The sequence below is a fragment of the Pseudonocardia sp. ICBG601 genome (assembly GCF_020496245.1).
In genome coordinates this window covers 1,584,152-1,639,709 of record NZ_JAHLJA010000148.1, presented here as the reverse complement: position 1 = coordinate 1,639,709, position 55,558 = coordinate 1,584,152, and the positions used below count along the sequence as shown (strand labels likewise).

The 55,558-nt window shown below is 74.0% G+C and carries 58 protein-coding genes and 1 tRNA gene (1 of these 59 only partly in view); 27 read left to right on the top strand and 32 right to left on the bottom strand.

Going from position 1 to position 55,558, the window contains the following annotated elements; genetic code table 11:
* The 4 genes from KPL57_RS37110 to efeB form a co-directional block, all read left to right on the top strand.
* Positions 1–237 carry the 3' portion of a tetratricopeptide repeat protein gene (locus KPL57_RS37110; RefSeq protein WP_043279643.1) on the top strand. Its footprint begins 174 nt before the window's first position, so the window shows 237 of its 411 coding nt (coding positions 175–411); its start codon lies beyond the left edge, outside the window; it ends in the stop codon at positions 235–237.
* A gap of 133 nt (positions 238–370) precedes the next feature.
* The gene (gene efeU, locus KPL57_RS37105; protein WP_226355202.1) at positions 371–1,195 is read left to right on the top strand and encodes an iron uptake transporter permease EfeU; all 825 of its coding nucleotides are present in this window, start codon (positions 371–373) and stop codon (positions 1,193–1,195) included.
* A 44-nt stretch (positions 1,196–1,239) separates the two neighbouring features.
* Positions 1,240–2,388, top strand: coding sequence for an iron uptake system protein EfeO (efeO, locus tag KPL57_RS37100; RefSeq protein ID WP_226355201.1), 1,149 nt, complete (start codon positions 1,240–1,242; stop codon positions 2,386–2,388).
* Positions 2,385–3,620, top strand: a complete 1,236-nt coding sequence (gene efeB / locus KPL57_RS37095; protein ID WP_226355200.1) for an iron uptake transporter deferrochelatase/peroxidase subunit — start codon at positions 2,385–2,387, stop codon at positions 3,618–3,620. Before efeO ends, efeB begins: the two co-directional genes overlap by 4 nt.
* 12 nt (positions 3,621–3,632) lie before the next feature.
* Here efeB and KPL57_RS37090 read toward each other — a convergent pair whose 3' ends face one another.
* The 7 genes from KPL57_RS37090 to KPL57_RS37060 all read right to left on the bottom strand — a co-directional run bounded on the left by KPL57_RS37090 (position 3,633) and on the right by KPL57_RS37060 (position 15,755).
* Positions 3,633–4,370 (bottom strand): lytic transglycosylase domain-containing protein, encoded by a 738-nt coding sequence (locus KPL57_RS37090; RefSeq protein ID WP_226355199.1) that lies wholly within the window; start codon positions 4,368–4,370, stop codon positions 3,633–3,635.
* A gap of 42 nt (positions 4,371–4,412) precedes the next feature.
* The gene (locus KPL57_RS37085; RefSeq protein WP_226355198.1) at positions 4,413–5,339 is read right to left on the bottom strand and encodes a MazG family protein; all 927 of its coding nucleotides are present in this window, start codon (positions 5,337–5,339) and stop codon (positions 4,413–4,415) included.
* Positions 5,339–6,262: a SurA N-terminal domain-containing protein gene (locus KPL57_RS37080; protein ID WP_226355197.1), complete on the bottom strand. Its 924-nt coding sequence runs from the start codon at positions 6,260–6,262 to the stop codon at positions 5,339–5,341. Before KPL57_RS37080 ends, KPL57_RS37085 begins: the two co-directional genes overlap by 1 nt.
* Before the next feature lie 13 nt (positions 6,263–6,275).
* Positions 6,276–9,845 (bottom strand): S41 family peptidase, encoded by a 3,570-nt coding sequence (locus KPL57_RS37075; protein WP_226355196.1) that lies wholly within the window; start codon positions 9,843–9,845, stop codon positions 6,276–6,278.
* Entirely contained in the window at positions 9,842–11,029 is a 1,188-nt protein-coding gene (locus tag KPL57_RS37070) for a type III PLP-dependent enzyme (protein WP_226355195.1), read from the bottom strand. The genes KPL57_RS37075 and KPL57_RS37070 overlap by 4 nt, the downstream gene beginning before the upstream one ends.
* Positions 11,030–11,303: 274 nt before the next feature.
* A complete protein-coding gene (gene mfd / locus KPL57_RS37065; RefSeq protein WP_226356640.1) occupies positions 11,304–14,927 on the bottom strand; it encodes a transcription-repair coupling factor in 3,624 nt (1,207 codons plus the stop codon).
* Between the two features lie 207 nt (positions 14,928–15,134).
* Positions 15,135–15,755, bottom strand: coding sequence for a TetR/AcrR family transcriptional regulator (locus KPL57_RS37060; protein ID WP_226355194.1), 621 nt, complete (start codon positions 15,753–15,755; stop codon positions 15,135–15,137).
* 71 nt (positions 15,756–15,826) lie between these two features.
* On the opposite strand from KPL57_RS37060, the gene KPL57_RS37055 reads away from it, so the two are divergent.
* Positions 15,827–16,573 carry an SDR family oxidoreductase gene (locus KPL57_RS37055; RefSeq protein WP_226355193.1) on the top strand — a complete coding sequence of 249 codons (747 nt, stop codon included), beginning with the start codon at positions 15,827–15,829 and terminating at the stop codon, positions 16,571–16,573.
* Between the two features lie 7 nt (positions 16,574–16,580).
* On the opposite strand, the gene KPL57_RS37050 is transcribed toward KPL57_RS37055, so the two are convergent.
* The gene (locus KPL57_RS37050; RefSeq protein ID WP_226355192.1) at positions 16,581–17,405 is read right to left on the bottom strand and encodes a siderophore-interacting protein; all 825 of its coding nucleotides are present in this window, start codon (positions 17,403–17,405) and stop codon (positions 16,581–16,583) included.
* 188 nt (positions 17,406–17,593) lie between these two features.
* Between KPL57_RS37050 and KPL57_RS37045 the strand changes: the two genes are divergently transcribed.
* The 4 genes from KPL57_RS37045 (at position 17,594) to KPL57_RS37030 (ending at position 20,094) form a co-directional block, all read left to right on the top strand.
* Positions 17,594–18,475 carry a hypothetical protein gene (locus KPL57_RS37045; protein ID WP_226355191.1) on the top strand — a complete coding sequence of 294 codons (882 nt, stop codon included), beginning with the start codon at positions 17,594–17,596 and terminating at the stop codon, positions 18,473–18,475.
* An 89-nt stretch (positions 18,476–18,564) separates the two neighbouring features.
* The gene (gene nthA, locus KPL57_RS37040) at positions 18,565–19,146 is read left to right on the top strand and encodes a nitrile hydratase subunit alpha (RefSeq protein ID WP_226355190.1); all 582 of its coding nucleotides are present in this window, start codon (positions 18,565–18,567) and stop codon (positions 19,144–19,146) included.
* Positions 19,143–19,802: a nitrile hydratase subunit beta gene (gene nthB / locus KPL57_RS37035; RefSeq protein ID WP_226355189.1), complete on the top strand. Its 660-nt coding sequence runs from the start codon at positions 19,143–19,145 to the stop codon at positions 19,800–19,802. The genes nthA and nthB overlap by 4 nt, the downstream gene beginning before the upstream one ends.
* Entirely contained in the window at positions 19,789–20,094 is a 306-nt protein-coding gene (locus KPL57_RS37030; RefSeq protein ID WP_226355188.1) for a nitrile hydratase accessory protein, read from the top strand. The genes nthB and KPL57_RS37030 overlap by 14 nt, the downstream gene beginning before the upstream one ends.
* On the opposite strand, the gene KPL57_RS37025 is transcribed toward KPL57_RS37030, so the two are convergent.
* From KPL57_RS37025 to KPL57_RS37015, 3 genes are read right to left on the bottom strand one after another with little or no spacing between them, the layout of a single operon-like run.
* Complete coding sequence (locus KPL57_RS37025; protein WP_226355187.1) at positions 20,091–21,599, bottom strand: GntP family permease; 1,509 nt, start codon at positions 21,597–21,599, stop codon at positions 20,091–20,093. The genes KPL57_RS37030 and KPL57_RS37025 overlap by 4 nt on opposite strands.
* The gene (locus KPL57_RS37020) at positions 21,596–23,227 is read right to left on the bottom strand and encodes an amidohydrolase family protein (RefSeq protein WP_226355186.1); all 1,632 of its coding nucleotides are present in this window, start codon (positions 23,225–23,227) and stop codon (positions 21,596–21,598) included. Before KPL57_RS37020 ends, KPL57_RS37025 begins: the two co-directional genes overlap by 4 nt.
* Entirely contained in the window at positions 23,227–24,474 is a 1,248-nt protein-coding gene (locus tag KPL57_RS37015) for an alanine racemase (protein ID WP_226355185.1), read from the bottom strand. The genes KPL57_RS37020 and KPL57_RS37015 overlap by 1 nt, the downstream gene beginning before the upstream one ends.
* A gap of 120 nt (positions 24,475–24,594) precedes the next feature.
* On the opposite strand from KPL57_RS37015, the gene KPL57_RS37010 reads away from it, so the two are divergent.
* Genes KPL57_RS37010 through KPL57_RS37000 form a run of 3 tightly spaced genes read left to right on the top strand, consistent with a single transcriptional unit; the run spans position 24,595 to position 26,743 of the window.
* A complete protein-coding gene (locus KPL57_RS37010; protein WP_226355184.1) occupies positions 24,595–25,569 on the top strand; it encodes a sugar kinase in 975 nt (324 codons plus the stop codon).
* The gene (locus tag KPL57_RS37005; protein WP_226355183.1) at positions 25,566–26,330 is read left to right on the top strand and encodes an IclR family transcriptional regulator; all 765 of its coding nucleotides are present in this window, start codon (positions 25,566–25,568) and stop codon (positions 26,328–26,330) included. Before KPL57_RS37010 ends, KPL57_RS37005 begins: the two co-directional genes overlap by 4 nt.
* Entirely contained in the window at positions 26,327–26,743 is a 417-nt protein-coding gene (locus KPL57_RS37000; RefSeq protein WP_226355182.1) for a RidA family protein, read from the top strand. Before KPL57_RS37005 ends, KPL57_RS37000 begins: the two co-directional genes overlap by 4 nt.
* A gap of 10 nt (positions 26,744–26,753) precedes the next feature.
* On the opposite strand, the gene KPL57_RS36995 is transcribed toward KPL57_RS37000, so the two are convergent.
* The 5 genes from KPL57_RS36995 to KPL57_RS36975 form a co-directional block, all read right to left on the bottom strand.
* On the bottom strand, positions 26,754–27,023 hold the full coding sequence (locus KPL57_RS36995) for a DUF2277 domain-containing protein (protein WP_226355181.1): 270 nt from the start codon (positions 27,021–27,023) through the stop codon (positions 26,754–26,756).
* A gap of 72 nt (positions 27,024–27,095) precedes the next feature.
* Positions 27,096–28,121, bottom strand: coding sequence for an NAD(P)-dependent oxidoreductase (locus tag KPL57_RS36990; protein ID WP_226355180.1), 1,026 nt, complete (start codon positions 28,119–28,121; stop codon positions 27,096–27,098).
* Between the two features lie 44 nt (positions 28,122–28,165).
* Positions 28,166–28,840, bottom strand: coding sequence for a PIG-L deacetylase family protein (locus KPL57_RS36985; RefSeq protein ID WP_226355179.1), 675 nt, complete (start codon positions 28,838–28,840; stop codon positions 28,166–28,168).
* A gap of 28 nt (positions 28,841–28,868) precedes the next feature.
* On the bottom strand, positions 28,869–29,708 hold the full coding sequence (locus tag KPL57_RS36980; protein WP_226355178.1) for a sugar phosphate nucleotidyltransferase: 840 nt from the start codon (positions 29,706–29,708) through the stop codon (positions 28,869–28,871).
* Position 29,709: 1 nt separating this feature from the next.
* Entirely contained in the window at positions 29,710–30,984 is a 1,275-nt protein-coding gene (locus KPL57_RS36975) for a class I SAM-dependent methyltransferase (protein ID WP_226355177.1), read from the bottom strand.
* Between the two features lie 162 nt (positions 30,985–31,146).
* On the opposite strand from KPL57_RS36975, the gene KPL57_RS36970 reads away from it, so the two are divergent.
* Positions 31,147–31,217 (top strand) — tRNA-Gln (locus KPL57_RS36970).
* 56 nt (positions 31,218–31,273) lie between these two features.
* On the opposite strand, the gene KPL57_RS36965 is transcribed toward KPL57_RS36970, so the two are convergent.
* The 4 genes from KPL57_RS36965 to KPL57_RS36950 form a co-directional block, all read right to left on the bottom strand.
* Complete coding sequence (locus KPL57_RS36965; RefSeq protein WP_226355176.1) at positions 31,274–31,903, bottom strand: alpha/beta hydrolase; 630 nt, start codon at positions 31,901–31,903, stop codon at positions 31,274–31,276.
* Positions 31,900–32,292: a hypothetical protein gene (locus KPL57_RS36960; protein ID WP_226355175.1), complete on the bottom strand. Its 393-nt coding sequence runs from the start codon at positions 32,290–32,292 to the stop codon at positions 31,900–31,902. Before KPL57_RS36960 ends, KPL57_RS36965 begins: the two co-directional genes overlap by 4 nt.
* A 74-nt stretch (positions 32,293–32,366) precedes the next feature.
* A complete protein-coding gene (locus tag KPL57_RS36955; protein WP_073577628.1) occupies positions 32,367–32,810 on the bottom strand; it encodes an OsmC family peroxiredoxin in 444 nt (147 codons plus the stop codon).
* A gap of 102 nt (positions 32,811–32,912) precedes the next feature.
* Positions 32,913–33,434, bottom strand: coding sequence for a L,D-transpeptidase (locus KPL57_RS36950; protein ID WP_226355174.1), 522 nt, complete (start codon positions 33,432–33,434; stop codon positions 32,913–32,915).
* 344 nt (positions 33,435–33,778) lie between these two features.
* On the opposite strand from KPL57_RS36950, the gene glmU reads away from it, so the two are divergent.
* The 7 genes from glmU (at position 33,779) to KPL57_RS36915 (ending at position 39,584) form a co-directional block, all read left to right on the top strand.
* The gene (gene glmU, locus KPL57_RS36945) at positions 33,779–35,263 is read left to right on the top strand and encodes a bifunctional UDP-N-acetylglucosamine diphosphorylase/glucosamine-1-phosphate N-acetyltransferase GlmU (RefSeq protein ID WP_374203863.1); all 1,485 of its coding nucleotides are present in this window, start codon (positions 33,779–33,781) and stop codon (positions 35,261–35,263) included.
* Positions 35,260–36,240, top strand: a complete 981-nt coding sequence (locus tag KPL57_RS36940) for a ribose-phosphate diphosphokinase (RefSeq protein ID WP_226355172.1) — start codon at positions 35,260–35,262, stop codon at positions 36,238–36,240. The genes glmU and KPL57_RS36940 overlap by 4 nt, the downstream gene beginning before the upstream one ends.
* Positions 36,241–36,513: 273 nt before the next feature.
* Positions 36,514–37,023: a hypothetical protein gene (locus tag KPL57_RS36935; protein ID WP_226355171.1), complete on the top strand. Its 510-nt coding sequence runs from the start codon at positions 36,514–36,516 to the stop codon at positions 37,021–37,023.
* 11 nt (positions 37,024–37,034) lie between these two features.
* On the top strand, positions 37,035–38,006 hold the full coding sequence (gene xerC, locus KPL57_RS36930) for a tyrosine recombinase XerC (protein WP_226355170.1): 972 nt from the start codon (positions 37,035–37,037) through the stop codon (positions 38,004–38,006).
* Positions 38,003–39,046, top strand: a complete 1,044-nt coding sequence (locus KPL57_RS36925) for a tyrosine-type recombinase/integrase (RefSeq protein ID WP_226355169.1) — start codon at positions 38,003–38,005, stop codon at positions 39,044–39,046. Before xerC ends, KPL57_RS36925 begins: the two co-directional genes overlap by 4 nt.
* Complete coding sequence (locus tag KPL57_RS36920; RefSeq protein WP_226355168.1) at positions 39,043–39,411, top strand: hypothetical protein; 369 nt, start codon at positions 39,043–39,045, stop codon at positions 39,409–39,411. Before KPL57_RS36925 ends, KPL57_RS36920 begins: the two co-directional genes overlap by 4 nt.
* Entirely contained in the window at positions 39,408–39,584 is a 177-nt protein-coding gene (locus tag KPL57_RS36915) for a hypothetical protein (RefSeq protein ID WP_226355167.1), read from the top strand. The genes KPL57_RS36920 and KPL57_RS36915 overlap by 4 nt, the downstream gene beginning before the upstream one ends.
* Positions 39,585–40,207: 623 nt before the next feature.
* On the opposite strand, the gene KPL57_RS36910 is transcribed toward KPL57_RS36915, so the two are convergent.
* From KPL57_RS36910 to KPL57_RS36865, 10 genes are all read right to left on the bottom strand, one after another.
* Positions 40,208–40,435: a hypothetical protein gene (locus KPL57_RS36910; protein ID WP_226355166.1), complete on the bottom strand. Its 228-nt coding sequence runs from the start codon at positions 40,433–40,435 to the stop codon at positions 40,208–40,210.
* Entirely contained in the window at positions 40,432–40,749 is a 318-nt protein-coding gene (locus KPL57_RS36905) for a hypothetical protein (protein ID WP_226355165.1), read from the bottom strand. Before KPL57_RS36905 ends, KPL57_RS36910 begins: the two co-directional genes overlap by 4 nt.
* Complete coding sequence (locus KPL57_RS36900) at positions 40,749–41,120, bottom strand: hypothetical protein (protein ID WP_226355164.1); 372 nt, start codon at positions 41,118–41,120, stop codon at positions 40,749–40,751. The genes KPL57_RS36905 and KPL57_RS36900 overlap by 1 nt, the downstream gene beginning before the upstream one ends.
* Before the next feature lie 451 nt (positions 41,121–41,571).
* A complete protein-coding gene (locus tag KPL57_RS36895) occupies positions 41,572–42,198 on the bottom strand; it encodes a hypothetical protein (protein ID WP_226355163.1) in 627 nt (208 codons plus the stop codon).
* Positions 42,199–42,634: 436 nt separating this feature from the next.
* Positions 42,635–43,360, bottom strand: coding sequence for a hypothetical protein (locus tag KPL57_RS36890; protein ID WP_226355162.1), 726 nt, complete (start codon positions 43,358–43,360; stop codon positions 42,635–42,637).
* A 6-nt stretch (positions 43,361–43,366) separates the two neighbouring features.
* Positions 43,367–44,404, bottom strand: coding sequence for a hypothetical protein (locus tag KPL57_RS36885; protein WP_226355161.1), 1,038 nt, complete (start codon positions 44,402–44,404; stop codon positions 43,367–43,369).
* Entirely contained in the window at positions 44,401–44,613 is a 213-nt protein-coding gene (locus tag KPL57_RS36880; RefSeq protein ID WP_226355160.1) for a hypothetical protein, read from the bottom strand. The genes KPL57_RS36885 and KPL57_RS36880 overlap by 4 nt, the downstream gene beginning before the upstream one ends.
* Before the next feature lie 327 nt (positions 44,614–44,940).
* On the bottom strand, positions 44,941–46,497 hold the full coding sequence (locus tag KPL57_RS36875; protein WP_226355159.1) for an AAA family ATPase: 1,557 nt from the start codon (positions 46,495–46,497) through the stop codon (positions 44,941–44,943).
* Positions 46,482–46,658, bottom strand: coding sequence for a hypothetical protein (locus KPL57_RS36870; RefSeq protein WP_226355158.1), 177 nt, complete (start codon positions 46,656–46,658; stop codon positions 46,482–46,484). Before KPL57_RS36870 ends, KPL57_RS36875 begins: the two co-directional genes overlap by 16 nt.
* Positions 46,655–46,855 (bottom strand): helix-turn-helix domain-containing protein, encoded by a 201-nt coding sequence (locus tag KPL57_RS36865; protein WP_226355157.1) that lies wholly within the window; start codon positions 46,853–46,855, stop codon positions 46,655–46,657. The genes KPL57_RS36870 and KPL57_RS36865 overlap by 4 nt, the downstream gene beginning before the upstream one ends.
* 113 nt (positions 46,856–46,968) lie before the next feature.
* Between KPL57_RS36865 and KPL57_RS36860 the strand changes: the two genes are divergently transcribed.
* Together KPL57_RS36860 and KPL57_RS36855 are read left to right on the top strand one after the other, a co-directional pair.
* Entirely contained in the window at positions 46,969–47,622 is a 654-nt protein-coding gene (locus KPL57_RS36860; RefSeq protein ID WP_226355156.1) for a helix-turn-helix domain-containing protein, read from the top strand.
* Positions 47,622–48,821: a site-specific integrase gene (locus KPL57_RS36855; RefSeq protein WP_226355155.1), complete on the top strand. Its 1,200-nt coding sequence runs from the start codon at positions 47,622–47,624 to the stop codon at positions 48,819–48,821. Before KPL57_RS36860 ends, KPL57_RS36855 begins: the two co-directional genes overlap by 1 nt.
* Before the next feature lie 128 nt (positions 48,822–48,949).
* Here the strand turns inward: KPL57_RS36855 and KPL57_RS36850 are convergent, their stop codons facing one another.
* A complete protein-coding gene (locus tag KPL57_RS36850) occupies positions 48,950–49,435 on the bottom strand; it encodes a MarR family winged helix-turn-helix transcriptional regulator (RefSeq protein WP_226355154.1) in 486 nt (161 codons plus the stop codon).
* Positions 49,436–49,507: 72 nt separating this feature from the next.
* Here KPL57_RS36850 and KPL57_RS36845 point away from each other — a divergent pair, with 72 nt between their 5' ends.
* The 5 genes from KPL57_RS36845 (at position 49,508) to pth (ending at position 53,803) form a co-directional block, all read left to right on the top strand.
* A complete protein-coding gene (locus KPL57_RS36845; protein WP_226355153.1) occupies positions 49,508–50,605 on the top strand; it encodes a substrate-binding domain-containing protein in 1,098 nt (365 codons plus the stop codon).
* Positions 50,606–50,702: 97 nt separating this feature from the next.
* Positions 50,703–50,987 carry a zinc ribbon domain-containing protein gene (locus KPL57_RS36840; RefSeq protein ID WP_226355152.1) on the top strand — a complete coding sequence of 95 codons (285 nt, stop codon included), beginning with the start codon at positions 50,703–50,705 and terminating at the stop codon, positions 50,985–50,987.
* Positions 50,988–51,076: 89 nt separating this feature from the next.
* The gene (gene fmdA, locus KPL57_RS36835; protein ID WP_178374498.1) at positions 51,077–52,330 is read left to right on the top strand and encodes a formamidase; all 1,254 of its coding nucleotides are present in this window, start codon (positions 51,077–51,079) and stop codon (positions 52,328–52,330) included.
* Positions 52,331–52,514: 184 nt separating this feature from the next.
* Positions 52,515–53,213 carry a 50S ribosomal protein L25/general stress protein Ctc gene (locus tag KPL57_RS36830; RefSeq protein WP_226355151.1) on the top strand — a complete coding sequence of 233 codons (699 nt, stop codon included), beginning with the start codon at positions 52,515–52,517 and terminating at the stop codon, positions 53,211–53,213.
* Positions 53,210–53,803: an aminoacyl-tRNA hydrolase gene (pth, locus tag KPL57_RS36825; RefSeq protein WP_226355150.1), complete on the top strand. Its 594-nt coding sequence runs from the start codon at positions 53,210–53,212 to the stop codon at positions 53,801–53,803. Before KPL57_RS36830 ends, pth begins: the two co-directional genes overlap by 4 nt.
* 61 nt (positions 53,804–53,864) lie before the next feature.
* Here pth and KPL57_RS36820 read toward each other — a convergent pair whose 3' ends face one another.
* A complete protein-coding gene (locus KPL57_RS36820) occupies positions 53,865–55,547 on the bottom strand; it encodes a fatty acyl-AMP ligase (RefSeq protein WP_226355149.1) in 1,683 nt (560 codons plus the stop codon).
* Positions 55,548–55,558: the final 11 nt, after the last annotated feature.

Genomic DNA, 55,558 nt, shown 5'->3' with positions numbered 1-55,558 from the left:
TACCTCGACTCGGCGCAGCTGCGGAAGGCCGAGGCGGCGTTCGTCCGGGTCGTCGAGATGGATCCGGCCGACCACTACGCGCGCTTCGCACTCGGCAAGACACTGCAGCGTCAGGGCAGGCTCGGCGAGGCCGAGACGCAGCTGAAGATCGCCTCGGCGATGGATCCGCGCCCGGAGTACCAGGAGGCTCTGGGCGAGGTGCGGGCCCGCATCGCGCTCGCGCCCGACCGTCCCTGATCTGCGAAAACGGATCTTCCGGGGCGAATGCCCCGCGACACTTCCCCGCCCGATCGGGTGAGGTTAGCCTTCCCGCCCGGCAGCTCACCCTCACCTGGCGACTGCCACCGGTGACTGGGCTGCAGGAGGTCGCATGCTGGGGAACGCGCTCATCGGGCTGCGTGAAGGACTCGAGGCCGCGCTGGTCGTGGCGATCCTGGTGGCCTTCCTGGTCCGTACCGGGCGACGCTCGGAGCTGCCGCGGGTGTGGGCGGGCGTCGCGCTCGCCGTCGCGGTCAGCGTCGGCGTCACGCTCGGGCTGACGCTCACGCAGCAGGCGCTGACCTTCGAGGCCCAGGAGGCACTCGGCGGCTCGCTCTCGATCATCGCGGTCGGCTTCGTCACCTGGATGATCTTCTGGATGCGCTCGCACGGCCGGACCCTGTCCCGGGCGCTGGAGGGCGCCCTGGACCGGGCCGTGTCGATGGGGCCGTGGGCCGTCGTCGTGATGGCGGCGCTCGCCGTGGGCCGCGAGGGCCTGGAGACCGCGATCTTCTTCTTCGCCGCCGCACAGGCCGCGGGCGAGACCGCCGGACCGCTGGTCGGGTTCCTGATCGGCATCGCGATCGCCGTCGCGCTCGCGTACGCGATCTACCGCGGCGCGCTGAAGATCAACCTGGGGCGGTTCTTCACCGTCACCGGCTTCCTGCTGATCTTCGTGGCCGCCGGGATCCTCGCCTACGGCGTCCACGACCTGCAGGAGGCCGGGATCCTGCCGGGGCTGACCACACTCGCCTTCGACGTCAGCGACGTGATCCCCGCCGACTCCTGGTACGGCACCCTGCTCAAGGGGATCTTCAACTTCTCACCGCAGACGACCGTGCTCGAGGCGGTCGTCTGGTCGGTCTACGTCGTGGTGGTCCTGGCGCTGTTCCTGCGCCCGGCCCGCCGTCGCGCCCCGGCCACCGCCGACGCCTGAACCCCGCACCGCCCACGGTGTCGACCCCTCTAGGAGAACGCACGATGTCCCCCGTCACGCGCACGGCCGCAGGCCTGGCGTCGCTCACCGTCGCCGCCGCACTGCTGGCCGGCTGCACCTCGACCGCTCCCACGGCGCAGGGCCCGGGCGGCGGCGGCCCGATCACGGTCAACGCCACCGACACCGCCTGCGAGGTCTCGGCCACCGAGGCCGCCGCCGGGAACATGACGTTCCGGATCACCAACGCCGGCAGCAAGGTCACCGAGTTCTACCTCTACGCCACCGGTGACCGGATCATGGGCGAGGTCGAGAACATCGGCCCCGGGCTGTCCCGCGACCTGATCGTCGAGGTCCCCGACGGCGGCACCTACACCACCGCCTGCAAGCCGGGCATGTCCGGCGACGGCATCCGCGCCCCGTTCACCGTGACCGGCTCCGCGCAGCGCGCCACCGACACCAACGCCGAGCTCGCCGCCGCCACCGCCGGCTACCTGCGCTACGTGTCCTCCCAGTCCGACGCGCTGGTCACCAAGAGCTCCGAGTTCGCCGCCGCCGTCTCGGCCCGCGACGTCGCGAAGGCCAAGTCGCTGTTCCCGGTCGCCCGCACCTACTACGAGCGGATCGAGCCCATCGCCGAGTCCTTCGGCGACCTCGACCCGAAGCTCGACGGCCGTGAGGACGACGAGCGCGACCCCGGCGTCGCCTGGACCGGGTTCCACCGGCTCGAGAAGGACCTCTGGGTCGACGGCCTCAAGGCCGACTCCCCGCAGGTCGCCGCCACCCTGGTCACCGACGCCAAGGACCTCCAGGGCCGCATCCCCGGCCTGAAGCTCACCCCGGCCGAGCTCGCCAACGGCGCCAAGAGCCTGCTCGACGAGGTCGCCACCGGCAAGATCACCGGCGAGGAGGACCGCTACTCCCACACCGACCTCTGGGACTTCCAGGCCAACGTGGAGGGCTCGCAGGCCGCCGTCGCCGCACTGCGCCCGGTGATCGACCAGAAGGACCCGACGCTCGGCCCGGTGCTCGACCAGCGCTTCGCGGCCGTCGACACGCTCCTCCAGGGCTACCGCGTCGGCGACGGCTACAAGCTCTACACCCAGCTGACCCCGGACGACACGAAGAAGATGGCGGCGGCCGTCGACGCGCTGGCCGAGCCGGTCAGCAAGGTCGCGGGCACCGTCACCGCATGAGCCCGCTGCACGTCTCCCGGCGACGACTGTTCGGCCTGACCGGTGCCGGTGTGGCACTGGCCGGGGCGGGCGTCGCCGCCGGGTACGGCCTCTCCGGCGACGCGGCCGCCTCCGGCGACGGCACCGTCGCGTTCCGCGGCGACCGCCAGGCCGGGATCGTCACCCCCGCCCAGGACCGGCTGCACTTCGTCGCGCTCGACCTGACCAGCACCGACCGGGCCGCCGTGCGCGACCTGCTCGCGCGCTGGACGGCGTCGGCCGAGCGGATGACGGCCGGCCAGGAGACCGCCGACGGCGGCGCACTGCCCGCCAACCGCTACACCGCCCCGGCCGACACCGGGGAGGCGCTCGGGCTGCCCGCGGCGTCGCTGACGCTGACCTTCGGTGTCGGACCGGCGTTCTTCGACAAGCTCGGCATCACCGACCGGCGCCCGGCCGCGCTCACCACGCTGCCCCGCTTCCAGGGCGACCAGCTCGACCCGGCCCGCTCCGGCGGGGACCTGTGCATCCAGGCCTGCGCCGACGACCCGCAGGTGGCCGTGCACGCCGTGCGCAACCTCGTCCGCGAGGGCTTCGGGGTGACCGAGGTGCGCTGGTCGCAGCTGGGGTTCGGGCGTACGTCGTCGACCTCGACCGGGCAGGCGACCCCGCGCAACCTGTTCGGGTTCAAGGACGGCACCAACAACCTCAAGGCCGAGGAGCCGGACCTGCTGGACCGGCACGTGTGGGTCGGCGACGAGGGACCGGAGTGGCTGCGCGGCGGCTCCTACCTGGTGGCCCGCCGGATCCGGATGCACATCGAGAACTGGGACCGGTCCAACCTCGACGACCAGCAGCGGACCATCGGCCGGGACAAGGGCGAGGGCGCACCGCTGACCGGGAAGGCCGAGTTCGACACCGCCGACCTGGCCGCGACCGACGCGTCCGGCCCGGTGATCGCCGACGACGCCCACATCCGGCTCGCCTCCGAGCAGGAGAACGGCGGGGTGCGGATCCTGCGGCGCGGCTACAACTTCGTCGACGGCTCCGACGGGCACGGGCACCTCGACGCCGGGCTGTTCTTCGTGGCGTTCGTGCGCGACCCGCAGCGCCAGTACGTGCCGATGCAGCGCAGGCTGGCCCGCTCCGACGCGCTCAGCGAGTACCTGGAGCACAACGGCTCGGCGCTGTTCGCGGTCCCGCCCGGTCTCGCCGAGGGCGACGACCACTGGGGCCGCGCACTGCTCGCCTGACCCCGGGTCGGGTCAGGGGGCGGGCGGCGCGGGGGCGGCGGTGCGCTGCGCGTAGTCCGCGGCGGCGGCCCACACGTCGCGGGCGTAGTCGCCCGAGGCGTTGTAGGCGAGCACCCCGCGCCACCAGTCGTCGGCGTCGGCGACGTCGCGCCCGTTCGCGCACAGGTACCCGGCCGCGGCGAGCGCGGCGTCGTCGACCTGCTGGGGGTCGGCGACGCCGTCGCCGTTGCCGTCCGCGCCGTAGCGCGCCCAGGTCCCGGGCAGGAACTGCATCGGCCCGACCGCGCGGTCCAGCACCGGGTCGCCGTCGAGGCGGCCGCCGTCGGTGTCGGCCACCCGGCGAGTGCCGCCGGTGCCGTCCAGCGGGATGCCGATGATCGGCGGGTCGACGCGGCCGTCCGGGCCGGGCTCGGCGCCGCGGAAGGTCGCGTGCCGGGACTCGATCCGCCCGACCCCGGCCAGCGTCGCCCAGCTCAGCCGGCAGTCCGGGGTGCGCTCGCGCTGGCGCAGCTCGGCGTTCGCGTAGGCCTGCAGGGTCCGCTCGGGGATGTCGGCCTCGGCCGCGGTCGCCCGGGCCCACGCGACGACGTCGGTGCCCGCGGGCAGCGGCGCGGACGCGGGCGGGGCGGACTGCCGGTCGACCGGGGTCCGGGGCAGCGACGGCCCGAAGTCCGGGCCGGTCGCCAGCGAGACGAGCACGATCAGGGCCAGGATGCCGCCGATGGCCGCGAGCAGCGACTGGGTGCGCACGCTCACACGTTACCGGCGGGTATCACCCGATCGGGGTGGGGGTCAGGGACCGTCCCAGTAGCGGCGCCAGTCCTCGGCGGTCAGCGCGTGCGGGTCGAGCCCGTCCGCGGCGGCGGCCTTCTCCGCCGACCGCACCCGCGCCTCGAACTCGCGGGCGGCCGTGCGCAGCGCGGCCTCCGGGTCACCACCGCCGAGCTGTGCGGCCGCGGCCAGCCGGAACAGCGCCGCGCCGGCGCCGTCGTCGGCGGGCAGCAGGTCCGCGGGCAGCCCCGCCTTCGCGGTGCGGGAGGTCAGCTTCGCGGCGAGCGCGACGGCCGGCTGGACCGTCGCGATGCCGTCGACGCTGGACTCGCGCTGCTTCTCGGCGCGCTTGAGCTCGTCCCAGCGGCGGTCCTGGTCGGCGGCGGTGGCGACCTGCTCCCCCGCGGCGAACACGTGCGGGTGGCGGCCGACGAGCTTGTCGACCAGCCCGGTCGCGACCTCGTCGATCCCGAACGGGGCGCCGTCGTGCTCGGTGGCGACGCGGGCGTGGAACAGCACCTGCAGCAGGACGTCGCCGAGCTCCTCGCGCAGCTCGGTGCGGTCACCGTCCTCGATGGACTGGTAGAGCTCGTAGCACTCCTCGACGAGGTAACGCAGCAGCGAGGTGTGGGTCTGCTCGGCGTCCCACGGGCAGCCGCCGGGCGAGCGCAGCCGGTCCATCACCGCGACGGCGTCGAGCACCGCGTGCCCGGTGGGCGGCGGCACCGCGCCGGGGTGCGCGGCGGCGGGGTGGCCCGCCGGGACCAGCAGCACCGTGCCGTCGGCGAGCGCGGCGGGGTCGGTGCCGGTCCAGTCGAGGGCACCGGCGGGGGCGCCGGCGTCGAGACCGGGCACGGCGAGCACGGCGGTCGCGGAGCGCAGCAGCGGCAGCGCCGCGGCCGGGAGTGCGGCCCCGCGCCGGGGGCAGACGACGACCGTCGCGGCCATCAGGGGGCGGGCGGGGTCGGGTTGCCCGCGGCGACCGGGAACACCACGGAGGCGTCCTCGGCGGTCGGCACGGCGAGCATCTGGATCGGGTCCCACTCGCCGTAGCGGGGGTTGAGCTGCACGCCGGTGCGCAGCGCGGTGGGGGTGAGCATGCGGATCCCGGCCTCGGACAGTGAGCGCTGGTCCAGCTGGCCGACCGCGTCGCCCGGGGCGGGGGCGCCGAGGTCGCGCTTGGTCACCCGGACCACGACCCAGCCCTGGCCGCTGCCCAGCGGGAACGCGGCGACCCAGCCGGCCGGGATCCCGATCAGCGGGGTGAGCGCGGCCTGCGGGGTCTCGGCCGGGCGGATCGCGAGCCCGCGCTGGGTGGTGCCGGCACCGGCCAGCGCCGCCTCGGCCCGCTGCCCGCCTGCGGCGACCTCACGGGCCAGCGTGGTGGCCTGTGCCCGGTCCTGGGCGACCGCGACGTCCGCGGTCACCGACAGCCGCGGAAGCTCGCGGCGGGCGAGCTCGGACAGGGTCAGCTCGTCCCGGGTGGCGGCCTGCGCACCGCCGACCGCCAGCGACGACTCCTGCACCGCCTGCTCGCCGCCCTGCTGGGCGATCGCCGCGGCGACCTGCTGGTCGGACACGGTGACGCCCTGCTCCGGGGCGGTCAGGCCGATCAGGTCGCGGATCACCAGCTGGGACACCACGGCCCGCCCGATGTCGGCCTCGGACCCGCCCTGGGCCTTGAGACCGTCGACCAGCCCGGGCCGGGTGAGCACCGAGGTGATCGCGGGCTGCACGGTGGCGAGCGGGATCGACCTCTCGCCGACGATCGCGGCGGAGTCGACCCGGCTCGGTCCGGTGCCGCAGCCGGCCCCGGTGACAGCGACGGCCCCGACGATCAGCAGGGCGGCGGTGATCCTGCGAGTGCGCACGGCGGTCAGCCTCTCACGCGATGTGGTGCCGATCTCCCCCGCCCGGCCGACCCGGTAGTGCGGGCCGGGCCGCCGACGGCCGCCCCGCGAGGTCCGGCGGCCGCGCGGGCGGGTGCTCGTCGAGCCGGGCCAGGGCGATCGCGATCGCCCGGTCCAGCTGCGGGTCCCGTCCGGCCGCCCGGTCCTGCGGGGTCACGACCACCTCCACGTCGGGGTCGACGCCGTGGTTCTCCATCGTCCAGCCGACGTCGTCGAACCAGGTGGCGTAGCGGGGCTGGGTGACCAGGGTGCCGTCGACGAGCCGGTAGCGGCTGTCGATGCCGATCACCCCGCCCCAGGTGCGGGTCCCGACGACCGGGCCGACCCCGAGCCGCTTGACGGCGGCGGTGACGATGTCGCCGTCGGAGCCGGAGCGCTCGTCGGCCAGGGTCACCACCGGCCCGCGCGGCGCCTGCTCGGGGTAGGTGGCGGGTGCGCCGTGGCGGGGCAGGTCCCACCCGATGACGCGGCGGGCGAGCTTCTCCACCACCAGCTGCGAGGTGTGCCCGCCGCGGTTGCCGCGCACGTCGAGCAGCAGGCCGTCCTTCGCGGTCTCGCGGGCGAGGTCGCGGTGCAGCTGGGCCCAGCCGTAGCCCATCATGTCCGGCACGTGCAGGTAGCCGAGCCGCCCGCCGGAACGCTCGGCGACCTCGGCCCGCAGCCGGGCCACCCGGTCCTGGTAGCGCAGCTCGTCCTCGGAGTGCAGCGGGCGCACCGCGACGCGGCGGACGGTGCCCGCGTCGGACCGGTCGGGGCCGGAGCGCACGGTGAGCTCCACGGTGCTCCCGGCCGTCGCGACGAGCAGGGGTGCGACACCCCAGTGCGGGTCGAGCGGGCGTCCGTTCACCTCCAGCAGCACGTCCCCGGCCCGCACGTCGACGCCCGGCCCGGACAGCGGGCTGCGCGCGGCGGGCGCGGAGGTCTCCGGCGGCAGGACGCGGCGGACCCGCCGTCCCGGGCCGCCGCCGGGGTCGGGTTCCAGGTCCGCGCCGAGCAGGCCGGGACGCCCGGTCGGGTCGCCGCCGGCGCGGCCGCCCATGACGTAGGCGTGTGAGGTGCCGAGCTCGCCGTGCAGCTCCCACAGCACGTCGAGCAGGTCGTCGTGGCTCCCGGCCCGGTCGACCAGCGGCCGGTACCGGGCGGTCTCGGCGGCCCAGTCCACGCCGGCCATGTCCTCGACCCAGAAGTGGTCGCGCATGAGGCGGGCGGTCTCGTCGTACATCTGCCGCCACTCCGCGACCGGGTCGACGGTGACCACGAGCCGGCGGGTGTCGATCGTGAACTCGTCGCCGCCCGCGTCGTCCTCCGGGGCGGTGGCGTGGCCGCGGTCGGCGCGCAGCAGCCGCACCGTGCCCCGGTCCCGGACGACGAGCCGGGTGCCGTCGCCGCTCACCGCGAACGACGACGCCGGGTCGGCGACGACGGTGACCGTGCGCCGGGCCAGGTCGAACCGCTCCAGCACGGCGCGGTCGGGCTCGGCGTCGTCGTCGGGGAGGCTGTCGCCGAGCACGCCGGTGCCGCCGGGCAGCCGCAGCCACACCAGGCCGCCCCGGACCGCGGCGAGCCGGGTGTAGCGGGCGGCCTCGACCGGCACGCCGACGACCCGGTCGGCCAGCCCCTCGACGTCGACGACGACCTCCGGCGGTGCCTCGTCGGCGTCACGCCCGGACCGGCGACGGCCGCCGCGCGCCCCGCCCCGGGCCTGCGCCCCGGCCCCGGTCGCCGCGGCCACCACGCGGCCAGCACCGTCCGCGGCCCCGTCACCGGACGGCTCGGGCTCGTCGCCGGGCTCCGGCGGGGCCGGGGGCGTCGGCGGGGTGGCGGGCGGGTCGTCCGGGCCCTCGTCGGCCGGGTCCACCGGGCGGCCGTCCGGCCCCGCCCCGAACGGCGACGGCGTCCGCGCGGCCAGCGGCACCAGGAACGGCTTCCAGCCGGTGCCGAAGGTCAGGTCGAAGGAGTGCTCGTCGTAGCTGGGGTCGAACACCCGCCGGGACAGGAACGCCAGGTGCCTGCCGTCGGCGGTGAAGACCGGGTCGCTGTCGTGGAAGCGGGCCGGGGTGACCTCGGTGTGCTCGCCGTCGGCGACCCGGGTGAGCACGATCCGCGACAGCCCCTCGGGGGCCGGGTCGCACCAGGCCAGCCAGGCCGAGTCCGGTGACCAGGACACGTCGGAGGGCTCGCCCGCGGTGCCGCGGTGCAGCTCGCGCAGCTCCCCCACCGCCCGGGCCGGGACGGCCTCGTCGACCACGCCGTCGTCGGGCCGGTCGTCGGGGCCGGGCGCCGGGTCCGGTGCGGGGTCGGCGCCGGTGTGCAGCACCATCAGCCTGCCGTCGTGCGTGGTGAGCGCGACGGCGGAGCCGTCCGGTGCCGGGGCCAGCTCCAGGACCCGCCCGACGCCGCCCGCGGCGTACCGCGCCCGCTCCGGGGCGGCCGGGGCGTGCGGGTCGAGCGGGGCCACGACCACGGCGTCCTCACCCGTCGCGTCGTCCACCCACACGGCGCGGTGCGTCCCGAGCGGGTGCGCGAGCCGGGCCCGCACGCCGGGCTCGGCGAGCAGCGCGCGGGCGGGGCCGTCGCGGTGGGTGAGGCGGTGCACGGTGCCGCGCACCGACACGACGCTCGCGCGGCCGGTGCGGTCGGGCCGGACCGGGCCGAGGTCGGCGGGCAGCGACGCGCGGAACGGCTCGCGGGCGCGCCGCGGCCCGCCGGGCCGGACGTCGATCCGGCGCGGCTGCGAGGCGGCGGACAGGTCGTCGAGCAGGAAGATCTCCCCGGCCGACTCGTAGACCACCCGGCGCCCGTCGGTGCTCGCGTGCCGGGCGTAGAAGTCGGTGCCGCCGCCGGAGCCGTGGTCGGTGTGCCGGCGCAGGTCGGTGCCGGGGTCGGTGAGCGGGACGGAGTAGACGTTCCCCCAGCCCTCGTGGTCGGAGACGAACGCCAGCCGCGGGCCCGACCCGTCGTCGACGATCATGGGGCACTCCAGCTGCCCGGCCAGATCGGCGAGGACCCGGGTGAACTCCCCCGTCCCGGCGGCGTCGAGCCACAGCCGGCCGGCGCGCCCACCGCGGTAGCGCTTCCAGTGGGCCGCGTCGCGCCCGCCCTCGACCTGGGTGAGCACGGCGGGTCCGCCGGGCTGGTGGGCGAGCGCGGAGAGCGTGCCGTGCGGGAGCAGCCGCGGTGCCCCGCCGGTCGCCGGGACCGCGTACGCCCACAGCCGTGAGGTCGCGTCCCCGTGCGCGGACAGCGCGACCACCGCGCCGTCGGGGGTCCAGCCCGCGGCGCGGGTCGGCGCCTCGCCCCACCAGGTGAGCCGGGCGGGCGTGCCACCCTCGGCGTCGACCCGGTACACCTCGGGCGCGCCGTCGCGCCGGGACGCGAAGGCGATGGACCCGCCGTCGGGCGAGAAGCGCGGTGCGGTGACGGGCACCCCGTCCGCGGTCAGGCGGTGGGCCCGCCCGCCCTCGACCGGAGCCGTCCACAGGTCGTCCTCCGCGACCAGGACGAGCGTGTCACCCGACAGATGGGGATGGCGCAGGAAGCTCACACGGCGACGTTAGCCGCACGCACCGACATTCCGGACCCGCCCGCGGCGGGGTCCCCGGTGCAGACGCAGCGCAGCGGCGCGAAGCCGTTGAAGCCCACCGAGGAGTAGCTGGCGGTGTAGGCACCGGTGTGCAGCAGCCGGACCACGTCACCGGCGCACAGGTCGTCGGGGAGCAGGTAGGGGTGCCTGCGGTAGAGCACGTCGGCGCTGTCGCAGGTCGGCCCGGCCAGCACGACCGGGGAGCGGGGGCCGTCGTCGTGCGCGGTGCGGATCGGGTAACGGACCAGCTCGCCCTCGGTCTCGGCGAGCCCGCCGAAGCGGCCGACGTCGAGGTAGACCCAGCGCGGACCGGCGTCACCGTCCCGGTCGGACACGAGCACGACCTCGCTGTAGAGCGTCCCCGCGTCGGCGACGAGGCCCCGGCCCGGTTCGATCATCAGCTCCGGCCGGTCGTCGCCGAACTCCGCGGCGACCGCGTCCCGGATCGCGTCGCCGTAGTCCGACAGCGGGCGGACCTGCGCGTCGTAGTGCGCGGGGAAGCCGCCGCCGAGGTCGAGCAGGTCGGGTCGCAGCCCGCGGGCGCGGACCCGGCGGAACACCTCCGCGGCGTCGGCGATCCCGGCCCGCCACGCCCCCGGGTCGAGCTGCTGGGAGCCGACGTGGAACGACACGCCCGCGGCGCGCAGCCCGGCCGCGTCGGCGTCGAGGAGCAGCGACGCGGCCGCGGCCGGCGAGCACCCGAACTTGCGGTCCAGCGGGAAGCAGGAGCCCGCGCCGGTGCAGGTGACCCGGACGACCACCTCCGCCCCCGGCGCGCAGCGCGCGATCTTGGCCAGCTCGGCGGCCGAGTCGACGGCGAACCGGCGGACCCCGCTGCGGTGCGCGAACGCGATGTCGCGTTCCTTCTTCACGGTGCTGCCGTAGGAGATGTCCGCGGGCCGCGCGCCGGCCGCCAGGCACAGTTCCAGCTCCGGCCGGCTGGCGACGTCGAATCGCGCGCCGAGGCCGACCAGGAATGCGACGAGTCGCGGGGCCGGATTCGCCTTGACCGCATAGAACAGTTCCGCGCCGGGAAGTGCGCGTCCGAATTCGGCGTACCGTTCCCGGACGGCGTCCAGGTCCAGCACCAGGCACGGAGTGCAGAGTTCGGCGGGATCGGTGGAGACGGGCCGGCGATCGGACATCGGACACACCTCTTTCCCGGAAACGGGGAGTTCACGACGGAAACGGCGATCTCGGATGCCGTCGATCCGATCGTAAAACAGTGTGGATCACGTCCGTGCGGTGCCGTGGATCACCGGGAGAAACGGGAACCCACGTCGCGCGATTGATCCCGACAACTCCGGCGACCGGTTCGCCGGCGTCCGTCCCGTTCCGTCCCGGAAACGGCACGGACGCCGACACCCGATGTTCTCCGGCGCAGCACCCGGTGTTCATCAACGCGGCGTCAACGCCGCGTCAGGACGAGGCGGAGCTGTGCACCGGGGTGGAGGTCGGCACGATCTGCAGCAGCAGCTCCGCGCACCAGCCGAGCAGCTCGACGTCGCGCATCGCGGCGCCGCCGATCCGCCCGCCCGCCACCGGCTTGGGCACCGTGACGACCTGCGCGGCCGCCTTGTACTGCGCCTTCGGGTAGAGCCGGCGCAGCCGCAGCTGGGCGGAGTCGGGCAGCTGCATCGGCCCGATCCGCAGCTGGGTGCCCGCCGAGGCGACCTCGCGGATGCCGAGGCGGCGGCAGAGCTGGCGGAACCGGGCGACCTCCAGCAGGTTGCGCACCGGGGTCGGGGGCTCGCCGTAGCGGTCGGTCAGCTCCTCGACGATCGCGGTGAGCGCGGCGTCGTCCGGCGCCTCGGCGATCTTGCGGTAGACCTCCAGGCGCAACCGCTCGCCGTCGACGTAGTCGTGCGGGACGTGCGCGTCGACCGGCAGGTCGACCCGGACCTCCTGCAGCTCCTCCGGCTCGGCCCCGATCTCCCCGCCCGCCTGCTTGCGGAACGCCGCGACGGCCTCCCCGACCAGGCGGATGTAGAGGTCGAACCCGACGCCGGCGATGTGGCCGGACTGCTCGGCACCGAGGATGTTGCCCGCGCCGCGGATCTCCAGGTCCTTCATCGCGACGGCCGCGCCGGAACCGAGCTCGGAGTGCTGGGCGATGGTGGCGAGCCGGTCGTGCGCGGTCTCGGTGAGCGGGTGCTCCGCCGGGAACAGGAAGTAGGCGTAGCCGCGGTCGCGGCCACGCCCGACCCGGCCGCGCAGCTGGTGGAGCTGGGACAGGCCCAGGGTGTCGGAGCGCTCGACGATCAGGGTGTTGGCGTTGGAGATGTCCAGGCCGTTCTCGACGATCGTGGTGCAGACCAGCACGTCGAACTCGCGGTGCCAGAACGCGCTGACGGTCCGCTCCAGCAGGTCCTCGTTCATCTGCCCGTGCGCGACGGCGACCCGCGCCTCGGGGACGAGGTCCTGGATCTTCTTGGCCGCCCGGTCGATCGAGCTGACCCGGTTGTGCACGTAGAACACCTGGCCGTCGCGCAGCAGCTCGCGGCGCAGGGCGGCGGCGACCTGCTTGTCGTCGTAGGCGCCGACGTAGGTCAGGGTCGGGTGCCGCTCCTCGGGCGGGGTGGTGATCGCCGACATCTCGCGGATGCCGGCGAGGCTCATCTCCAGGGTCCGCGGGATCGGCGTCGCGGACAGGGTGAGCACGTCGACGTGCGCCCGGAGCGCGGTGATGTGCTCCTTGTGCTCGACGCCGAAGCGCTGCTCCTCGTCGACGATCACCAGGCCGAGGTCCTTGTAGCGGATGCCGGTCTGGAGCAGCCGGTGCGTCCCGACGACGACGTCGACGGTGCCGTCGGCGAGCTTCTCGATCGTCTCGCGCGCCTCGGCCGGGTCGGTGAACCGCGACAGCCCGCGCACGGTCACGGGGAACTGGCGCATCCGCTCGGAGAACGTCGACAGGTGCTGGGTGGCGAGCAGCGTCGTCGGGACGAGGACGGCGACCTGCTTGCCGTCCTGCACCGCCTTGAACGCCGCCCGCACCGCGATCTCGGTCTTGCCGAACCCGACGTCGCCGGAGATGACGCGGTCCATCGGGACCGGACGCTCCATGTCCCGCTTGACCTCGTCGATCGCGGAGAGCTGGTCGGGGGTCTCGGTGTAGGGGAAGGCGTCCTCGAGCTCGCGCTGCCACGGGGTGTCCGCGCCGAACGCGTGCCCCGGAGAGGCCTGGCGCGCCGCGTAGAGCTGCACCAGACCGGCCGCGATGTCCTTGACCGCCTTGCGGGCGCGGCTCTTGGTCTTGGCCCAGTCCCCGCCGCCGAGCTTGTTGACGGCGGGCTGCTCGCCGCCCACGTAGCGGCTGATCTCGTCGAGGGCGTCGGTCGGCACGAACAGCCGGTCGGCGGGCTGGCCGCGCTTGGAGCTGGCGTACTCCAGCACCAGGTACTCGCGGGTGGCGCCCTGGACGGTGCGTTCCTTCATCTCGATGAAGCGCCCGATGCCGTGCTGGTTGTGGACGACGAAGTCGCCGGGCTGCAGCACGGCCAGGTCGACGGCGTTGCGCTTGCGCGGGGTGGTCTTGCGCGGCGCGGTGTCGAGCCCGGCGCGGCTGCCGGTCAGGTCGGCCTCGGAGACGACGACCAGCCCGACCTCCGGCGCGGTGAACCCGTTCAGCACGCGCCCGCAGGTGACGGTGACGATCCCCTTCTCCGGGGCGTCGGTGAGCACCGGGACGGCGGAGGCGGGGACCTCGGCCTCGCGCAGCTGCTCCAGCGAGCGGTCGGCGGTGCCCTGCCCGGCCAGCACGAGCACCGCGGCGCCGCCGGTGGCGACGTGCGCGCGCAGGTCGGTCAGCGCGCGGTCGGTGTCGCCCCGGTAGGGCTCGATCTCGTGCACGCCCGCCACGACGACGTCGTCGGCGCCCGACAGCAGCGGCGACAGCGAGACCACGGGGCGACCGGTCGCCGTCGCGTGGTCCAGCGTGACGCGCAGGTCGCGGTAGGCCGACCCGGAGACGTCGATCGGGGCCTCGCCGCCGGAGCCGGACGCCAGCCAGGACGCCTCCAGGAACTCCTGCCCGGTGCGCACGAGGTCCGCGCAGCGGGTCCGGATGCGCTCGGGGTCGGCGAGCAGCACCCGCGTCCCGTCCGGGAGCAGGTCGGTGAGCGTCTGCATCTCCCCGCCGACCAGCGCCGGGATCAGCGACTCCATGCCCTCACCGGGGATGCCCTCGGACAGCTTCTCCAGCAGCTCGCGCAGCGGGTTGCGGTTGAGGCCCGCGGTCTCGGGCTGCTCCAGGGCCAGCTCGCCGGCCCGCTCGCGCACCGGGGTGGTGAGCAGCAGCTCGCGGCACGGCGGCACGTCGATCCGCGTGACCTCGCCGACCGAGCGCTGGTCGGCGACGGAGAACGACCGCACCTCGGAGACCTCGTCGCCCCAGAACTCGACGCGCACCGGGTGCTCGGCGGTCGGCGGGAAGATGTCGAGGATGCCGCCGCGCACGGCGAACTCGCCGCGGGTGGTGACCATCTCGGCGCGGCTGTAGGCCAGCTCGACCAGCCGCACCAGGAGCTGCTCGAAGTCGTACTCCTCGCCGACGGCCAGCGTCACCGGGGCGAGCGTGCCCAGCCCGGGCGCGACCGGCTGGATCAGGCTGCGCGCCGCGGTCACGACCACCCGCGGGGCGGTCTCCGCCGAGGAGAGCCGGTGGAAGATCGTCAGTCGGCGGGCGACGGTGTCCGGGCGCGGGGACAGCTTCTCGTGCGGCAGCGTCTCCCAGCTCGGCAGTACGACGACCGGCGCGCCCGCGCAGTCGTGCACGGTGTCGGCGGCGGAATCGAGCGCCTCGCCGTGGCCGAGCAGGTCCGACACCGCGGCCGCGAGGTCCTCGGCCTCCCGGTCGGTGGCGGTCACGGCGAGCACCGTGGAGGTCTCGGCGAGTCCGGCGGCGAGCAGCGGGCGCACCGCGGAGGGGCCCTCGACCTGCACGGCAGGGGTCTCACCGGCGCGGGTGTCCGCGGCACGGGCGGCGTCGACGGCGGCACGGAGACCGGCGTCGGACAGGGCGGAGGTGAGCAGACCGGACAGGATGGCCACGACGGCGCTGGCTCCTCGGTGGAGGTGGGCTGGCGGTGCGCGCGGCGACGGGGGCCGGCCGCGGGCAGGACAGACCCCTGCCCGGGTCGCGGTAGGGCTCCCGACCCGGTCGGGGTGCCGGTCTGCGAGTTTACGCCTGGCCCACGCGGGCGCCGACCGAGGCGTCCGTGTGCCGCGGCACGTCCGGGCCCGCCCGCCTCACGGGCCGCCCGCCGGGGACGGGGAGGTCCCGGCCGTGCCGCGGACGACGGCCGCGACCGCGGCCTCCGCACGCTCGGCGGCCCCGCCGCCCCCGACCCGGGCGTCGGCGAGGAAGCCGTCCGCGTCCAGCGCCCCGTAGCCGTGGGCGACCGCGACCACCCGTTCCATCAGGGGCACCGCGGCGACCGGGTCGGTGAGCTCCAGGGCCGGCCCGAGCAGGACGTCGACGATCCGGCGCCCCACGGCCGCGAGCTCCCGGTCGCCCAGCGCCCGGAGCTCGACCCCGTAGACGAGGTCGAGCCCCACCCGGCGGTCGGCGAGGAACCGGGCGTAGGCACCGCCCGCGACGGCGAGCCGCGCGACCGGGTCGTCACCGGCCCGTCCGGCCGCCGCCTCCATCGCGTCGGCCAGCTCCCCGGCGGCCAGGGTCACGACCGCGGCCAGCAGCCGGTCGCGGTCGGCGAAGTGCCGGTAGGGCGCGGCCGTGCTCACCCCCAGCCTGCGGGCCAGCGTCGCGACCGAGAACCCCCGCAGGCCGACCTCGGCGAGCAGGCCGACGCCCTCCCGCACCAGGGCACCGGCCAGGTCACCGTGATGGAACGTCGCGCGCCGGGCCATGCCCCTCCTTGCCGTGATGGGCCTATCACATTAGCGTGTAAGTGGGTTATCACTTCAAGACGGGGGACACCGTGGACACGCAGGACACCATCACCGGCAGGGTCGTCGCCGTCACCGGCGCGAGCGGGGGCATCGGCGCGGCCACCGCGGTCGAGCTCGGCGCCCGCGGGGCACACCTGGTCCTGGGGGCCCGCCGGGCGGACCGCCTGGAGGCCGTCGCCGAGCGCGTGCGCGCCGCGGGCGGGACCGCGGTCACGGTGCCGATGGACGTGCGCGACCGGGCCGCGCACATGGCACTGGTCGACCGCGCGCGGGCCGAGTTCGGCCGGCTCGACGTGCTCGTGGCGAACGCGGGCGTGGGCCGGGTCCGCCCGCTCGACGAGCTGCGGGTCGACGAGTGGGAGGAGATGATCGACGTCAACCTGCGCGGCGTCCTCTACGGGCTCGCCGCGGCACTGCCGGTCTTCCGCGCCCAGCAGGCGGGCCACCTGGTCGTGGTCGTCTCGACCGCGGGGCTGCGCGTCGTCCCCGGCCAGGTCGTCTACGCCGCCACCAAGAACGCCGTCCGGACGCTCTGCGAGGGACTGCGCCAGGAGGCGGGGCCGGCGCTGCGGGTCACCGAGATCTCGCCCGGGTTCGTGGCGACCGACTTCGTCGAGGGCATCGGCGACGAGCGGCTGCGCGCGGACTACCGGGCGCGACGCGACGAGATGGCCCTGGACCCGGCCGCGCTCGCCCGCGCCGTGACGTTCGCGCTCGAACAGCCCGCCGGGGTCGACGTGAACCAGGTCGTCGTCCGGCCGACGGCGCAGGCGTGAGCCCGGCTCAGAGCAGCCCGTCGCGCTCCAGGGTCGCCTCGTAGAGGTCGAGCATCCGCTCGTCGTCGCCCTCGGCGGCGGCGGCCGCGTCGGCGTAGGCCTTCTCGAAGCGCTCCTGGTTGGCCTGCCAGGTGCGGCGGAAGGTGTCGGCGTCACGACGCCAGTAGCCGAGCACGCCGTAGGCGCCGGGCGGCAGGCCGCGCTCGTGGCGCAGGTGCTTGCGGGCGGCGCGGGTCGCGGACGCCTCCCCGCCGACGTAGACGTAGCCGGGCCCGTCCGGCAGCACCAGCCCGGCGACGATCTCCCCCAGCCTGCTGCCGGTCTCGCTCGCGGGCTCGCGGCGGACCCGCGCCCGCGCGGGGAAGTCGGCCGGGACCTCGTCGATCTCCAGGACGACCTCGGTGTCGATGCCCTCGGGGGTCTCGGTGACGATCCGGGCGAGCGCCGGGAGCGCGGCCGCGTCGCCGACGAGGATCTGCCAGCCGACGCCGGCCGGGCGCTTGAACCAGCTGTTCGAGTGCGAGACCTCGATCTCGTCACCGACGCAGGCCCGCCGGGCCCAGCCCGCGCCGACCCCGCCGGGGTGGCAGACCAGGTCGATGGACGCCCGGGTGCGGCAGGGGCTGACCTCGCGCAGGGTGTACCAGCGACCGTGGTCGTCGCGGCCGCCGTCGGGCAGCGGGAAGTGGAAGACGCAGGCCTCGTCGGGGACGCCCGGCAGGCCGAGACCGGCGAGCCCCTCCCCCTCGAGCTCGGCCCGGACGAAGACGTCCGAGAGCCGCTGCAGACCCACCACACGGACCGCCGTCCGGTCCTCGGTCACGACCGACATCGCCGCCTCCTCCATAGGTGAGGCTCAGCTAACCACGACGGAGCGGACCACACCAAACGGATCTTCCGGACACGGTGTCACACGGCGCGACTACTACGTCGCATCGTAGATGGTCACCCGATCGTGTGCGCTAGCGTCGACAGGCGTCAGGCGGGTTCCGCCCCCGAGCCAGCACGGAGGAGCAAGCGGTGATCACGGTCTACCTCAACCGCCGGATCGACGACGACGCGCGCCGCGAGTCCCTGTTCCGGGGCGACTTCCACCTCTACAGCGGGATCGGCGGCGCGAACGCCCTCGCCGACCACGCCAAGGACCTGATCGGTCAGGCCTTCGAGGGTCTGGACCCGGAGCGGGCCCAGTACGAGATGGACGTCGACGAGTTCGTCCGCCGCGTCGAGCCGCTCAAGCGCGAGTTCACCAACGGCGACCGGACCAAGGCCCTCTGCCAGCAGTTCGCCGTCGACTTCGGCGTCGACCCCGAGCGCACCTACTTCGACATCCCGCGGCTGCGCGTGATCCCGGCCGACCAGTTCCTCACCGCCGGTGTGTCCTACAACTACAAGGCGCACCGCGACATGTGGTACGGCCACCCGCAGCAGCTCGTGAACTACTGGACCCCGGTGTTCGACGTCGTCGGCGACAACGTCATGAGCATGTACACCGACTACTTCGACCGTCCCGTGAAGAACGGCTCGAACCAGTACGACTACGACGAGTGGGTCGCCAAGCACCGCACCGCGGCCGCCGGCGAGAAGACCACCGACACCCGTCCGCACCCGCTCCCGCTGGAGGACTTCGAGTCCCGCGGCGAGATCCGGATCGCCGGGCAGTCCGGTGACGTGTTCATGTTCTCGTCGAACCACCTGCACGCGTCGGCGCCGAACACCTCCGACGTCACCCGGTTCTCCTACGACCTGCGCACGATCAACCTCGACGACGTCCGGGCCGGCCGCGGCCCGCGCAACGTCGACTCGGGCGCGACCGGCACCACGCTGGGCGACTTCCTGCGGGTCTCCGACCTCGCCCCGCTGAAGGCCGAGGAGTTCGAGGACGCACTCACGAACGCCTGAGCCCACCGCTCTCCCGACGGCCCGGTACCGCGAGGTGCCGGGCCGTCGTGCTCTCGACGCCCCGGCCCCGCCTGGCTAGCGTCGTCCCGATGAGCGGTGAGCTGCGACCGGTGGACGCCCGCGTGCGGGCGCTCGAGTCGATCCTGGTCGAGAAGGGCTACGTCGACCCGGCCGCGCTCGACGAGATCATCGAGACCTACCAGCACCGGGTCGGCCCGCGGAACGGCGCGCACGTCGTCGCCCGGTCCTGGACCGACCCGGACTTCGCGGCCCGGCTCGCCGACGACGCGACCGCGGCGGTGGCCGAGCTCGGCTACGGCGGGCGCGGCGGCGAGCACCTCGCCGCGGTGTTCAACTCACCGGGCGAGCACCACCTCGTCGTCTGCACGCTGTGCTCCTGCTACCCGTGGCCGGTCCTGGGTCTGCCCCCGGTCTGGTACAAGTCGCCGGCCTACCGGTCGCGGGCGGTGCTGGACCCGCGCGGCGTGCTCGCCGACTTCGGGACCGTGCTCGACGACGACGTCGCCATCCGGGTGCACGACTCCACCTCCGAGCTGCGCTACCTGGTCGTCCCGCAGCGCCCGCCCAGCACCGACGGCTGGTCCACCGACGAGCTCGCCGCGATCGTCTCCCGCGACGCCATGATCGGCACCCGGCTGGTGTCGGCGTGAACGGCGCGCACGACCTCGGCGGCGCGATGGGCTTCGGGCCGGTCGAGCCCGAGCCGGAGGACGTCCGGTTCCACGCGGGCTGGGAGCCGCTGGTGCTGGCGCTGACCCTTGCCGCGGCCCGCCCGGGCGGCTGGTCGATCGACGAGTCCCGGCACGCCCGCGAGTCGCTTCCGCCGCCGGTCTACCTGACCCTGACCTACTACGAGATCTGGCTCGCGGCGACCGAGAAGCTGCTGGTCACCCACGGCCTGGTCGGCGCCGACGAGCTCGACGCCGGGCGCTCCCTGCGCCCGCGCTCCGATGCCCCGGCCGCGCTGGACGCCGACGCCGCCGCCCGGGTGCTGGCCACCGGCGCCCCCACCGAGCGCGACGACACCGGCCCGCCCCGGTTCGCCCCCGGCGACCGCGTGCGCGCCCGGGTGATGCACCCCCGCGGGCACACCCGCCTCCCCCGCTACGTCCGCGGCCGCTGCGGGACCGTCGAGACCCACCGCGGGACCCACGTGCTGCCCGACGCCCGCGCGCACGGCCACGGCGAGTGCCCGGAGCCGCTCTACACCGTGGTCTTCACCGGCCCCGAGCTGTGGGGCCCGGACGCCGACCCGACCACGACCGTCTCCGTCGACGCCTGGGAGTCCTACCTTGAGCCCGCCTGACGGCCCGGTCTTCGACGAGCCGTGGCAGGCGAGCGCGTTCGCGCTGGCCGTGGCCCTGCAGGACACCGGGACGCTGGACCGGCAGGAGTTCGCCGAGACCCTGGGCGCCGAGCTGGACACCGGCCTGGACTACTGGGACGCCTGGCTCGCCGCGCTGGAGCACCTGCTCGACGGGCTCGGCGTCGCCGACCGCGGCTCGGTCGAGGAGCGGACCGGCGCCTGGCTGCGCGCCGCCGTCGCGACCCCGCACGGCGCGCCGGTCACGCTCGACGCCGACCCGCTGCGCTCCTAGACGAAGGCCCACACCAGCGCGGCCGCGGCGAACCCGACGACGGACAGGATCGTCTCCAGCACCGTCCAGGTCATCAGGGTCTGCTTCACCGTCATGTTGAAGTACTTGGCGACGATCCAGAACCCGCCGTCGTTGACGTGGCTGGCGATGATCGACCCGGCCGACACGGCGACGACGATCAGCGCGAGCTGGGGCTGGCTGTAGCCGCCCGCGGCGACGGTCGGGCCGATGATGCCCGCCGTCGTCACGATGGCGACGGTCGCCGAGCCCTGGGCGATCCGCAGCGCCGCGCTGATCAGGTACGCCGAGGCGATCACCGGCAGCCCGATCGCGGTCATCGAGCCGGCCAGTGCGTCGCCGACGCCGGTGGTCTGCAGGACCTTGCCGAAGAACGCCCCCGCCCCGACGACGAGCAGGATCATCCCGACCGGGCGCAGCGACTCGCCGGAGATCCGGCCGAGCTCGGCCATCGACGTCCCGCGCCGGATGCCGAGCAGGTACAGCGCGAGCAGCACCGACAGCGTCAGCGCGATGGCCGGGGTGCCGAGGAGCACGAGCACGTCGCGGAGCACCGTGCCCTCGGGCAGGGTCACCCCCGCGACGGTCGCGGCGAGGATGAGCACCAGCGGGACCGCGATGATCGAGGAGATGAGCGCGACCGACGGGGGCGCGGCCACCGCGACCGCGGTCTGCGGGCCGGCCGTCTCCGCGGTGCGGACACCGCCCGTCCCGCCGCCGCTCGTGTCGCCGTCGCCGTCGCCGGTGTCGCGCGCGGGACCGGCCGGGCCGGGGGCCGCGGCCGGGGCGGCCCCGCCGGGCAGGTCCTCGGGGACGCCGACCTGGATCCGCCGCCCGATGAACGAGCCCCACCAGACGCCGCTGACCAGCCAGGCGGGGATGCCGCAGAGCAGGCCCATCGCGATCACCCAGCCCATGCCGACGCCGAGCAGCCCGCCCGCGGTGACCGGTCCGGGGTGCGGCGGCAGGAACGCGTGGGTCATCGACAGCCCGGCGAGCATCGGCATCGCGTAGAGCACCAGCGAGCGGCCGCCGCGGCGCGCGGCCACGTAGACCAGCGGCGCGAGCACGAAGATGCCGATGTCGAAGAACACCGGGATGCCGAGCACCAGCCCGGTGACGCCCATCGCGAGCGGTGCGCCCTTCGGCCCGAACAGCCGGAGCAGCCGTTCGGTCAGGGCGTCCGCGCCGCCGGAGCGCTCCATGATCGCGCCGAGCACGGTGCCCAGCCCGATGATCGGGGCGATGTGGCCGAGGATCCCGGCGAACCCGGTCTCGAACAGCGAGTCCGACGCCTTGATCGGGGTGCCGACGAGGTCGGTGACCGACACGCCCGCGACCAGCGCCACCAGCACGCCGGTGACGATCAGCGCGATGAACGGCTCCAGGCGCAGCCGCATGATCATCAGCAGCAGCAGCGCGACGCTGACGGCGGCGAGGGTGAGCAGGCCGGCCGTGTCGTTCTGCAGCCAGTCGAGGAAGGTCATCGTCGTCCTCCGGTGGGGTGGGTGCCCGGTGCGGTCCGCCCGTCGGCCCGGCGGCGCAGCGCACGGCCGGCGAGCGCGTCGGTGCGCTCACCGCCGTCGATCGCGAAGGCCCCGTTGACCAGGACGTACGGGATGCCGGCCGCCTGCTGGGCGGGCTCGGCGAAGGTGGCGGTGTCGGTGACGGTGTCCGGGTCGAACACGACCAGGTCGGCGGCCAGGCCCGGCCGGACGCGGCCGCGGTCGGCCAGGCGGAGCCGGTCGGCGGCGCGTCCGGTGAGGTGGTGGACGCACTCCTCCAGGGAGAACAGCCCGAGCCCGCGGCAGTAATGGCCGAGGTAGCGGGGGAAGGTCCCCCAGGCCCGCGGGTGCGGCTTCGCGCCGACGAGCAGGCCGTCGCTGCCGCCGGTGTGCCGCGGGTGACGCATGATCGCGCGGACGTTCTCCTCGTGCCCGACGTGCTGCAGGATGCCGGTCCCGAAGTCGTCGCGGAGCAGGATGTCCACGCAGGTGTCGAACGGGTCCGCGCCGGTCGCAGCCGCGATGTCGGCGACCGTGCGCCCGACCATCCCGGCGAGCTCGGGGTTCGTGACCCCGCTGATCTCGATCGTCTCCCACTCCGCGACGACGCCGTGGCAGCCGTCGGAGCCGTGGACCTCCAGGTCCTCGCGGATCCGGGCGAGCGCGGCCGGGTCGCGCAGCCGCCCGCGGGCCGCGTCGAGGCCGCCGGACTGGCACCAGCTGGGCAGGATCGCCGACAGCGTCGTCGCACCCGGCAGGTAGGGGTAGGTGTCGAGGGTGATGTCGACGCCGCGGGCGACGGCCGCGTCGAGCAGCGTGATCAGCTCCGCGGCCCGGCCCTTGTTGGGGCCGAAGTTGAGCGTGGCGTGGGCCAGGTGCAGCGCGCACCCGGACCGCTCGGCGACGTCGACCATCTCGGCGTAGGCCTCCAGCGCGCCCGCACCGTAGCTGCGGTGGTGCGGGGAGAAGAAGCCGCCCCGCTCCCCCACCGCGGCGCACAGCGCGGCGAGCTCGGCGCCGTCGGCGTACATGCCGGGGGTGTAGGTGAGCCCGGCCGAGAGACCGACCGCGCCCTGGTCCATGCCGGTGCGGACGACGTCGGCCATCCGGGCGATCTCCGCCCGCGTGGCGGGGCGGTCGTCCCAGCCGCAGACCAGCGCGCGGACGGTGCCGTGCGGGACGAGGTAGGCGGCGTTGCCGGCGATGCCCCCGTCGAGCCGGTCCAGGTACTCCGCGACGGTGCGCCAGGTGAAGAAGTCCGCACCGGGGTCGCCGTTCCAGCCGGCGATCGCGCGGCGCAGCACGGGCAGTACGGCGTCGTCGACGGGGGCGTAGGACAGCCCGTCCTGGCCGAGGACCTCGGTCGTCACGCCCTGGGAGACCTTCGCGAGGTGCGCGGGCTCGGTGAGCAGGCGCAGGTCGGAGTGGGCGTGCATGTCGACGAACCCGGGGGCGACGACCATCCCGTCCACGTCGACGACCCGCTCGGCCCGCCCGGCCGCGTCCGGCCCGACCGCGGCGATCCGGTCGCCCTCGACGAGCACGTCCGCGGTGTACCGGGGCCCGCCGCTCCCGTCGACGACGGTGCCGCCACGCAGCAGCGTGCCCATCAGAAGAACGTCCGGACGAGCTCGACGACCTGCGGGTCGGGGTCGGTGCCGTCCAGCACCGGGATCCAGCGCCACTTGTCGAACGCGGTGCACGGGTGCGAGAGCCCGAGCCGGACGACCTGCCCGATCCGGACCGGCTCCTCGGTGCGCAGGAACGCGTGCTGGTCGTTGACGGCGGTGACGGTGCCGGTCAGCGGCCGCGAGGGGGCCCCGAGATCGTCGGCGATCCGCTGCGGCTCGGGCAGCCCCTCGTCGAACGGGACGTCGCGCTTGCCCGCGTCGAGCAGCGCCAGGCCGGGCTCGGGGGTCGACACCACCCGGGCGGTCACGTGCATCGCCGAGCGGAACGGGCGCTGCTCGTCGTCGCGGGCCAGCGGGGAGATGCCGCGGTAGAAGCCGTCGTCGTGGACGAGGTAGGCGCCCGAGCGCAGCACGACACGGGTGCGCGCGTCGGCGAGCCCGGCCAGCGCGGCGACGACCTGGTCGAAGTAGGCGCTGCCGCCCGCGGTGACCACGACCTCGTCGGTCCCGTAGGACGGGGCGAGCCGCCGGTGCAGCTCGGCGAGGTCCTCGAGGTAGGCGCGGACGGTCGCCAGCGACTCCGCCGACGGGTCGTGCGCGAGCGCGCCCTCGTAGCCGCCGACCCCGGCCAGCACGAGCGCCGGGCTCGCGACGACGGCCGCGGCCACCCGCCCGGCCTCGTCGAGGGTCCGCGCACCGGTCCGCCCGCCGGGGGCCCCCAGCTCGACGGCGACGGCGAGCGGCCGCGCCGGGGACCCCGCCGCGGCGGTCATCGCGGCGACGGCGTCGACCGAGTCGACCCAGCTGAGGACCTCCAGGTCCGGGTCGGCGTCGCGGGCGGCGGCGACGGCGCGCACCCCGGCCGGGTCGACGAGCGCGTTGGCCAGCAGCACCCGCCGCACGCCGGCGTCGATCGCGATCCGCGCCTGCCACGGCGTCGCGACGGTGATCCCCCAGGCTCCGTGGCGCAGCTGCAGGTCCCACAGCGCGGGGGCCATCGTCGTCTTGCCGTGCGGGGCGAGGTCGACGCCGTGCGCGGCACACCAGCCGGCCATCCGCTCGGCGTTGGCGTGCAGGACCGCCCGGTCGAGGGTGAGGACGGGTGTGGCCAGGTCCGACAGCCGCGGCCCGCCCGCGAGCCACTCGTCGACCGTACCGGGCAGCGGCGGGACCGACTTGGCGTACGGGCCGGGCCGTTCGGCGCCCAGCGACGCGTACTGGAGCATCTCGTTCTCCCCTCTGAGCAGGCACGTTGCTTATTTTGCAGCGCTAGTTGCGTATTTCGGTGCGGCTGTTCTAGCATCGCCGCGACAGATCGGTCAACGACGGCGGAGGAGAACCCAGCAGTGGAAACCCCGGGCCGCAGCGCCGTGGTGTGCTTCGGCGAGGCCCTCGCCCTGGTCCCCGACGCGACCGCCGTCGACGACCCGAGGGCCCCCGCGCACGCCGCGGGCGCCGAGGTGAACGTCGCGCTCGACCTGGCCGCGGCCGGCGTCGCGGTGGCGTGGGTCGGGCGTCTCGGCGCCGACCGGCACGGCGCCCTCGTGCAGCACACGCTCGCCGCCGCCGGGGTCGACACCGGTGGGATCGGCGTCGACCCGGACCTCCCGACCGGCCGCTACGCCAAGTCCCCGGCGCCCGACGGCGGCACCGTCATGACCTACCGGCGGTCCGGGTCGGCGGCCTCGGCGGCCGGGCCCGAGCTGCTGGAGGTGCCCGCGGTACGCGACCGGATCGCCGTCGCGGACTGGGTGCACGTCGGCGGGATCACCGCGGCCGTGTCGGCGTCCTGCGCGGCGGCGCTGGCGGCGCTGCTGGCCCACCCCCGCCCGTATCGGGTCGTGTTCGATGTGAACTGGCGCGAGCAGATGTGGCCCGACGGCGACCCGGCGCCGGTGGCCGCGCTGGCCGACCGGGCCGACGTCGTGCTCGTCGGCGCGGACGAGGCGCGGCGGGTGTTCGGCACCGACGTCCCGGCCCGGCTGCGCGCGCTGCTGCCCGGCCCGGAGCTGGTCGTGGTCAAGGACGGCGCCCGGCGCGCACTGGCCGTGCACCGCGACGGCGCGGTCACCGAGCGTGCGGCGCTGGTCGTCGACGTCGTCGAGCCGGTCGGGGCGGGCGACGCGTTCGCCGCCGGGCTGCTCACCGGCCTGGTCCGCGGCGAGGACGTGGGCCGCTGCCTGCGCCGGGGCCACCTCGGTGCCGCCGCGGTGCTCGTCGTCCCCGGCGACTCCGCCGCGCCGCTGCCCGAGCACCTGCTCGACCTCGACGACGACGCCTGGGCGACCCTGCGCGTGAGCGCCGACCGGGAGGCCGTGTGAGCACCAGCCTCACCAAGGCGCTGCGGATCCTGGTGGTACTCGGGGAGGGCCCGGCGTCGCTCGACGAGCTCGCCACGGCGCTCGAGGTGCACAAGACGACCGTCCTGCGGCTGCTGCGCACCCTGGCCGACGAGCACTTCGTGCACCGCGACGACCACCACCGCTACCGGCTCGGCTCGCGGCTGTTCGAGCTGTCCTCGCGCGGGCTGGACCAGCGGGAGGTGCGCACGGTCGCCGCGCCGCACCTGCACGCGTTCAACCGGGCCCACGGCCACACCGTGCACCTGTCCGAGCGCGACGACGGCGAGATCGTCTACATCGACAAGCTGGAGTCGCTCGACAACGTGCGCATGGCGTCGCGGGTCGGGCTGCGCGGACCCGTGCACTCCACCGCCGCCGGGAAGGTGCTGCTCGCCGATCTGCCCGCGGCCGAGCGGAACCGGGTGCTCGACGACGTCGACTTCCTCGCCCGCACCCCGCACACGATCACCGACCGCGACGCCTACCTGGCCGAGCTCGCCCGGGTGCGCGAGCAGGGCTGGGCCCAGGACCGCGAGGAGAACGAGGCCTCGATCAACTGCATCGGGGCACCGGTCCGCGGACCGGCCGGAACCGCCGTCGCGGCGGTGTCGGTGTCCGTGCCGACCATCGTCGCCGGCTACGACCAGCTGATGGAGCTGGTCCCGTCACTGCTGGCCGTCGTCGGGACGATCTCCCGCGACCTCGGCTGGCGCCCGACCCGAGAGGATCCCCCCGCATGACCACCGCCGCCAACGGCACCGTGACCACCACCGACGCGCCCGCCCCCGCGCACACCTTCAGCCAGGGCGTGCGCAAGGGCGGCCTGCTGCAGGTCTCCGGGCAGGGCCCGATGGACCCGGCGACGAAGACCTACATCGCCCCGGGCGACGTGCACGCCCAGACGCTGCGGACCCTGGAGAACGTCCGCGCGATCCTGGAGGCGGGCGGCGCCTCGGTCGGCGACGTCCTGATGTTCCGCGTCTACCTCACCGAGCGGGAGCACTTCTCCGCGATGAACGACGCCTACGGCGAGTTCGTGTCCCGCCACGTCCCCGAGGGTGCCGCGCTCCCCGCCCGCACCACCGTGTTCGTGGGGCTCCCCCACGCCGAGATGCTGGTGGAGATCGACGCCCTGGCCGCCCCGGCGTCCTGACCCCGCACGGTCAGCGGGCGTAGCGCAGCTCCGCCCGCGCCCGCGCCTTCGCCGCCTCCACCTCGCGGTCCTTCGGCGGGGCGGTCGTGGTCAGCCCGTCGAGCAGCTCCCGGGTCGCCTCGGCGACGGCGGCGACGGCCTTCTCGAACACCTCGGCGTTGGCCTGCGACGGCTTCGCCGCCCCGGCGATCTTGCGGACGTACTGCAGCGCCGCGGCGTCCACCTCGTCGGTCGTGGCCGGCGGCTCGAAGTTGTGCAGCGTCCGGATGTTGCGGCACATGGGCACCCCCTGGATACGACGACGGCCCGCCCCGCGACCGTAGCGCGGGACGGGCCGTCGACCGAGTGCGAACTACTGGACGACGTGCATGGACCCGTCGAGCTCGCCCGCCGCCTGCCTGCGGTTCAGCACGGCGAGGCGGGTGAAGGAGTTGTCGAACGCGTCCTGGGTGAGGCCGCGGTTCCGGTACTCGGTGGCGAGCTGCTCGGCACCGGCCGGGATCGTCCAGGACGCCTCGAAGCCGAGCTCCTTGCGGGCCCGGGCGAAGTCGACCCGGTAGGAGCGCGGGTCGTTGCCGGCCTCACCGGTGATGTTCAGCGTCGAGCCGGGGACGGCGTCGATCACGGCCTGCGCGATCTCGGCGACGGTCCGGTTGTTCTTCTCGGTGCCCACGTTGTAGGCCCGCGCCCGGACGACGTCCGCCGGGGCGCCCAGCGCCGCGACGACCGCACCGGCGATGTCCTCGGCGTGCGCGAGCGGACGCCACGGGGTGCCGTCGGACAGCACGGTGACCTCGTTGGTGAGGATCGCCCGGCCGACCAGGTTGTTCAGCACGATGTCGGCGCGCAGCCGCGGCGAGAACCCGAACGCGGTCGCGTTGCGCATCGAGACCGGCACGAAGTCGGCGTCGGCGAGCTCGGCGAGGTCGTCCTCGACACGGACCTTCGAGATCGCGTACGGGGTGACCGGCTTGAGCGGGGCGTCCTCGTCGACGAGGTCGTCGCCGGACTGGGCGCCGTAGACCGAGCAGGTGGAGGCGTAGACGAAGCGGCCGACGCCGGCCTCCTTCGACAGCCGGGCCAGCCGGGTCGACGCGTGGTGGTTGATGTCGTAGGTGATCTCCGGGGCCAGCGAGCCCAGCGGGTCGTTCGACAGCGCCGCCATGTGCACGACGGCGTCGAACCCGGCCAGCTGGTCGACGGTGACGTCCCGCAGGTCGGTCGACATCCCGTCGACGTCCGGGGTGTCCAACGAGCCCAGGACGCAGTCCGCGAACAGCCCGGAGTCCAGGCCGGTGACCTCGTGACCGGCGGCGGCGAGCAGCGGCGCCATCACCGTCCCGAGGTAGCCCTGGTGGCCGGTGAGCAGTACGCGCATGGTGTCCCTCTCGTGTGGGTGCTGGATGTGTGCGGGCGTGCGGGTCAGAAGCCGGACGGCTCGGAACCGATCATCGGCGCTGCGGACAGCGTCAGCTTCTGGACGTGGAAGCCCTCGGCGTAGCGGGCGTGGCACTGCACGCCGCGCACGCGGGCCAGGCCGCGGAAGGTCTCGTCGTCGAACCAGGTCCGGTCGCGCTGGCTGCCGTAGTGCTCGTTGAGCTTGGCGATCTTCTCGGTGAGCACCGGCTCGGACAGCGGCAGGAAGACCGTCGGCTGGGCGAGGTCGCCCTCCCACTTGAGGATCTCGTAGCCGAGCGTCAGGTGGTCGCGGAACGCGGTCGGGATCATCTGCGACAGCGTCCGGTGGTCCTGGTGGGCGTCGTGCGGCGACGGGCCGATCACCAGGTCAGGCTCGCTGCGGCTGCGCAGGTCCTCCAGCGCCATCTTCGCCCGCTCCCAGTGCTGCGGGACGCGGCCGTCGGGCAGGTCCATGACGACGACGTCGAGGTGCGCGCCGGGGGTGAACGCGGCCAGCGCGGCCCGCTCCTCCTCCTCGCGCAGCGACCCCGCCCCGGTGAGGACCAGCGCGGTGACCTGCACCCCCGGATAGGCACGGCACAGCTCCAGGAGCATCCCGCCGGCCCCGATCGGGATGTCGTCACAGTGGGCGCCGAGCAGCAGGATGCGGTCCAGCCGCTCGGGCAACAGGTTCAGCACGGTCTCTCGTTCCCCCCGGAATCGCGGCCTAGTCGCGCTGGTGGCTGCTGCGGTGCATCTCGGCGATCGCGGCCTGCAGCGGGTCCTGGTCGGTCTCGTGGGACTCCCAGAGCATCCACGGGCGCGCGCCGCTCTGGTAGGCCGCCTCCAGTGCGTTGCGCTCCTTGACGGTGTCCGCAGGCTGCCAGAAGCCGCGGTGCCGGTAGGCCGACATGCGGCCCTTGCGCGCCAGCGGGGCGGCGGCGTCGGCGATCAGGTCGCAGTCCTTCTCGAGGAAGTCGAAGATCTCCGGCCGGAACATGAGGTACCCGCCGTTCTCCCAGATCGGCATCTCCTGCAGCGTGGTGATCGACTCGAGCCTGCCGTTGTCGTCGACGTCGACGCAGTGGAACGCCGACTGCGGCGGCACCGCCATCAGCTGCCCGACGGCGTCGGTGCCGGCGAACTGCTCGACCATCTTGTCCAGCGGGGCGTCGGTGAGGACGTCGGCGTAGTTCGCGTGGAACATCTCCTCGTCCTTGACCAGCGCCTTCACCCGGCGCAGACGCTCACCGATCGGCGAGTCCAGACCGGTGTGGACGAACGTGATGTTCCAGTCCTTGATGTCGCTGCCCATGAGCTCGACCTCGCCCTGGTGCAGCACGAAGTCGTTGGACTCGGTCTCGTCGTAGTTCAGGAAGTAGTTCTTGATGTGGTGCGCGCCGTAGCCCAGGCACAGGACGAAGTCCTTGTGGCCGAAGTGGGCGTAGTAGCGCATCACGTGCCAGATCAGCGGGCGCGGCCCCACCGGGTGCATCGGCTTCGGGAGGTCGGACGCGCCATCGCGCATCCGCATGCCGTAACCACCGCAGAACAGGACGACCTTCACGTCAGACCACCTCGAGCGACGGGATCGGGAAGACCAGCGTGCCGCCCCACTCGCGGACGTAGGACAGCTGCTCGGTCAGCTCGGTGCGCAGGTTCCAGGGCAGGATCAACACGTGGTCGGGGCGGTCCTGCGCGATCCGCTCCGGAGCGAAGATCGGGATTCGGGTGCCCGGCGTTAGCCGCCCGTGCTTGTACGGGTTCCGGTCCACCGTGTACTCGAGCAGGTCGGGCCGGATGCCGCAGTAGTTGAGCAGGGTGTTCCCCTTGCCCGGGGCGCCGTAGCCGACCACGCGCTTGCCCTGCCGGCGGGCGTCGATGAGGAACGCCACCAGGTCGTCGCGGATGGTGGAGACGGCCTCGGCGAACCCGTCGTGGCCCTCCGGCGTGTGCAGCCCGGCGGCCGCCTCGGCGGCCAGGACCTCGCGGACCTTCGCGCTCGGCTCACCGGCGACCTCGGCCGGGCGCGCCCACATGCGGATCGAGCCGCCGTGGGTGTCGAGCAGCTCGACGTCGACCAGGGTCAGCCCGCCCGCGGCGAGCGCCCGCTGCCCGGTGAGCAGCGTGTAGTACTGGAAGTGCTCGTGGTAGATCGTGTCGAACTGCTTGCGCTCGACGAGTGTGAGCAGGTGCTGGACCTCGATGGAGACCCAGCCGTCGTCGGCGACCATGGCGCGCAGTCCCTGCGCGAAGCCGACGACGTCGGGGATGTGGGCGAACACGTTGTTGCCGCAGACCAGGTCCGCCGGGCCGTGCTCGGCGCGGACCCGGGCGCCGGTCTCCGGGGTGAGGAACGCGGTGAGCGTCGGGACGCCCTTCTCCCGGGCGGCCTCACCGACGTTCACGCTCGGCTCGACGCCCAGGCAGCGGATGCCCTTCGCGACGACGTGCTGGAGCAGGTAGCCGTCGTTCGAGGCGACCTCGACGACGAACGAGCCCGTGTCCAGCCCGGCGCGCTCCTGCGCCGAGTCGACGAAGCGGCGCGCGTGGTCGACCCAGGACGAGCTGAACGAGGAGAAGTAGGCGTACTCCTCGAACGTCTCCTCCGGGCTGATCTCCGGCGGCAGCTGGGCGAGCAGACACGAGTTGCACACCCGCACGTGCAGCGGGAAGGTCTGCTCGGGTTGCTGTGCCGTCTGCTCGGTGAGGAACAGCTCGCAGGGCGGTGTGGCACCCAGGTCGCAGAAGCTGCGCAGGTCGGTCGTGCCACAGAGACGGCACGTCAACGCGGTTCCGGATCCGATCGACGACGTCGTCCCGGAAGCATCCGTGTTCAGCACGAACGGGAGTGTGTCAACCCGACGGGGATCCGCCGCGCCCGGGGTGCGGGTCACCCTTTCGTGGGTGTTTGTCCGTGATCCCTGTCATCTTCGGCTAACGCGCAGGGCGGGTGCGCTGCAAGGACGGTGCCGCCGACGTGTCACGATGACGAGGCCCCACGATCCGCCGTGGTGTAACGGCAGCACCTCGGATTTTGGTTCCGATGGTCCAGGTTCGAATCCTGGCGGCGGAGCGCTCCTGCTCGCCCCGTCTCCCGGCCCGGGAACCGGCCGCCGTCGACGGTGTCGCCTACCCGAGATCGGCGACGACCGCCGCCGCCAGCCCCTCCAGGAACGCCCGGTGGTCGAGCCCGGCCGCCGGGCGCTCCCCCGGCGGCAGCTCGGTCATGGCGATGTCGAAGTGCCCGACGCGCTCGTGCACGGTGACCGTCACCGGCCCGGGTGCGGCGCGCAGCAGCTCGGTCGACGACGGCGGCGTCACCGTGTCCGCGGCGCCGACGTGCACCGCGACCGGCACCGTCACGTCCGCGAGCGCGGCGGGCGCGGCGAACCAGCCCACCGGCGGGGCGATCACGACCAGCCGCCACACCCGCGGCTCGGGGATCACCGGGATCTCCTCGCCGTCGCGGGTACAGGGCCGGGCCCCGGCGAGGCAGAGCGCGGCCCACCCGCCGATGGAGTGCCCGACCGCGACGACCGGCAGCGCGTCGCGGCCCGGGTGTGCGGCGAGGGCGGCGTGCAGGGCCTCGACCCGGGCCCGCAGCTGCGCGGTGGTCACCGTGGCCGGGACGAAGCGCTCCGCGGGCGGGGCGAGGACGTCCCACCCGGCGGCGCGCAGGGCACCGGTCAGGGTGGTGTAGCGGCCGGGGTCACCGCCCGCGCCGGGGCCGAACAGCGCGACGCCGCGGGGTCGGGTCACCGGCGGTCCCCCAGCTCCCCGACGACGGCGACGCCGTCACCTGTGTGCGGGCACTCCCACCACGCCTGCCCGGCACGGAGCCCGGCCCGCAGCGGATGGGTCCCGGGATGTGCGGGGCAGACCGGCCAGTTCGAGGCGCCGACCGCAGCGAGCTCCTTGACCGCCCACTCCTGCACCTGTTCCGCGGCATCGGCCACACGCAGCCCCGGCGGGTCGTCCCGGAAGACCGCGACTCCCGCCCCCGTCCCTCCGGGCCCGCGCAGCATCGCCGCCGGACGCCCGGGATCGCCGGACCACTCCTCGTCACGGAGCCGGACCCGGACCGTCGGATCGGCTCCCGCGAGGTCCCGCAGGACCGGGCTCAGCGCCGCGTCGAGGATCTCGTCCACCCGGTCAGCCTGCCAGGTCCGGACACGACGACGCCCCGCCCGGAGATCCGGGCGGGGCGTCGGGTGTCGGGGGCTCAGCTCTCCAGCGCGGCGTCCAGCGTGATCTCGACGCCGGTCAGCGCCTTCGACACGGGGCAGCCGGCCTTGGCCGCCTCCGCGGCCTTGGCGAAGCCGTCGGCGTCGAGGCCGGTGACCTCACCGCGCACCTTCAGCGTGATGCCGGTCAGCTTGAAGCCGCCGTTGTCCTTGTCCGGGCCGAGCGAGACGTCGGCCGAGACGTCGAGGGACTCGGGGGTCCCGCCCGCCTCGGCGATGTTCGCCGAGAGCTGCATCGCGTAGCAGGCGGAGTGCGCCGCGGCGATGAGCTCCTCGGGGCTGGTGGTGCCACCGGCATCGTCCGCGGCGCGCTTGGGGAAGCTGACCTCGTAGGTACCGACCTTGGAGCTGGACAGCTCCACCTGGCCGGAGCCCTGCTCCAGGGAGCCGTTCCATGCGGTGCGGGCGCTGCGCGTGGGCATCGTTACCTCCGTGTCGTGGGGACCGATTTTGCACAACCGATCACTCGGCAGTGTTCTCCGCCCCGACTGTTCCCGCCACCCCGGACCGCGAAACGCCTCCGGTCACTGCGGGATGTTGGTGACCTCGACCCGGTCGCCGACCTGCAGCGAGTTGAACCAGCGCTCGGCGTTCGCGCGGGACAGGCGGACGCAGCCCGCGGACTCGGTCTCGGTGTTGCCCTCGTGGAAGGCGATGCCGCCGGGGGCGAAGAAGACCGCGAACGGCATAGGCGCGTTGTTGAACTCCGCGCTGCGGTGGTCCTTGTTCTTCCACTGGACCTGGAAGACGCCGGCCGGGGTGCGCTGGCCCTTCTTCCCGAACGACGCCGGGACCGGCCCGGCCTCGATCTTCCCGTCGCGGATCAGCCACGCCGTGCTGTTCGCGAGGTCGACGCAGGCGCGCGCGGCCGCCGAGCAGGGCGTGCCCTCGGCGCGCCCCGGACCGCCCCGGTCGGACTCCGTCGGCGCCGCGGACGCGGTCCCGATCATCCCGGCGGTCAGCCCGGCCAGCACCAGGGCCGCCACCGTGGCCAGGACCGTCATCACCCGGGGCCGCCGACGGCGTCCCTCGACCTCGCGCGTCATCGCACTCCGCTCATCGGCATCACGGACGGTGGCCGGCCGGTCACCGTCGTCTGAACGGTGGAACGAGTCCGGTACCCGACCGGTTACCACCCGAAGGGTTGATCTTGGGTTTACGGCGACGTCACCGCGGGCGTGACGGGCCCGCCGGGTCACCCGGGGCCGTCCCCGTACGATGCCGTACCGGCACGGCGCGTCCCGCGTCCTCCGCCCGGCACGGGCGGCGAGTCCGGCAGGAGGAACCGAACATGCCCGAACCCGACCGGGTCGGCACCGGTGACCGACCGGCACCCGGAACGGCGGCGGTCGCGGCCGGCATCGTCCTCGCGGCGGGCGCGGGTTCGCGGATGCGGTCGTCGACGCCGAAGGTGCTCCACGAGCTGGGCGGGCGCAGCATGCTCGGCCACGCGGTGCACGCACTGGCCGGTACCGCCCCCGAGCACCTCGTGGTCGTCGTCGGACACGAGCGCGAGCGGGTGGAGCAGGCCGTCGACGGCATCTCCGCCGCCCTCGGCCGCACCGCCACCACCGCCGTCCAGGAGCAGCGCCTCGGCACCGGCGACGCGGTCCGCAGCGGCCTCACCCCGCTCCCCGCGGACCTGACCGGCACCGTCCTGGTCACCTACGGCGACGTCCCGCTGCTCGACACCGCGACCCTGTCCGCGCTGGTCACCGAGCATGCCGACCACGGCGCCGCGGTCACCCTGCTGACCTGCGAGGTCGCCGACCCCACCGGCTACGGCCGGATCGTGCGCACCGCCGACGGTGCCGTCACCGGGATCGTCGAGCAGACCGACGCGACACCGGAGCAGCGGGCCATCGCGGAGGTCAACTCCGGCGTCTACGCCTTCGACGCCGCGTTCCTGCGCGCGGGCATCGCGGGCCTGGCCGCGCACAACGCCCAGCAGGAGCTCTACCTCACCGACCTGGTCGCCGCCGCTGTCGCCGCGGACCGGACGGTGCACGCCGTCCGCTGCGACGACGAGTGGCGCGTGCGCGGCGTGAACGACCGCGTCCAGCTCGCCGAGCTCGGCGCGGAGCTGAACCGCCGCGTGCTGCGGGAGTGGATGCTGGCCGGGGTCACCGTGGTCGACCCCGCCACCACCCGGGTCGACGTCGACGTGCGGCTCGCGCGCGACGTCGTCCTGCACCCCGGCACCCAGCTGCACGGAGTGTGCGAGGTCGACGAGGCCGCGGTGATCGGGCCCGACACCACGCTGACCGACACCGTCGTCGGGGCCGGCGCGAGCGTCGTCCGCACCCACGGGTCGGAGTCCCGGATCGGGCCCGGCGCGTCGGTCGGGCCGTTCGCCTACCTGCGCCCGGGCGCCGTCCTCGGCGAGCGCGGCAAGATCGGCACGTTCGTCGAGGTCAAGAACTCCGACATCGGCGCGGGCACCAAGGTCCCGCACCTGACCTACGTCGGGGACGCGACGATCGGCGAGATGAGCAACATCGGCGCCTCGTCGGTGTTCGTCAACTACGACGGTGTCCGCAAGCAGCGGACCGTCATCGGATCCCACGTGAAGACGGGGTCGGACACCATGTTCATCGCCCCGGTCACGGTCGGGGACGGCGCCTACACCGGCGCCGGGACCGTGCTCCGCGAGGACGTCCCGCCGGGGGCGCTCGCGGTGTCGGGTGGAGCACAGCGCACCATCGAGGGGTGGGTGCCGCGCAAGCGGCCCGGCACCCCCGCCGCCGAGGCGGCACAGCGGGCGGGCAACGACCCGTCCACGAACGGCACGACCAGCAGCGACGGCGCAGGTCACACCACCTCCGCCGGTACGACAGACCCGAGAGACCTCAGCCGAGGAGGCACCGCACGGTGAGCGCGATCGCAGGCACTCCCAAGAAGAACATGATGCTGTTCTCGGGGAGGGCGCACCCGGAGCTCGCCGATCACGTGGCGAAGGAGCTCGACGTCACGGTCACCCCGCAGTCCGCCTACTCCTTCGCGAACGGTGAGATCTTCTGCCGCTTCGAGGAGTCGGTCCGCGGGAGCGACGCGTTCGTGATCCAGGCGCACTCCGCCCCGATCAACGACGCGATCATGGAGCAGCTGATCATGGTCGACGCGCTCAAGCGCGGGTCGGCCAAGCGGATCACCGCGGTCATGCCGTTCTGGGGCTACGCCCGTCAGGACAAGAAGCACCGCGGCCGCGAGCCCATCTCGGCCCGCCTCGTCGCGGACATGTTCAAGACCGCCGGCGCCGACCGGATCCTGACCCTGGACCTGCACACGTCGCAGATCCAGGGCTTCTTCGACGGCCCCGTCGACCACCTGTTCGCGCTGCCGGTGCTCGCCCAGCACATCAAGAGCACCCGGCCGGACGGCAACTTCGCCGTCGTCTCCCCCGACTCCGGACGGGTGCGCCTGGCCGAGCGCTGGGCCGAGACCCTCGGCGGGACCCCGCTGGCGTTCATCCACAAGACCCGGGACCCGCTCAAGCCGAACGAGGCCGTCGCGAACCGGGTGGTCGGTGAGATCGAGGGCCGCTGCTGCGTGGTCATCGACGACATGATCGACACCGGTGGCACCGTCGCGAAGGCGGTCGAGGTGCTGCTCAAGGAGGGCGCCTCGGACGTGATCGTGGCCGCCACCCACGGCGTGCTGTCCGGCCCGGCCACCGAGCGCCTGGCGAACTGCGGCGCGTCGGAGGTCATCTTCACCGACTCGCTGCCGATCCCGGCCGAGAAGCGGTTCGACAGCATGACCGTGCTGCCGATCGCCCCGCTGCTGGCCGAGGCGATCCACCAGGTGTTCGAGGACGGCTCGGTCACGAGCCTGTTCGACGGCAACGCCTGACTGGCGTTTCTGCTCCGACTGGACTACCTGCCGGGACGCGCGTGACACGCGGTCTGACCTGCCGGAACGCTCATCACGGCTTGTCACCCGGGGTCACGCGCTCCCTCGGCCCGTCCATCTCTGCCACTGCCCCAGCACTGCCCAGGACAGTCCACACCGGACACGGGGTCCGCCCCTCCTGCTGATCACCCGCCCTCGCAACGAAGGCGGGCCCGGACACGACGCTGTGAACGTCGGCCGGGCCCTTGATCAGCCCCCGTGGAGGACTGACCCGTGAGCACTATCCCCGACGCCGGCGCCTGCGCCGGTACCAACCCGCCGCCGTGCCCCGATTGGTGCGGCGCACCGTCCGACCATGACCTGCCCGTGCTCGCCGCGGCCGGGCAGACGTTCCGCCGGGAGCACGTCCGCGTCGTGCTCGACGACCCCGCTCTGGCCTACATCGCGGTGCTGCGCTCGGAGACCGTGATCCACCCGGCCGGGCCTGCGATGGCCGACCAGGTCCTGGTGCACGTCGAGGACGTCCCCGCGGCAATGACCGCCGACCAGGTCCACGAGGTGGTGCACTCGCTGGCGTTCGCCGAGATCCTCGCCCAGGCGATCGACCGGGACCCCGACGTCGCCGCGCCGATGGCGCTCGCGGGGTGGCCGGCCACGGCCGAGACCACCACCGTCCTCTCCGATGCCCGCACGCTGATCGTGGAGCACCTGCACGGCCCGGGCATCGACGACGTCGTGGCCCGGATCGACGCCGAGCGCGCCCGCCTGGTGGGTGGTCGGTGATGACCCGGTCGATGACCCGCGGCAGTGCCCGCGACGCGTTCCTGGACTCCTCCGCCGCGGTGGAGGCCTTCCTCCAGGAGGAGGCGACCCGCCGAGCGAACGAGGAGGCCGTCGCCCGCTACCTGTCGAGTAAGCGTCACACGTGGCGCCCGAACACCGTGCGGCTGCGCACGATCCAGCTCCGCAAGCTCGCTCAGTACCTCGCCCCGACCCCGCTCACCGAAGCCGGGGAGGACGACCTGATCGCGTGGTACGACCAGCTCGACGGGGCAGCCGAGAGCGTCGGCGGGTACGTGTCCGCCGCGCGTGGGTTCTACCGCTATCTGGTCGTGCGGGCGCGGGTGCGTCGAGATGACCCGTCGATCGTCCTGGAGGCGCCGCGTAAGCCCGTGGGGCAGCCGCGGCCGATCCTGCAGCGCGACTACGAGCTGGCCCTGGCGTGCGCGCTCGCCGATCCCCAGATGTACGCGTGGCTCGGCCTGATGGGCTGCTGCGGGCTGCGCTGCTGCGAGGTCGCGTGGCTGCGCTCGATCGATGTCGAGGAGCGCGAGGACGGCAGCGGCCTGCTCCACGTGACGGGGAAGGGCGGCAAGCAGCGCGTGGTCCCCGCCGGCACCCACGTGGTCGCCACCCTGCGCCCGTTCGTGCGGGCGAACCCAGGCGGCACGGTGTTCACCCGCCCCTCGGACGGGCAGCCCCACAACGCCAAGGGCGTGTCGCAGCGGACCAACGAGTTCCTCGCCGAGATCGGGGTGACCGCGACAGCGCACCAGCTCCGCCACAAGTTCGGCACGGACTACCACGCGATCGACGCCGACATGTACCGCCAGGCCAAGCTGATGGGGCACTCCAGCGTCGACACCACGCAGATCTACACCGCCCTGAACCCCACCGAGGCGACCCGCTACGTCGAGCAGCTCACACGCCGCCAGCTGAGCGAGACCATCGCCCGTGTCGGCCGACACCCGGGCGGTGACCGGTGAGCGCGGGAGCGGACCGGGCGGTCCGACACCAGCAGGTCGAGCGTGTCCTACCGGCGACCTACCTCGACGACGTCACGTCCGGGCCGCACCTGGTGGACGCTCGGGTCCGGCTTTCCAACGCCGAGGTGATCGAGCGGTTCCTGGCGTTCCACCGGGACCGGTGGCGCCCGAACACCCTGCGGCTGCGCCGGGTCCAGCTCACCGCCTACGCCCGGCGCATGGCGCCGGTCCCGATCGCCGAGGCGACCGAGCTGGAGGTGCTGCGCTACTACGACGGCCTGGACCACCTGTCCCCGGAGGGCCGGAACTCCCAGGCGTCGATGCTGCGCAGCTTCTACGGCTGGTGCCAGACCAAGTCCCGGCCGCAGGTGCGCACCGACAACCCGACGGTGCTGCTGCACCGACCGAAGATCCCCCGCACCCTGCCCCGCCCGGTCCTGCAGCGCGACTACCAGCTTGCGCTGGCGTGCGCGACGACCCGCCCGGTGTTGTATGCGTGGCTGGCCCTGATGGGTTGCTGCGGGCTGCGCTGCTGCGAGGTCGCGTGGCTGCGGACCCTGGACGTGGAGGAGCGCCCGGACGGGACCGGGCTGCTCTACATCACCGGCAAGGGCGGCCACCAGCGCACGGTGCCGGTCGGGACCGACCTGATGGTCGTGCTCGGCGGGTTCCTGCGCGGTCCGCGCGGGCCGCTGTTCCCGCGCCAGCTCGACGGGGGCCACCACTCCCCGGACCGGGTGTCGCAGCTGGTGAACCGGCACCTGGCCGCGATCGGGGTCCGGGCCACCGCCCATCAGCTCCGCCACCGGTTCGGCACCAGCTATCACGAGATCGACGCCGACGTGTTCCGGCAGGCCGACGTGATGGGCCACGCCAGCGTCGACATGACGCGGAAGTACACGGCGGTGTCGGGGACCGAGGTGTCACGCCACATCGAGCGGCTGACCCGGGCGCAGCTCGGCGAGTCCATCTCCCGGGTGGCGGTTCGCCCGGCCAACCCGGCCTGCGGTGCCGGGGCTCGCGCGGGGCGTGCACGGTGACCCGGCGGGCGCCCGCGGGCGGACCGGACCGGGAGAACCGGGCGCAGACCGCACCCGGACCGGGAGAGGAGTCCGGACCGGTCCGGGTGGTCGGCGGGGTGGTCTGCCTGCCCGGCTGCCGGTCGACCAGCACCGACGACCACATGTGCGTGGTCCGGGTGGGCGAGGTCTCCCACCGGGACGTGTACGGGCGTGACCGGGTGGTCGCGGTCGAGGTGGACCAGTACGGCGAGCACCGCAACGTGCTGGTGGTCGGCCTCGACGACGCGGGTGGCTGGCGGGATGACCCGGTGGTCCTCCCGCTGGACCGGGTGGGCGGACTGGTTGAGGCGCTCGTCGCGGCGGTCGCCCGGACCGCCCGGTGAACGTCGACCTGGTCGTCGCGGTCCTCGTGGCCGCGGCGGCCGGCGCCCTGAGCGGGTGGGCGGCCGCGGACTGGTCCTGCCGAAGGCGGTGGCGGCGGGCGGCTACGTCCGGGGCGCTCCCGCTGCGGAGTCGGCACGCCGGACCGCGACGCCGCGGCGGGCATTCGACCTGACCAGACCGCTGCGATGGGTCCCTGGGGCCTGATGCAGGGAAGGTCCACCCGTGCGCCGGTGGGCCTTCCCTGCGCGTCCGCTGGTCGGGGTAGGTCAGGCCGCGCTCGCACACGCAGTGAGGTCGACCTGGGGAAACGCCGTGTACTGCTGGACGCTGAGCGTCACCTACCCAGACAGGTTTCGGCAGGTCAGCGAGTAGGTCGGCGGGTAGGTGGCCACCTACCCGCCTGCGATACCTCTGCGACGGTGCTGACGATGGCTCAGGCGCCCGGTGTGGGAGTCCATGCCGTGTGGAGCGAAGGCCGGATAGGAGGGGGCTGGCGGCGCGTGAGGGGGCCACACAGCGCCTCCCGTACGGGCCGTACGCGCACGTCGGGCACGGTGGTGGGGGTCGTGGGACCCGCTGCGGGAGAACTCCCACCCTCCCACGATGCCTCCCTGACCATCTGCTGCCGCAGGTCCGGCCGGGCGCCGGGCGCCAGGGAGGGGCACGGGGAGAAGTCCCTGCCTCCCCGGCGCCTCCCCGGAGGCGGGGGATCCTGGTTCCGCCGACGAGAAGCGCCCGCGGCCCCGGGAGAATGCCGGGGTGCGGGCGCTCATAGCTCGAGGTGCCGGTGTCGGGTCAGGGGCCGTCGCGGTGCAGGGGGCAGGGGCAGCGGGCCGGATCCCACGGCGCCGGTCCGCCGCGACGGTGGACGACGGCCAGGCGCAGCGCGGCGATCGGGCCGACGCCCGCCGCCGCGGCGAGGGCGAGGGCGCGCTTGTGGGCGCCGGGAGCGGGGTCGTCGAGGGCCGACCAGAACGCCGGCGGGAGTCCGGCCGGACCGGGCCCGACGATGCGGCGCCTCACCGGGCGCCGGCCCGGTGGGTGGGGCAGGGACAGTCCAGCTCGGTCGGGTTCGCGTGCGCCCGGATCGCGGTGATCATCGCGGCCATGTCGACGCCGGCGGCCCCGGCGAGGTCGAGGAGCTGGCGGGTGTGGGCGCCGCGACGTTCACGTCGCTCGGGGTCGTGCCAGTCCCGGGGACGCATCGGCGGTGGCGAGTCGTCGACCAGGCGCCAGAACTCGACGGGCAGTTCGGCGGGGATGACCGGGCCCGCGGCGGTTGCGGTGCGGGGCCTGCGCGACGTCGGGGCGGTGGTGGTGTCGGTGCGGCGGCGCATCAGGACACCGCCCGCGGGCCGTAGGCGCCGCGGACCGCGCGGCGCTGGGGCCGGCGGTCGGCGCCGGACCCCTCGTCTTCCTCGGGCAGGCGCAGCGCGGCGCGCAGCCGGGCGAGGGCCTGGCGTTGCTGGCGGGCCTCGATCACTGCGGGGTGCACCTTCGGGCCGGACTCGCCGCCGCTGATCGTGACGCCCTCCTCGCGGACGGTCTGATCGAGCACGGTCAGGACGTCCACGGTGCGGACCATCTCGACCAGCAGGGCCAGCTCGTGCTCCTCCAGCTCGTAGCGGTCGAGGATCGAGGTCCACAGGCGCTTCCCGGCGGCGCGGGTGCCCGCCGGTGGGCGCGGGATGCGGGGTGGGGCGGGCATGGTCGGGTCCTTCCCTGTGGGGGCGCTGGGGCCCGTTGATTTCAGGTCGCGGGGAGATAATTTGCGGACCAGTGCGGGGTCCAGGCCGCTGACCTGGGATTTTTCTGGACTACGCTGCGTTTCCGCAGGTCAGAGCGTTGGTCGATCCCCGCGCGCTGTTGATCTCATCTGGGCCCGATGTTGATGTTGCGCGGACGCGTTGATGATCAGTCGCGACGCGTTGTGCTGATCATCGGTCGCACGTGGCGATGTGCTCGGGCACGTCACCAGACGCGCAGTCGTGGTGCCGGCCGTTCGCCCCGATCGCGGAGCTTGTTGCCCAACGTCGCCCCTGCTGACCGGTTGCATCGCCGACACGCGAGGGCATCGGGCCTTGAGCCGGCGGGCCTCGGCCCGGTGTCGGTGGTCGTAGCCACGTTCGGTGCTGGTTCCGTGCCGGGGCATCGGGCACTCACCCGGGTACGGCGGTTGCGCCGGTGTCGGCGATCGTGTTGTCCAGCAACGCCGTGAAGACCGGCCGATCAAGCACGATCAGCTCAGGTGCCGCCATGCTGTACCGCTGCACCAGCGAGCGCTTGACCCGGCGGGGCAGGTGCGGCGGGAGCCACGCAGGCCCCGCGACCTGGATCGTGGCGACCCGGATGGTTCCGACCTCGTCGTCGCCGGGCCATACCCCGCGCTCAGACAGACCGGGCACGTTGAAGGCGTGGCGTGGCGCTGCTCCGCCGCTGCATCGCACCGTCACGAGCGCGAGGTCGAGCCCGGTCGGGGTCGGCCGCTCGCCAGTGAACAGCGCGGCGGTGTCGCGCGGGAATTGGCGTGCCCCGTCGCAGGCATCGGCCAACGTTGGATACACGCGCCACCCGCACCCGCAGCGCTGCCCTGGGACGTCATGGGCGTCGGGGTCGTAGAACCGTTCCCACCACACCTCGGGCTCCAGGTCGGGGGTCAGGTACGGAACGCAAGCCGCGGTGACGGGGCCGGCGGGGACTGCGTCGAATCGGTGGGGGAACGGCGAGTACAGAGAGCCGTCGTCGTATCCCACTCGGAACAGTCGGTAAGCGAGCTGGTCGGTCAAAGCGGTGATCCTCTCTCGCGGTCGGAGTTCGGATCGGGCCCCACACGATGGGTGGCCCGATCCGGACAGGGGTGCGGCGCTGGGCTATCCGCGATCGGTGGTGCTGGCCGATCACCGCGGCCGACGCGGTGTGCCCATACGTCCGGCGTGCTGGGCTCGCGTTCGTGGACGACGAGCCCCCGGTGCGCTTCACGCCGCAGTCCTGGGGTGGTGGTGCGAGGTAGTGGGCTCGGTCCGAGCCCGTGTGTACGAGCCCGGACCGAGCGGTGCGCGGCGCTGGGCCCACCCCCACGACCGGCCCGAGGTCCGGTCGCGATTCAGTGGGTGTCGCCCATCGATCCGGCGTTCGCTGGCCCCGCTCAACCTGAGGGGGCGGGGCCCCGGTGACGTTGACGCCGCGGCCTCGGCGTGGCCGAGGTGGTCGCGTGGTCTGGGGTCAGATGGTCCAGTCCTGGTAGGCGGGGTCCGCGCGGATGGCGTCGGTCGACCCGGTGTACTGCCCGGTGCCGGCGTGTCCAATCGGTTCGAGCGGGACGGCGGCGCTGTTCGGGATCGAGCGCAGCGTTGCCTCGATCGTGGCGGGCACCCCGGCCTGCGGGTCGGCGGTCGCGGTCGCCAGCCACGCCGCGCGGGCGGCCGGGGCGATCGCGCCGCGGCGGATCGCGGCGTCGACGATCTCCTCGGCGTGGGCGCGGGTCCGTCGCTCGGCCTGCCCGGCCGGGGTCGCCGCGGCCTGCAGCTCCTCCAGCACACCGCGGGAGATCGTCACGACGTCGTCGGCCGCTGAGGTCCCCGGGGCGGGTGCGGCGGGCTCCCCACCCGGGGCGGGTGCGGGCGGCGCGGCGGGCGGCGACACAGGGCCCGGTGACGGTGCGGCGGGCGCGGCCGGTGCCGTGGGGGTGCTGCTGTTCTCGGTGGCGGCCATGAGCGCCGCGTACACCTGGTCACCGTCGGCGTCGGCGGGCAGGCCCAGGCGCTTGCGCACGACCGCGGCGGCCTCGGGGCCGAGCGTGGTCATCCGCGGCGCCCCTGGGCCGGACGCGGTGGCCGGGCCGCGGCCGTCGTCGACGTGCAGGCCGACGGCCGTGCCCTGCGGGAAGCCGGCGTCGAGCATGCGGTGCAGGCGGTCGCGGCGGCGGGCGTGTTGTGCGTCATCAGGCATCAGGGGTCACACCTTCACTACGGGGATCGGGGTGCCGTCGGCGGCGGCCACGGCGGGGTCGGGGGCGGGTTCGTCGAGGACCACCAGGTCCGCGGGGCTGCCGACCAGCCACTGCGCCAGGCCCTCGATCGTCTTCTCGTGGGCCGCGGCGACCTCGGCGCGCTCACGCTCGAACCCGATCTCCTTCGCGCGGTGCAGGTCCGCGGCCGTGCCGGACCGGGCCGAGACCCGGCCGAGGTGGCCGGGCTCCGACGGCGGGGTCTGCCGGCGAGTCGGCAGGGTCAGCTCCACCGGGCCGTCGACGGAGGCGCGCATCCACTCCACCCCGGAGGTCAGGGCTCGCTCGCCGGGGGCGAGGACGAACCCGGCGACCAGCAGCAGCCGGTGGTACACGGCGTGGATCCGGGCCGCGTTCGGGACCGCCGCGGTGAAGGCGCGCCAGTGGTGGACCAGGCGGTCGTCGCCGATCGCGGTCTCCGCGCGCAGGCCCTCGTGCAGGCCGGCGGCGACACCCTCGGCGAGGGTCGCGGCGGGACCGTCGAAGTGGCCGCGCAGCTCCACGGTGATGTCGTCGGCCGCGGCGGCCAGCGCGTCGAGCGCCCGGTTCAGCAGCTCCCAGTCCACCGCGGCCAGCACGTCCCGGTCCCCCGCGGCGCGCCGGTCGCGGTAGGCCTCGTACATCGCGGCGGGGGTCAGGTCCGCGGTGTCCTGGTCGGCCAGCCATGCCGGGAAGTCGGACTCGCGGGCGGCGAACTCGCGCGTCTCGGCGGCCAGGTCGAGGACTCGCTGCACTCCGGGCGGGGTCGCGATCCCGAGGCCGGCCAGCTCCGGCAGCAGCATGTCGGTCAGCAGCGGCCAGGCGTGGCGGGCGGCGGCCACGCGGTCGTCGTCCAGGCTGGTGATGTGGCCGAGGGTGTCGGCGGCGATCCGGCCGGCGGACCGGGCGCGGTGTACCGGCTCGGCGACCGCGGTCGGGTCGGTGTCGAGCTCGGCGTCGTCGGGGACCGCGGCGGTGGTCGTGGTGGTGGTGCGGGTCTTGGTCATCGGGGGGTACCTCCGTCGGGGAACAGGTCAGGGACCGGGTCGCACAGGTACTGGGCGACCGCGGTACAGCCGACGCCGTGCTTGGTCTCCAGCACGATGCGCGGCGGGCACTCGGTGGTCTGCATGACGCGGACCTCGGGCCAGCAGTCCGGGCAGGCCCACGGGCCGCGCGCCTCGATCTGCTGCTCGATGAACTCGCGGGCGCTCATCAGCGGCGCCTCCTCTCATGGATCGGGCGGTCCGGGCGCCGAGCCCGGGCCTCGGCCAGCTCCGCCTCCGTCGGCGGCCGAGGACGCTCACCCGCAAGCCATGGACGGCACACCGGGCACGCGCGGGGACGGTCCGCCCCGGGCGGAGTCGTCCAGCCGGTGCAGGACGGCGGATGCGGTCTAGGGAGCGGCCCGCGGACGTGCTCGACGCGGTCGCCGTCGAGGTCTTCCGGGGCGGTCATCGAGCACTGTCCCGGAGGGGTAAGGCGACAAGGCGACAAGGCGACATGCGCGCACGTCGTGTTGTCGTCTTGTCATCTACGCAGGTCACGAGGTCGACCCCTTGTCGCCTTGGACCGTGGTGTCGCCTTGACTGGCACGGTCGAGGGTCCATTGCCAGTGGCCGTCTCGGCGCTCGGTCGTCACGTCGACCTGCTTGCGGGCGCGCTGCATGAGGCGCGAGTTGTACCCGTCGCGTTGGGCGTCGCGGAGCAGGTCGCCGGCGTTGGCGCTGCCGGACCGCTGGGGGTCGGACAGGTAGCCGGTCAGCCAGATTTTCGCCTCGTCCATCAGGGAGCGTTCTTCGCCGTCGGTCGGCGTCGTCAGGAGGTCCTGGGCGCGCTGGTTGGTCTCGCCGGTCCACTCGATCCGGCCGACGGAGGTCGGGCCGTCGTCGGTCGGCACGTCGGTGGGGACCAGGCGGGCGGCGAGGGACGGGGCGTCGCCGGGGGCCAGGTTCGCCTTGGTCGCGGTGATGACGAGGTCGTCGGTGCTGGAGTCTCGGGCGACGGCGAGCACGGACCTGGCGACCTGGGACCAGGCGATCGAGCCCAGGATGAGCTTCCCGGTGTCCCCGGACTCGCGCTTACCGAAGTGCACGATGCCCAGGACCGCGGTGCCGGTCTCGGCGGCGAGTCGGCTGATGGGCTCCAGGCCCTGACGCATCTGCCGGTCCCGGTCACCGTCGAGTGCACCGTCGATGACCGAGGTTGCCGCGTCGAGCACGACCAGGGCGACGTCGCGTGCGGTGATGCGCTCGGCGAGCGTGCGGGTGTCGGTCGGGAGTACGAGCGGGGCGTCGTGACCGGCGGCGGTGACGGCGTCGAGGAAGATGACGCGGCTCAGGTCGGCACCGGCAGCGACGAGCCGGGGGACGATGGTGAGGTCGCGGGCGTCCTCGGTGTGCACGTAGATCACCGAGCGGGGGTGCCCGCGGAACTCGCCGTGCAGGGTGCCGCGGGTGACCTGGGCGGCGAGGTCGACGGCGACGGTCGACTTGCCCAGTCCCTCGCGGCCGGCGAGCAGGGTCAGTCCGCCGACCACGATGCGGCCGTCCCACAGCCACCGCTGCCGTCGCATGACGACGTCGGAAGCTACGGTCTCGCGCAGCTCCCGGCGAGCCGCCGACCGGGGACCGGCGGGGACGTCATCGAGCAGCTTCCGGGCACGGTCGAGGACGTCGGCGACCGCGTCGACGTCGACCCGGGCGAGCTGCCGGATGCGTGTGCCGAGGTCGATCAGCCGACGGCGGGCCGCCTTGTCCGCGACGATCTCCGCGTAGTAGCGCACGTTCGACGGCACGGCCGCTGCCTCCATGCACGAGTGCAGGTACGGAGCGCCGCCCGCAGCACGGAGCACAGCCGGGTCGAGCCCACCGGCAACGGTGACCGCGTCGACCGGCTGGCCCGCGGAGCGCATGGCGAGCATCGCCGCGAACAGCGGCCCGTGCGCCGGCGCGTAGAAGTCGACGGGCGCGACGACCGTGGCCGCCTCGTCCAGCAGGTGCACGCCGTACATCGCCGAGCCGAGCACGGCGCGCTCGGCCTGGACGTCGGCTGGCGGCAGCTGCTCGACGTTGTCGTCGTCGTTCAGAGGCGCGGCCACGCGTCGGTCTCCAGGTCCCCGCTGGTCGACAGGCCCATCGGGGCCGCCGCCGCGGTATCGTGGCCGCGCTGAGACGGCTCGCAGGTGGTCGCAGCGATCGAGTGGGCGGGGCCGACCGGGTGGTGACCGGCGGCCCCGTCGTCGTTCCGGGGCGGGCTCATGCCGCACCGCCGCGGACCGTCTGCTCGCTCAGCCACTTCTGCACCGACACCCGGGAATAGCGGATCGACCGGCCCACTCGGATGTACGGCGGGCCCTCCCGCCGGGATCGCATGTTGCGCAACGTCGCGGGCGCAAGATCGAGTAGCTGAGCCGTCTCGGTCTCCCGCATCAGATCGTTCGTCGCCTGCAGGTCCATCCCGCCTCCACTACTGCGTCGTACCGAAGCATCGCTGCGGCGATACGACGCAGCACGACGAACTGTGACATGGGGCTATGCGCCGCGTCAATCCTTAGCTACTGTGCTTCGATATGACGCAGTCGACGCCGGGCGGCCCTGACGCACTGACCCGGAGCCTTGGCCTCCGCGTGCGCCAGCTACGGGATGCTCGGGGCCTGAGCCAGACCGATCTGGGCGCACGAATGACCGAGCAGGGCCTCAGCTGGAGCCGCACAACGGTCGCGAAGCTGGAGAGCGGCAAGCGGGGGTCGCTGAGCGTCTCCGAGCTGCTCGGCCTATCGCTGGTGTTCGATCTGCCGCCGCTCCTGTTGCTCGCCGATCCGCGACACGGACGGGTCGACATCACCGACGCACACAGCATTCAGGCGTGGGACGCACTGTTCTGGAGCGTCGGCTTGCGGCGACCGAGATTCAACGACGGCCGCCTGTCGTGGGGCCCGCCTGGCGCAGTCAGTCCGATGTTCGAGCTGATCGAGGCCGGCCTGAAGATCGAGGACTGCATGGTGCACCTCCGGGAGCCGGCACCCGTTGCGGCCAGTGCCGACGATCCGGCGCAGCAGTGGCACGAAGAGCAGCAGCGACGGGTTCTCAAGATGATCCGGGCGACCGTGAACACCATGAGCAAGTTCGATGCGCCACTGCCGCTGACGGCGAGCGATGTGGAGCTCGTCCGCCAGCGGGGCACCGAGCTCGGTGTGCCGGTCTTCAACGAGATCGGTGACTGATGGGCCACATTCGGGACCGCTGGCGTGATCCCGCCCGGCGCGGGAAGGGGAAGCGCTGGCAGGTCAAGTACCAGGTCGACGGCCGGGAGCGTGACGGCGGTGCTTACGACACGAAGGTCATCGCGCAGCGCAAGCTCGTCGAGCTTGAGTCCGCGGTCAACCGCGGCCAGTGGGTCGACCCGACCGACGACACCACCGTGACCGAGCTGGTCCGGGCCTACGTCGCCACCCGCCGGCACAAGCGCCGCACCGCCGAGCGGGTCGAGTCCGACATCGTGAACCACATCGAGGCGACCGCCATCGGCACGCGCCGGGTCGCCGCGCTCAAGCCGTCCGAGCTGCAGGGGTGGGTGACCGACCGGTCGGCGGTCCTCGCGCCGCGCACGGTGCGGAACCTGGCCGGTCTGCTGCGGTCGGCGCTGAACGCCGCCGTGCTCGACCGGGTCATCCCCGCGTCACCGTTCATCAAGATCACCCTGCCCCGCGTCGAGCGGGAGCGAATCGTGCCGCTGACCGTCGACCAGGTCGCCGCGCTCCACGACGAGATCGGGGCGCGGTACCGGGCGATGGTCCTCACGCAAGCCGGTCTCGGGTTGCGGATCGGTGAGCTGCTGGCGCTGCGGGTGCAGGACGTCGACTTCCTGCGGCGCACCGCCCGGGTCGAGCACCAGATCGAGCGGGACACCCGGGCCCGGGTCGAGCCGAAGACGCCTCGGTCCCGCCGCACCCTGCCGCTGCCGGACATGGTCGCCCAGGCCCTCGCCGAGCACCTGCGCCAGTTCGACCCGGCCGCCGACGGGCTGCTGTTCCACACGGCGTCGGGGCTGCCGATCGATCACGACTGGTACGCCAACAAGGTGTTCGCCCGGACCGTTGCCCGGGTGCGGGAGCGGATCGCGGAGGCGACGGCCGAGGCGCGCCGAACCGGGAAGGACGCGCCGGCCGCGCTGCCGACCCACGTCACGACGCACGACCTGCGGCACCACTTCGCGTCGCTGTTGCTGGCGTCGGGGTCCGGCCCGGTCGCCGTGGCCGAGCTGCTCGGGCACGAGAACGCGACCCTCGTGCTGACGACCTACGGGCACCTGATGCCGGGGTCGGAGGAGGTCGCGCGGAAGGCGATCGACGCCGCGTGGACGACGTCCCGAGGGGCCGCTGCGCAGGCTCCCACTGCCCGGGCACTGCCCGGTGGATCATGAGAGCCGTGTCTGCCCTGGTCAGGGCGCTGTTCCTGCTCGGGTACTGCTGTTCGACGGCAACGCCTGAGCACCCCGCACGTCCGCCGACGGCGCTCCACCGCGGGTGGGGCGCCGTCGGTCGTTCCGCCTCAGCCCTCGGTCGTGGCGAGCCCGGCCAGACCCGGCGCCCCGGCCCGCCCGGTCGCGTCCTGCAGCCGGCGCAGCACGTCGTCGAACAGGGCGGCGTCGGTGCCCAGCAGGTCCCGGTAGCGGTCCAGCACCCCGGCCGCCGCGGCGTCCCACTCCGCGAGTGCCGCGCGGCCCCGCTCGGTGGCGACGACGAGCACCCGGCGCCGGTCGACGACGTCGGGCCTGCGGTGCACGAGGTTCGCCGCGGTCATCCGGTCCACGAGCTTGGTCGCCCGCGGCGCCAGCAGCAGCGCGTGCTCGGCGACCACGCTCATCGTGCAGCCGCCGCGCGAGGCGAGCAGGCCGAGCACCCGCCACTGGTCGACGTCGGACCCGCAGCCGCGCAGGGCCTCGTCGAGCTCCTGGTCCATGGTCCGGCCCACCGCGCAGAGCAGGCGCAGCGACTCGTCCCCGGACGGCCGCACGTGCTCCGCGGGCTCCGACATGAGCGCATCGTAACCGGACGTTTTCCGACGAGGCGCTAGGTGGGCGACGCCACGATGGATAGCGTCACCTGCATGACTCCGTTCCCGGACCCCGGGCGCGCGACGGCGGTGCCGGCGCGCGGGAGCGAGGTGCTCAACGTGGCGCTGGTCGTCCCGCTGCAGGGTCCGGCGGGCATCTTCGGCCCGTCCTGCGAGACCTGCGCGACGCTGGCCGCCGAGGAGGTCAACGCCGCGGGCGGGGTGCTCGGCCGGGAGCTGAACCTGGTGCCGGTCGACGGCGGCGCGCCACCCGCCGTCGTCGCCGCGGAGCTCGACGCGCTGGTCAGCGCCGGGGCCGTGGACGCGGTCACCGGCTGGCACATCTCGGCGGTCCGCGAGGCCGTCGCGCCCCGGATCCGCGGGCGGGTGCCCTACGCCTACACCGCCCTGTACGAGGGCGGTGAGCAGCGACCGGGGCTGTTCCTGACCGGGGAGACCCCGGACCTGCAGCTGGGCCCGTCGCTGAGCTGGTTCGCCGAGGCCGCCGGGGTGCGCCGCTGGACGATCGTCGGCGACGACTACGTGTGGCCGCGCAGGTCCGCGCAGGTCGCGACCGAGCACCTGCGCCGGATCGGCGGGACGGTCTGCGACGAGATGTACGTGCCGCTGGGCACCGAGGACTTCTCGCGCGTGCTGCACCGGGTCGAGGCGAGCGGCTGCGACGCCGTCCTGATGCTGCTGATCGGCAACGACGCCGTCGAGTTCAACCGGGCGTTCTGCGCCCTCGGGCTGGACCGGGAGATCCTGCGGTTCAGCTCGCTGATCGAGGAGAACGTGCTGCTCGCCTCGGGCCCGGAGAACACCCGCGGCCTGCTCACCTCGGCCGGCTACTTCGAGGACCTGGGCACGGCGTCGGGGCTGGACTTCGCGGCCGCGCACGCCCACCGCTTCGGCCCGGACGCGCCGGTGCTCAACAGCCTCGGCGAGTCCTGCTACGAGGGCGTCCGGCTGCTGACCGAGCTCATGCGCCGGGCCGGGTCGCCCGAGGTCCCGGCGATGACCGCGGTGGCCGAGGGGCTGGCCTACGAGAGCCCGCGCGGGACCGTCGAGGTGCACGGGCGGCACCTGCGCCAGCAGGTGTTCCTCGCCGTCGCCGACGGGGTGGCCTGGGACGTCGTCCAGCAACTCTGACGGGTCCGTTGACACCCCGGCCCGTCGGTCGTACTTTCCCAGGAAAATATTTCCTCGGATGCATGTCGGGTCGCCCGGCGTGCCGGGAGGTACGACCGTGGCGCTCTACGTCTACCGGTGCGGGGCCGACGGCCCCGTCGAGGAACGGCACCCGATCGGCAGCGCCCCCGCGACGGCGCGCTGCCCCACCTGCGGGGAGCAGTCCCCGCGCGTCATCACCGCACCGATGGTCGGCCTCGCCGACCGCGGCCGGATGGCCCTGATCGACCGCACCACGGCCACCGCCCACGAGCCGCAGGTCGTCTCCGCGCCGCCGCCGCGCCCGCTGCGCCCCGGCGGGCCGCCGCTGCACCCCGCCACCCGCGGTCTGCCGCGTCCCTGACCGCGGCGCCCCGCGCCGCACCGACCGCCGCACCGACCGCTGCACCCCGTCCGCCCCGCCCGCGTCCGCACCGACCCCGGGAGTGTCCGATGCCCAGGAACGTCTTCCCCCTCGACAGCACCAAGACCTTCACCGACCAGCAGCTGACCGGCCACAACCGGTGGCACCCCGACATCCCGGCGCAGGTCCACGTCAAGCCCGGGGACACGTTCCGGGTCGACTGCCGCGAGTGGTTCGACGGCGCCATCCACAACGACGACTCCGCCGACGACATCCTGAACGCCCCGCTCGCCGGGGTGCACGTGCTGTCCGGGCCGATCGCCGTCGAGGGGGCGCAGCCGGGCGACCTGCTGATCGTCGACATCCTCGACGTCGGGCCGATCCCGCAGGAGGACTCCGGCCCGCTGGCCGGGCAGGGCTGGGGCTACACCGGCGTGTTCGCCACCCGCAACGGCGGCGGCTTCCTCACCGAGCAGTTCCCCGACGCCTACAAGGTCATCTGGGACTTCCAGGGCGGGACGGCCACCTCCCGGCACGTCCCGGGGGTGTCGTTCACCGGGATCGTCCACCCCGGGCTGATGGGGACGGCGCCGTCGCCCGAGCTGCTCGGCCGCTGGAACGCCCGCGAGCAGGCGCTGATCGACACCGACCCGGAGCGGGTGCCGCCGCTGGCCCTGCCGCCGAACCCGGACTCGGCGATCCTCGGCTCGCTGACCGGCGCCGACTTCGACCGGGCCGCCGCGGAGGCCGCGCGCACCGCACCGCCCCGGGAGAACGGCGGCAACCAGGACATCAAGAACCTCACGAAGGGCAGCCGGGTCTTCTACCCGGTGTTCGTCGACGGCGCGAACCTGTCGATGGGCGACCTGCACTTCTCCCAGGGCGACGGCGAGATCACCTTCTGCGGCGCGATCGAGATGGGCGGGTTCATCGACCTGCACGTCGACGTCATCAAGGGCGGCATGGCGACCTACGGCGTCTCCGAGAACGCGATCTTCGTGCCGGGCAACACCGACCCGCAGTACAGCGAGTGGATCGCGTTCTCCGGCACCTCGGTCACCCTCGACGGCGAGCAGCGCTACCTCGACTCGCACCTGTCGTACCAGCGGGCCTGCCTGCACGCGATCGACTACCTGACGAACTTCGGCTACTCCCCGATCCAGGCCTACATGATCCTCGGGGCGGCGCCGATCGAGGGCAGGCTGTCCGGCGTGGTCGACATCCCGAACTCGTGCTCGACGGTCTACCTGCCGACCGGGATCTTCGACTTCGACGTCAAGCCGGGCAAGAACGGCCCGCACCGCATCGACCCGGGCCAGGGCGTCCCCCACTCGGCGGCCTGACCAGCGGGTTCCGCGGTCGTCCCGGGGGCTGGCCCCGGGACGGCCACGGGCCTGGCGTACTCTTCTCGGCATCTCCGCGGCGAGGGCGGGTGCACCTTGACCCGCCGTGATCGACGTGGGCCGATCCCGGTCGGCTCCTCGCCGCGCGCGCCTTCCACCGCAGACAGTTCGAGGAGCAGTTCCCGTGGCCCAGACCCGCATTCCCGCCGAGACCCGGACCGAGTTCGGCAAGGGCGCCGCCCGTCGCACCCGTCGCGCCGGCAAGATCCCCGCCGTCCTCTACGGCCACGGGACCGACCCCGTCCACCTGTCGCTGCCGTCGCTGCAGTTCGCCGCGGTCGTCCGCGAGCAGGGCCGCAACGCCGTGCTAGAGCTCGACGTCGACGGCAGCACCCCGCAGCTCGCGCTGACCAAGACCGTGGTCGTGCACCCGCTGCGCCCCTACATCGAGCACGTCGACCTGCTCGTCATCAAGCGTGGCGAGAAGGTCGAGGTCGAGCTCGACGTCGTCGTCACCGGCGAGGCCGTCCCCGGCTCGCTGGTCACCCAGGACCTCAACACCGTCCTGGTCGAGGCCGACGTGCTGAACATCCCGGAGAACATCGAGGTCTCCATCGAGGACGCGGAGATCGGCACCCAGTACTTCGCCAAGGACCTCAAGCTCCCCGGTGGCGTCGAGCTGCGCACCGACGAGGAGTACCTCGTCGTGCAGGTCGTCCCGGCCCCGACCGAGGAGGACCTCGAGGCCGAGGTCGACGCCGAGGGCGCCGGTGTGGTCGAGGAGCCGTCCGACGAGGAGCAGGCCGCCGAGGCCGAGGCCGAGGGCGACTCCGCCGAGGGTTCCGCGGACTCCGAGGGCGACTCCGAGTCCTCCGACAAGTGAGCCCCGTGCCGGGGCCGGCCCTCGTCGTCGGACTCGGGAACCCGGGTCCGGACTACGAGGGCACCCGGCACAACGTCGGTACCCGCGTCGCCGCACTGCTGGCGACGCGGGCCGGCGCCGGCCGGTTCTCCGCGCACAAGCGGTCGAACTCCGACATCGCGCAGGGCCGGCTCGCCGGTCGCCCGGTGACCGTGGCCGTCCCCCGGACGTACATGAACCTCTCGGGCGGCCCGGTGGCCGGGCTCGTGCAGTACTTCTCGATCCCGCCGACCGAGGTGATCGTCGTCCACGACGAGCTGGACCTCGACTTCGGCGTGGTCCGCCTCAAGCGCGGCGGTGGCGAGGGCGGGCACAACGGCCTGCGCTCGATCAGCAAGGCGCTGGGCACGAAGGACTACCTGCGCGTGCGGTTCGGCATCGGCCGGCCGCCGGGTCGTCAGGACCCGGCGGACTACGTGCTCAAGCGGTTCTCCGGCGTGGAGAACAAGGAGCTCGACTTCGGTCTGGACCTCGCCGCGGACGCCGCCGAGGCCCTGCTGTCCGAGGGCCTGGAGCCGGCGCAGAACCGGTTCCACCCGCTGTCGGGCTAAGCCCCGTCGTCCACGGGAGCCCCGGTCCCTCCACAGGGACCGGGGCTCCCGTGCGTCCGGGTCAGCGGCGGGCGGTGAGCAGGTCCGCCGTCGCGGCGCGGCGCAGCTTCCCCGACGGCGTCTTCGGCAGGCTCCCCGGCGCCAGCACCGCGACCTCGGCCGGCCGCACCCCCACCGCGGAGACGACACGGCGGATCACGTCGTCGCGGATGGCACGCACCGCCTCGGGGCCGTCGGCCCCCTTCGCCTCGACGGCGACGGCGAACGACTCCCGGTGCCGCCCGTCACCTGCCGGGATCCGGACCGCGACGACGTTGCCCGCGCGCACGCCCTCGACCGCACCGGCGGCCCGCTCGATGTCGGTCGGGTAGATGTTGCGCCCACCCATGATGATCACGTCCTTGGTGCGCCCGCACACGACGACGGCGCCGTCCGGGGTCAGGTAGCCCTCGTCGCCGGTGTCGAACCAGCCGTCGCGGTCCTGGGTGGACACCGGGCCGTCGACGGTGAGGTAGCCGGGCGTCACGGCGTCGCCGCGCAGGTGCAGCACCCCGACCTCCCGGGGGCCCAGCACGCGACCACCGCTGCCGACGACCTTCACCTCGATCCCGGGCAGCGGGGGTCCCAGCTCGGGGAACTCCCGCACCGGACCGGTGCCCGCGTGCTCGGCGCGCCGGTGCGCCTCCAGGGACTCGGCGTCGACCCGGTCCACCTTCAGCCCGGTGTGGACGGGCGCGAAGGACACCCCGAGCGCGGTCTCGGCCATCCCGTAGGCACACAGGACCGACTCCGGTCGCAGCCCGAAGCGGGCGCCGGCGTCGGTGAACGCCGCGACGGCCGCCGGGTCCACCGGCTCGGCGCCGTTGAGCGCCAGCCGCAGCGAGGACAGGTCGAGAGCGCCGTCGTCGACCCGGGCGAGCTGGCGGGCCAGCACGGCGTAGGCGAAGTTCGGGGCCGCGGTGACGGTGCCCCCGTACTTCGAGATCAGCTCGGCCCACAGCCGCGGGCGGCCCAGGAAGTCCGCGGGGGTGACGGTGACCAGGTCCAGCCCGACCGTCATCGGGACGGTCAGGAACCCGACCATCCCCATGTCGTGGAACAGCGGCAGCCACGACACCATCCGGTCGGTCGCGACGTCCAGAGCGGACGCGGTCACCATCGCCCCGATGTTGGCGTGCAGGTTCGCGTGGGTGATCCGCACCGCCTTCGGGGCCGCGGTGGAACCGCTCGTGAGCTGCAGCAACGCGGTGTCGCCCTCGTCGGCGACGGCGGCGTCCGCGACGAACGCGGCCGGGTCACCGGTCAGCGAGTCGAGCATCCGGAACGGGACACCGCGCTCGGTCAGGACCGGGGCGAGGGCGTCGAAGGGCGGGCCGAGCAGCACCATCGCGGCGTCGACCATCGTCAGCGTCGTGACCGTGTCGGCGGCCCACTCGGCCAGGTCGGTGCGCGGGGTCGGCTGGTGCAGCATCGTCACGCTGCCGCCGCACAGCCACACCGCCTGCGCGGCCGGGGCGATCGCCGCGGGCTCCCCCGCCAGCACCCCGACGGCGCCGCCGAACGGCAGGGCCGGGCCGCCGTCGTCGCCGGGGCGTCGCAGGGCGTCCGCGATCCCGCGGGCCGTCTCGTGCACCTCCGCCCAGGAACGCCGCACGGGATCGCGCGGCTCCCCCGTCGTCATCCCACGGGCGAGCCCGTGGGGAACGGTCGCGGACTCCAGCAACGTCGCCAGGAATCGGGACATGGGCCCGAATG

What these genes read in the sequence shown, in the direction of transcription:
- efeU (WP_226355202.1), top strand. Translation starts at nt 371, where the DNA reads ATGCTGGGGAACGCGCTCATCGGGCTGCGTGAAGGACTCGAGGCCGCG.
- efeO (WP_226355201.1), top strand. Translation starts at nt 1,240, where the DNA reads ATGTCCCCCGTCACGCGCACGGCCGCAGGCCTGGCGTCGCTCACCGTC.
- efeB (WP_226355200.1), top strand. Translation starts at nt 2,385, where the DNA reads ATGAGCCCGCTGCACGTCTCCCGGCGACGACTGTTCGGCCTGACCGGT.
- KPL57_RS37085 (WP_226355198.1), bottom strand. Translation starts at nt 5,339, where the DNA reads ATGGCCGCGACGGTCGTCGTCTGCCCCCGGCGCGGGGCCGCACTCCCG.
- KPL57_RS37070 (WP_226355195.1), bottom strand. Translation starts at nt 11,029, where the DNA reads ATGTCCGATCGCCGGCCCGTCTCCACCGATCCCGCCGAACTCTGCACT.
- KPL57_RS37060 (WP_226355194.1), bottom strand. Translation starts at nt 15,755, where the DNA reads ATGGCCCGGCGCGCGACGTTCCATCACGGTGACCTGGCCGGTGCCCTG.
- KPL57_RS37050 (WP_226355192.1), bottom strand. Translation starts at nt 17,405, where the DNA reads ATGTCGGTCGTGACCGAGGACCGGACGGCGGTCCGTGTGGTGGGTCTG.
- nthA (WP_226355190.1), top strand. Translation starts at nt 18,565, where the DNA reads ATGAGCGGTGAGCTGCGACCGGTGGACGCCCGCGTGCGGGCGCTCGAG.
- KPL57_RS37025 (WP_226355187.1), bottom strand. Translation starts at nt 21,599, where the DNA reads ATGACCTTCCTCGACTGGCTGCAGAACGACACGGCCGGCCTGCTCACC.
- KPL57_RS37020 (WP_226355186.1), bottom strand. Translation starts at nt 23,227, where the DNA reads ATGGGCACGCTGCTGCGTGGCGGCACCGTCGTCGACGGGAGCGGCGGG.
- KPL57_RS37015 (WP_226355185.1), bottom strand. Translation starts at nt 24,474, where the DNA reads ATGCTCCAGTACGCGTCGCTGGGCGCCGAACGGCCCGGCCCGTACGCC.
- KPL57_RS37000 (WP_226355182.1), top strand. Translation starts at nt 26,327, where the DNA reads ATGACCACCGCCGCCAACGGCACCGTGACCACCACCGACGCGCCCGCC.
- KPL57_RS36995 (WP_226355181.1), bottom strand. Translation starts at nt 27,023, where the DNA reads ATGTGCCGCAACATCCGGACGCTGCACAACTTCGAGCCGCCGGCCACG.
- KPL57_RS36990 (WP_226355180.1), bottom strand. Translation starts at nt 28,121, where the DNA reads ATGCGCGTACTGCTCACCGGCCACCAGGGCTACCTCGGGACGGTGATG.
- KPL57_RS36955 (WP_073577628.1), bottom strand. Translation starts at nt 32,810, where the DNA reads ATGCCCACGCGCAGCGCCCGCACCGCATGGAACGGCTCCCTGGAGCAG.
- KPL57_RS36950 (WP_226355174.1), bottom strand. Translation starts at nt 33,434, where the DNA reads ATGACGCGCGAGGTCGAGGGACGCCGTCGGCGGCCCCGGGTGATGACG.
- glmU (WP_374203863.1), top strand. Translation starts at nt 33,779, where the DNA reads ATGCGGTCGTCGACGCCGAAGGTGCTCCACGAGCTGGGCGGGCGCAGC.
- xerC (WP_226355170.1), top strand. Translation starts at nt 37,035, where the DNA reads ATGACCCGCGGCAGTGCCCGCGACGCGTTCCTGGACTCCTCCGCCGCG.
- KPL57_RS36905 (WP_226355165.1), bottom strand. Translation starts at nt 40,749, where the DNA reads ATGCGCCGCCGCACCGACACCACCACCGCCCCGACGTCGCGCAGGCCC.
- KPL57_RS36900 (WP_226355164.1), bottom strand. Translation starts at nt 41,120, where the DNA reads ATGCCCGCCCCACCCCGCATCCCGCGCCCACCGGCGGGCACCCGCGCC.
- KPL57_RS36890 (WP_226355162.1), bottom strand. Translation starts at nt 43,360, where the DNA reads ATGCCTGATGACGCACAACACGCCCGCCGCCGCGACCGCCTGCACCGC.
- KPL57_RS36885 (WP_226355161.1), bottom strand. Translation starts at nt 44,404, where the DNA reads ATGACCAAGACCCGCACCACCACCACGACCACCGCCGCGGTCCCCGAC.
- KPL57_RS36880 (WP_226355160.1), bottom strand. Translation starts at nt 44,613, where the DNA reads ATGAGCGCCCGCGAGTTCATCGAGCAGCAGATCGAGGCGCGCGGCCCG.
- KPL57_RS36870 (WP_226355158.1), bottom strand. Translation starts at nt 46,658, where the DNA reads ATGAGCCCGCCCCGGAACGACGACGGGGCCGCCGGTCACCACCCGGTC.
- KPL57_RS36865 (WP_226355157.1), bottom strand. Translation starts at nt 46,855, where the DNA reads ATGGACCTGCAGGCGACGAACGATCTGATGCGGGAGACCGAGACGGCT.
- KPL57_RS36860 (WP_226355156.1), top strand. Translation starts at nt 46,969, where the DNA reads ATGACGCAGTCGACGCCGGGCGGCCCTGACGCACTGACCCGGAGCCTT.
- KPL57_RS36855 (WP_226355155.1), top strand. Translation starts at nt 47,622, where the DNA reads ATGGGCCACATTCGGGACCGCTGGCGTGATCCCGCCCGGCGCGGGAAG.
- KPL57_RS36850 (WP_226355154.1), bottom strand. Translation starts at nt 49,435, where the DNA reads ATGTCGGAGCCCGCGGAGCACGTGCGGCCGTCCGGGGACGAGTCGCTG.
- KPL57_RS36845 (WP_226355153.1), top strand. Translation starts at nt 49,508, where the DNA reads ATGACTCCGTTCCCGGACCCCGGGCGCGCGACGGCGGTGCCGGCGCGC.
- fmdA (WP_178374498.1), top strand. Translation starts at nt 51,077, where the DNA reads ATGCCCAGGAACGTCTTCCCCCTCGACAGCACCAAGACCTTCACCGAC.
- KPL57_RS36820 (WP_226355149.1), bottom strand. Translation starts at nt 55,547, where the DNA reads ATGTCCCGATTCCTGGCGACGTTGCTGGAGTCCGCGACCGTTCCCCAC.